47 protein-coding genes are annotated in these 47,597 nt (G+C 42.3%); 22 read left to right on the top strand and 25 right to left on the bottom strand.

The window, feature by feature from the left end; translation table 11 throughout:
• Positions 1–68 precede the first annotated feature (68 nt).
• Positions 69–725: a dienelactone hydrolase family protein gene (locus tag V7L20_RS03090; protein ID WP_334742658.1), complete on the bottom strand. Its 657-nt coding sequence runs from the start codon at positions 723–725 to the stop codon at positions 69–71.
• 578 nt (positions 726–1,303) lie between these two features.
• On the opposite strand from V7L20_RS03090, the gene V7L20_RS03085 reads away from it, so the two are divergent.
• Positions 1,304–1,801 carry a transposase gene (locus tag V7L20_RS03085; RefSeq protein WP_334742657.1) on the top strand — a complete coding sequence of 166 codons (498 nt, stop codon included), beginning with the start codon at positions 1,304–1,306 and terminating at the stop codon, positions 1,799–1,801.
• A gap of 296 nt (positions 1,802–2,097) precedes the next feature.
• On the opposite strand, the gene V7L20_RS03080 is transcribed toward V7L20_RS03085, so the two are convergent.
• Both V7L20_RS03080 and V7L20_RS03075 read right to left on the bottom strand, forming a co-directional pair.
• Complete coding sequence (locus V7L20_RS03080) at positions 2,098–2,274, bottom strand: hypothetical protein (protein WP_334742656.1); 177 nt, start codon at positions 2,272–2,274, stop codon at positions 2,098–2,100.
• A 430-nt stretch (positions 2,275–2,704) separates the two neighbouring features.
• A complete protein-coding gene (locus V7L20_RS03075; RefSeq protein ID WP_334742655.1) occupies positions 2,705–3,985 on the bottom strand; it encodes an FGGY-family carbohydrate kinase in 1,281 nt (426 codons plus the stop codon).
• Positions 3,986–4,184: 199 nt separating this feature from the next.
• Between V7L20_RS03075 and psaM the strand changes: the two genes are divergently transcribed.
• Positions 4,185–4,274, top strand: a complete 90-nt coding sequence (psaM, locus tag V7L20_RS03070) for a photosystem I reaction center subunit XII (RefSeq protein ID WP_040630342.1) — start codon at positions 4,185–4,187, stop codon at positions 4,272–4,274.
• Positions 4,275–4,524: 250 nt separating this feature from the next.
• Positions 4,525–4,935, top strand: a complete 411-nt coding sequence (locus tag V7L20_RS03065) for a hypothetical protein (RefSeq protein WP_334742654.1) — start codon at positions 4,525–4,527, stop codon at positions 4,933–4,935.
• A gap of 265 nt (positions 4,936–5,200) precedes the next feature.
• Here V7L20_RS03065 and V7L20_RS03060 read toward each other — a convergent pair whose 3' ends face one another.
• Positions 5,201–5,926, bottom strand: coding sequence for a tetratricopeptide repeat protein (locus tag V7L20_RS03060; RefSeq protein ID WP_334742653.1), 726 nt, complete (start codon positions 5,924–5,926; stop codon positions 5,201–5,203).
• 709 nt (positions 5,927–6,635) lie between these two features.
• Here V7L20_RS03060 and V7L20_RS03055 point away from each other — a divergent pair.
• Both V7L20_RS03055 and V7L20_RS03050 read left to right on the top strand, forming a co-directional pair.
• Positions 6,636–7,100, top strand: a complete 465-nt coding sequence (locus V7L20_RS03055; protein WP_334742652.1) for a hypothetical protein — start codon at positions 6,636–6,638, stop codon at positions 7,098–7,100.
• 6 nt (positions 7,101–7,106) lie between these two features.
• The gene (locus V7L20_RS03050) at positions 7,107–7,664 is read left to right on the top strand and encodes a glutathione S-transferase family protein (RefSeq protein WP_334742651.1); all 558 of its coding nucleotides are present in this window, start codon (positions 7,107–7,109) and stop codon (positions 7,662–7,664) included.
• Positions 7,665–7,728: 64 nt separating this feature from the next.
• On the opposite strand, the gene V7L20_RS03045 is transcribed toward V7L20_RS03050, so the two are convergent.
• From V7L20_RS03045 to V7L20_RS03030, 4 genes are all read right to left on the bottom strand, one after another.
• On the bottom strand, positions 7,729–8,220 hold the full coding sequence (locus tag V7L20_RS03045) for a YajQ family cyclic di-GMP-binding protein (protein ID WP_012411046.1): 492 nt from the start codon (positions 8,218–8,220) through the stop codon (positions 7,729–7,731).
• A gap of 99 nt (positions 8,221–8,319) precedes the next feature.
• Positions 8,320–8,718, bottom strand: a complete 399-nt coding sequence (locus V7L20_RS03040; protein WP_334742650.1) for an MAPEG family protein — start codon at positions 8,716–8,718, stop codon at positions 8,320–8,322.
• Between the two features lie 87 nt (positions 8,719–8,805).
• A complete protein-coding gene (locus V7L20_RS03035) occupies positions 8,806–9,309 on the bottom strand; it encodes a DNA recombination-mediator protein A (protein ID WP_292860451.1) in 504 nt (167 codons plus the stop codon).
• Between the two features lie 241 nt (positions 9,310–9,550).
• Positions 9,551–9,880 carry a PadR family transcriptional regulator gene (locus V7L20_RS03030; protein WP_334742649.1) on the bottom strand — a complete coding sequence of 110 codons (330 nt, stop codon included), beginning with the start codon at positions 9,878–9,880 and terminating at the stop codon, positions 9,551–9,553.
• Positions 9,881–9,895: 15 nt separating this feature from the next.
• Here V7L20_RS03030 and V7L20_RS03025 point away from each other — a divergent pair, with 15 nt between their 5' ends.
• From V7L20_RS03025 to V7L20_RS03010, 4 genes are all read left to right on the top strand, one after another.
• Entirely contained in the window at positions 9,896–10,033 is a 138-nt protein-coding gene (locus tag V7L20_RS03025) for a hypothetical protein (RefSeq protein ID WP_334742648.1), read from the top strand.
• A 263-nt stretch (positions 10,034–10,296) separates the two neighbouring features.
• Positions 10,297–10,458, top strand: coding sequence for a hypothetical protein (locus tag V7L20_RS03020; RefSeq protein WP_334742647.1), 162 nt, complete (start codon positions 10,297–10,299; stop codon positions 10,456–10,458).
• Positions 10,459–10,804: 346 nt separating this feature from the next.
• The gene (locus V7L20_RS03015; RefSeq protein ID WP_334742646.1) at positions 10,805–11,182 is read left to right on the top strand and encodes a hypothetical protein; all 378 of its coding nucleotides are present in this window, start codon (positions 10,805–10,807) and stop codon (positions 11,180–11,182) included.
• Positions 11,183–11,230: 48 nt separating this feature from the next.
• Positions 11,231–11,362, top strand: a complete 132-nt coding sequence (locus V7L20_RS03010) for a hypothetical protein (protein WP_334742645.1) — start codon at positions 11,231–11,233, stop codon at positions 11,360–11,362.
• A 16-nt stretch (positions 11,363–11,378) separates the two neighbouring features.
• Here the strand turns inward: V7L20_RS03010 and V7L20_RS03005 are convergent, their stop codons facing one another.
• The 5 genes from V7L20_RS03005 to V7L20_RS02985 form a co-directional block, all read right to left on the bottom strand.
• Positions 11,379–12,473 (bottom strand): phosphotransacetylase family protein, encoded by a 1,095-nt coding sequence (locus V7L20_RS03005; RefSeq protein WP_334742644.1) that lies wholly within the window; start codon positions 12,471–12,473, stop codon positions 11,379–11,381.
• A gap of 735 nt (positions 12,474–13,208) precedes the next feature.
• Positions 13,209–13,586, bottom strand: a complete 378-nt coding sequence (locus tag V7L20_RS03000) for a response regulator transcription factor (protein WP_334742643.1) — start codon at positions 13,584–13,586, stop codon at positions 13,209–13,211.
• 152 nt (positions 13,587–13,738) lie between these two features.
• Positions 13,739–17,107, bottom strand: a complete 3,369-nt coding sequence (locus tag V7L20_RS02995; RefSeq protein ID WP_334742642.1) for a PAS domain S-box protein — start codon at positions 17,105–17,107, stop codon at positions 13,739–13,741.
• A 13-nt stretch (positions 17,108–17,120) separates the two neighbouring features.
• Positions 17,121–19,100: a GAF domain-containing sensor histidine kinase gene (locus V7L20_RS02990; RefSeq protein WP_334742641.1), complete on the bottom strand. Its 1,980-nt coding sequence runs from the start codon at positions 19,098–19,100 to the stop codon at positions 17,121–17,123.
• Positions 19,101–19,665: 565 nt separating this feature from the next.
• A complete protein-coding gene (locus V7L20_RS02985; protein ID WP_334742640.1) occupies positions 19,666–20,166 on the bottom strand; it encodes a fatty acid hydroxylase in 501 nt (166 codons plus the stop codon).
• 677 nt (positions 20,167–20,843) lie between these two features.
• On the opposite strand from V7L20_RS02985, the gene V7L20_RS02980 reads away from it, so the two are divergent.
• The 6 genes from V7L20_RS02980 (at position 20,844) to V7L20_RS02955 (ending at position 25,756) form a co-directional block, all read left to right on the top strand.
• Positions 20,844–21,185, top strand: coding sequence for an HAD family hydrolase (locus V7L20_RS02980; RefSeq protein ID WP_334742639.1), 342 nt, complete (start codon positions 20,844–20,846; stop codon positions 21,183–21,185).
• Between the two features lie 6 nt (positions 21,186–21,191).
• Positions 21,192–21,539, top strand: coding sequence for an HAD hydrolase-like protein (locus tag V7L20_RS02975; protein WP_334742660.1), 348 nt, complete (start codon positions 21,192–21,194; stop codon positions 21,537–21,539).
• Positions 21,540–21,806: 267 nt separating this feature from the next.
• Positions 21,807–22,865, top strand: a complete 1,059-nt coding sequence (locus V7L20_RS02970; RefSeq protein ID WP_334742638.1) for a chlorophyll a/b binding light-harvesting protein — start codon at positions 21,807–21,809, stop codon at positions 22,863–22,865.
• An 83-nt stretch (positions 22,866–22,948) separates the two neighbouring features.
• The gene (locus V7L20_RS02965) at positions 22,949–24,472 is read left to right on the top strand and encodes a chlorophyll a/b binding light-harvesting protein (RefSeq protein ID WP_334742637.1); all 1,524 of its coding nucleotides are present in this window, start codon (positions 22,949–22,951) and stop codon (positions 24,470–24,472) included.
• 119 nt (positions 24,473–24,591) lie between these two features.
• Positions 24,592–25,329, top strand: coding sequence for an alpha/beta fold hydrolase (locus V7L20_RS02960; RefSeq protein ID WP_334742636.1), 738 nt, complete (start codon positions 24,592–24,594; stop codon positions 25,327–25,329).
• A 151-nt stretch (positions 25,330–25,480) separates the two neighbouring features.
• Positions 25,481–25,756 carry a hypothetical protein gene (locus V7L20_RS02955; RefSeq protein ID WP_334742635.1) on the top strand — a complete coding sequence of 92 codons (276 nt, stop codon included), beginning with the start codon at positions 25,481–25,483 and terminating at the stop codon, positions 25,754–25,756.
• Positions 25,757–26,033: 277 nt separating this feature from the next.
• Here the strand turns inward: V7L20_RS02955 and V7L20_RS02950 are convergent, their stop codons facing one another.
• Positions 26,034–26,156, bottom strand: a complete 123-nt coding sequence (locus V7L20_RS02950; RefSeq protein ID WP_334742634.1) for a hypothetical protein — start codon at positions 26,154–26,156, stop codon at positions 26,034–26,036.
• Between the two features lie 399 nt (positions 26,157–26,555).
• Between V7L20_RS02950 and V7L20_RS02945 the strand changes: the two genes are divergently transcribed.
• On the top strand, positions 26,556–27,425 hold the full coding sequence (locus V7L20_RS02945; RefSeq protein ID WP_334742633.1) for a DUF5895 domain-containing protein: 870 nt from the start codon (positions 26,556–26,558) through the stop codon (positions 27,423–27,425).
• Between the two features lie 81 nt (positions 27,426–27,506).
• On the opposite strand, the gene mltA is transcribed toward V7L20_RS02945, so the two are convergent.
• Positions 27,507–28,766, bottom strand: coding sequence for a murein transglycosylase A (gene mltA, locus V7L20_RS02940; RefSeq protein ID WP_334742659.1), 1,260 nt, complete (start codon positions 28,764–28,766; stop codon positions 27,507–27,509).
• A gap of 3 nt (positions 28,767–28,769) precedes the next feature.
• Positions 28,770–29,024, bottom strand: a complete 255-nt coding sequence (locus V7L20_RS02935; protein WP_109010830.1) for a hypothetical protein — start codon at positions 29,022–29,024, stop codon at positions 28,770–28,772.
• Positions 29,025–29,396: 372 nt separating this feature from the next.
• Between V7L20_RS02935 and V7L20_RS02930 the strand changes: the two genes are divergently transcribed.
• A complete protein-coding gene (locus V7L20_RS02930) occupies positions 29,397–30,776 on the top strand; it encodes a serine/threonine-protein kinase (protein ID WP_334742632.1) in 1,380 nt (459 codons plus the stop codon).
• Positions 30,777–30,853: 77 nt separating this feature from the next.
• Here the strand turns inward: V7L20_RS02930 and V7L20_RS02925 are convergent, their stop codons facing one another.
• Complete coding sequence (locus V7L20_RS02925; protein ID WP_334742631.1) at positions 30,854–31,768, bottom strand: c-type heme family protein; 915 nt, start codon at positions 31,766–31,768, stop codon at positions 30,854–30,856.
• Positions 31,769–31,949: 181 nt separating this feature from the next.
• On the opposite strand from V7L20_RS02925, the gene V7L20_RS02920 reads away from it, so the two are divergent.
• Positions 31,950–32,804 (top strand): phosphate/phosphite/phosphonate ABC transporter substrate-binding protein, encoded by an 855-nt coding sequence (locus V7L20_RS02920; RefSeq protein ID WP_334742630.1) that lies wholly within the window; start codon positions 31,950–31,952, stop codon positions 32,802–32,804.
• 45 nt (positions 32,805–32,849) lie between these two features.
• Here V7L20_RS02920 and V7L20_RS02915 read toward each other — a convergent pair whose 3' ends face one another.
• The 5 genes from V7L20_RS02915 to V7L20_RS02895 form a co-directional block, all read right to left on the bottom strand.
• A complete protein-coding gene (locus V7L20_RS02915) occupies positions 32,850–33,620 on the bottom strand; it encodes a hypothetical protein (RefSeq protein WP_334742629.1) in 771 nt (256 codons plus the stop codon).
• 518 nt (positions 33,621–34,138) lie between these two features.
• Entirely contained in the window at positions 34,139–36,916 is a 2,778-nt protein-coding gene (locus V7L20_RS02910) for a GAF domain-containing sensor histidine kinase (RefSeq protein ID WP_334742628.1), read from the bottom strand.
• Positions 36,917–37,474: 558 nt separating this feature from the next.
• Positions 37,475–37,945 carry an N-glycosidase gene (locus V7L20_RS02905; protein ID WP_334742627.1) on the bottom strand — a complete coding sequence of 157 codons (471 nt, stop codon included), beginning with the start codon at positions 37,943–37,945 and terminating at the stop codon, positions 37,475–37,477.
• Positions 37,946–38,105: 160 nt separating this feature from the next.
• Positions 38,106–39,623, bottom strand: coding sequence for an ATP-binding protein (locus tag V7L20_RS02900; RefSeq protein ID WP_334742626.1), 1,518 nt, complete (start codon positions 39,621–39,623; stop codon positions 38,106–38,108).
• Complete coding sequence (locus tag V7L20_RS02895; RefSeq protein WP_334742625.1) at positions 39,620–40,303, bottom strand: response regulator transcription factor; 684 nt, start codon at positions 40,301–40,303, stop codon at positions 39,620–39,622. The genes V7L20_RS02900 and V7L20_RS02895 overlap by 4 nt, the downstream gene beginning before the upstream one ends.
• A gap of 150 nt (positions 40,304–40,453) precedes the next feature.
• Here V7L20_RS02895 and V7L20_RS02890 point away from each other — a divergent pair, with 150 nt between their 5' ends.
• The 3 genes from V7L20_RS02890 to V7L20_RS02880 all read left to right on the top strand — a co-directional run bounded on the left by V7L20_RS02890 (position 40,454) and on the right by V7L20_RS02880 (position 42,359).
• Positions 40,454–41,083 carry a hypothetical protein gene (locus tag V7L20_RS02890; protein ID WP_334742624.1) on the top strand — a complete coding sequence of 210 codons (630 nt, stop codon included), beginning with the start codon at positions 40,454–40,456 and terminating at the stop codon, positions 41,081–41,083.
• 228 nt (positions 41,084–41,311) lie between these two features.
• Positions 41,312–42,091 carry an intradiol ring-cleavage dioxygenase gene (locus V7L20_RS02885; protein ID WP_334742623.1) on the top strand — a complete coding sequence of 260 codons (780 nt, stop codon included), beginning with the start codon at positions 41,312–41,314 and terminating at the stop codon, positions 42,089–42,091.
• Between the two features lie 70 nt (positions 42,092–42,161).
• Positions 42,162–42,359: a hypothetical protein gene (locus V7L20_RS02880; protein WP_334742622.1), complete on the top strand. Its 198-nt coding sequence runs from the start codon at positions 42,162–42,164 to the stop codon at positions 42,357–42,359.
• 78 nt (positions 42,360–42,437) lie between these two features.
• Here the strand turns inward: V7L20_RS02880 and modA are convergent, their stop codons facing one another.
• The 3 genes from modA to V7L20_RS02865 all read right to left on the bottom strand — a co-directional run bounded on the left by modA (position 42,438) and on the right by V7L20_RS02865 (position 47,309).
• The gene (gene modA / locus V7L20_RS02875; protein ID WP_334742621.1) at positions 42,438–43,334 is read right to left on the bottom strand and encodes a molybdate ABC transporter substrate-binding protein; all 897 of its coding nucleotides are present in this window, start codon (positions 43,332–43,334) and stop codon (positions 42,438–42,440) included.
• 641 nt (positions 43,335–43,975) lie between these two features.
• Positions 43,976–45,589, bottom strand: coding sequence for an iron uptake porin (locus V7L20_RS02870; protein WP_334742620.1), 1,614 nt, complete (start codon positions 45,587–45,589; stop codon positions 43,976–43,978).
• Positions 45,590–45,908: 319 nt separating this feature from the next.
• Complete coding sequence (locus V7L20_RS02865; protein WP_334742619.1) at positions 45,909–47,309, bottom strand: sugar porter family MFS transporter; 1,401 nt, start codon at positions 47,307–47,309, stop codon at positions 45,909–45,911.
• A 105-nt stretch (positions 47,310–47,414) separates the two neighbouring features.
• Here V7L20_RS02865 and V7L20_RS02860 point away from each other — a divergent pair.
• A partial coding sequence (locus tag V7L20_RS02860) for a hypothetical protein (protein ID WP_334742618.1) occupies positions 47,415–47,597 on the top strand: 183 nt, incomplete at its 3' end.

Genomic DNA, 47,597 nt, shown 5'->3' with positions numbered 1-47,597 from the left:
CGTTGACTTCACTCCGGCTATTAGCCAATAGTCTTGACACTCCCCAGCCTGACTAAGTTTCGCTTCGCTCACTTAGTCGTAAAGGCTGGGGATTCATACAAGAAAACTTGGTGAGGTATGTTAGCATTCTCAATTGCTTTTATTATGGTTTGGCGATCGCTCTCTGGTATATGAGGATCAAGAGTACCAAATATCATCAGCATCTCGCCTTTAATTTCACTTACCCTTTGGATTGTATTGGCTACCTCTTTACCCAGTTTGCCACTGGGAATGCCAGTAGGGTAACAGCAGACACAAGCCCGAATTTCGCTTTGAAATGCGGCGCGGAAAGCTAAATGTCCACCAATACAAAAGCCGAGAGTGCCTATTTGATTTGGAGAAACTGCACTCTCTGTTTTCAGAAATTCAATCACAGCAAGGCAATCGGTATCATAATCAGCTACCGAGGTTCGACGCGCATCGTCATTACCGCGCATTCTTCCCAGATCGTCTGGCTCAATTACTAAACCAACTGGCTCAATTCGGTGAAAAATTTCTGGGGCTGCTACTACATAGCCGTATCCTGCTAAGTAGTTAGCTAGACGAATCATTGGATCACCTAACTGATAAATATCACTATAGAAGATAATACCAGGGTATTTTCCTGCTGTTTTGGGAGCTGCAACATAAACACGCATTAAGCTGCCATCTACTCTTAACTCAACGTTGCGCTTAGTGATTTGCACTTTTTTACCTCCGTGTTCCGCTTGCTGTTATTAAGACAGCTATTGCCATAAGGCATTTATCCGCATCTACAAAATACCTGAAGTTTTTCCAGCATCAGGATAGGCTACTAACTGTCAACTAAAGAAAGCAATGGCGTTACATATTTGCGGGATGATTTTGTTAGTTTTGTGAGACGGGCAACATAAGCATCCTTTGTATATCGGGGCGCTCATGTTGCCCACACTATCATCTTGAGATTCAGCAACACCACAGCAATAATAGAAGTTTTCAGTTTGCAAATCACCCCACCCTAACCCTCCCCTTATAAAGGGGAGGGAACTAGATTTCCTGTTTCCCCCCTTTATAAGGGGGGACTAAGGGGGGTAATTCGACTTGTGTGTACACCGTAGCTTTCCTTGCTCTTAAGGGGCTGGGGGTTAAGTCTGTATTGGACTCAATCCAGAAACGCTATATATCATTGTCGAGATGTGAAAAAACCTAGAATTGACGCAACGGTATCGTTATTTTCGAGATGTGAAAGAACGTAGTCGATAATTAGCAATCCGCCTGTTAAGTTTGACAACTTGGTATAACTAAAATGACCCGCCAGAAAAGAAATTTGTCAGCAGGATTTTCTTACCACATTACTACGCGCTGCAACAACCGCGAATTTAACTTGGCGCGGCGAGAATGCCGGGAAGTCTTCTTATATGCAATAAAAAAAGGTTTGGACAAATATGGCTTCAAACTTTATGCGTTGTGCATCATGTCGAACCACGTCCACTATCTCATAGAACCAGCTACCTCAGAAGATTTGCCTAAAATCATGCATTTTCTCAATTGGTACACAGCCATGTGCTTTAATCGAATGCTCAATCGCACAGGACACTTTTGGGAGGCGAGATATTATAGCTGTGGGTTTCCACCCACGGATATTAAGCGAGCATTAAATACTCTGCGCTACATTCATGGCAATCCCAAAGCTGCTCAAATGCGACGCAGTTTTTTCTACGATTTCAGTAACTATGGCACTTATGACCAATTGACTGTTGATGGATTGACTCTTCGGGCATCCGGCTTTCCTAGAACTGGGTAAAACTTTAGATGAATGTGCCAAAAAATATCGGGGGTTTTGTCAAAGGTATAAATCAAAAGCAAAACCAGCCAAACTTTCTTGCTGGGGATTTTGTTGCTGGCTGGCCATAAAATTAGCCGGAATAAGGGTAAGCACAAATGCTCACCTAGTCAACTGACACTTTTCGCGCGGGGCAGAAGTTTTAAAGAAGTTTGTTCAAGCTAATAGAGCGTTTGACGTAAGTTGCATGAATGAGGTATATATTATACCTCATCAAATCCAAAATCCGCACACAGCTAGCTCGCTCACAACCCCAGTTACCCTACTATTACCCTTCCCGTTAATCTATCTACCTTTAATGAACCCACAACAATTGTTGTAGAACCGCTACATAGCTCAAGAGAAGTCTGTCCTCCTGAAAAAGCTTCTTCTTCTTCCGTTTTTAGCTCCGAAAACAAAACTCCTTGCTGCGAAATCTTTTGTTTCTGTTGCATTTTTTTTCTCCTCTCACTTTTGGCGAAGGTATTGCTTTTTTCTACTACAAATTAGATTATACAGCCGTTTGACGCTTGTTAACTGCTTTCTGACAATATCCTACTTATCCCACTTTTCCCACTTTTTTCTACACGAATAAAGTTTAAGTTTTTCTTTTTTTAAGCTAAATATTGGTCGTCCAGAAGCAAGTCTTCTATTACATGAATCCACCCGTTACCGCGAGCGACGCTAGGCTATCTTTTTCTCACACGGATAATAATAAAGGGGATAGATGACATTCGCTTGTGGCGAAGCACCCATCCCCGAATAGCTGCCCAGATGATAAACCTGGAATCAAATGTCCGGTATCTAATCATCCCAGTATCGGCCGAGATATGTAGATTGTCACTGGGATAGATACTGATTTACGAAATACCTACGAAGAGATTGTTACACAATCAACTCTTGTTCACCCTTACTTCCGCCTCCCATCGCCAACAGCGCCGTTCCGTAAGCTGCTTCTGTATACACTGAGATTACTACAGGAACCTGCAAATAACGCGCTCTAATTGCAGTCCAAGTATCATTCGCCGCGCCACCGCCAGCGGTATAAACACGGCTCAACTTGTCTGCGCCCATTTCTTGTAATAATTCATACCCTCGCGCTTCTATACGGGTAATGCTTTCTAATAACCCATGCAAAAATTCCACTGGATTATCTGGGCGTGGTGACAAACGTGGGGCTAAATTGGGATCGTTAATCGGAAAGCGATCGCCTACCTTCAACAACGGATAATAATCTAACTCGCTAGCTTTTGATGCATCAATCTCCCGGCTAAGGCTTTCTAACTCAGCGTTTGTAAAAAATTGCTGTAGCACTGCACCCCCAGTATTAGAAGCACCACCAGTCAGCCACAAATCACCCAACCGATGGCTGTAAATTCCATATCGCGCATCCTCTATACGGGTACGACTTAACAACTTTAGTACCAACGTTGAACCAAGGGAAGTCACAGCTTCACCAGGTAATTTTGCTCCACTGGCAATAAAAGCGGCAATACTATCAGTTGTACCAGCACACACCAGACAATCACGCCGGAAATGAAACTTATCCGCAATTTCAGGGCGCAATTCGGCAATCGGAGTCCCAGGAGTTAAAACTTTGGGTAACTGAATCGGTATTTGCAAATTTTCTAGCCATTCTGGGTATTTCAACTCTTCCACGTCATAACCCAGCTTTAATGCATTATGGTAATCGCTAATCCCCAACTGTCCATGTAGGAGAAACGCCAGCCAATCTGCTTGATGCAAAAAATATTTAGCTTCACTAAAAGAAGGTAATTGCCTCATCCACATCAGTTTGGCCAAGCTGGAGGTGGCACTCAAGACAGTATGATTGGGAGGTGCTATACTCCTCAAATGCTCTAGCACAGATGATCCCCGCGCATCGTTATACAGCAATGGTGCATCTGTTGGATTGCCAGCAGCATCGACCAGCAAGACGGTGGAGGAAGTACCATTAATGGTGATCGCTTTTATTTCTCGCCGCAATTGGTTAGGTATTTGTTCCACCAGCACAAACAAAGCCTCCTGCCAAATTTTTGGCATAACAGAGGCTGGTGAGTCTTGGAAGGCATATCGCACCTGTGCCTGAATACAAGAGGCTCCCTCATCAATCACTACACCGCGTGCGCCAGATGTGCCGAAGTCGATACCCAAATACAAATCCATAGTTTTATGAATTTTTTTAATAAAGAATCACTAAGAACTACTGACCAATAACTGCTTTTGTTGCATCTTGTAACAAGATATTCCCCAATCTTGGCAAAACAAGGAAAAGTAGTAAACGAACTGTTCAAAATCTATTCAGGTTAGGAGGTTTTCAGCCATGCCTATCTTAGATACTCTGTACATCGCTCAGATATCTTCCATCTCAGATACTCAAGTCTACATTGCTCTAGTTGTGGCCTTGATCCCCGGAGTTCTAGCTTGGCGATTAGCCACAGAACTTTACAAATAAGGCTACGATGTGACACAGTAAAAAAGCTAATAATCCTGGCAGTACGGGGTGCAATTTCCATACCTTATGACTTTACGCCATAAGTATCTAGGAACCTTGCACTTACGTAAGCCAGGTTATTTTTTAACTAGTGCAACACTTGTAGCTATTTCAAAAAAATGAAGTAATATGACAGCTAAATCAGCAATAATTAGCGCCAGAGAGCTTTTACAGTGCTTCCCTTCACTCAGCGAGGTTATTTTTTAGCATCATGAACGCAATTCAGCCCTCCAGACCACCGTTACAACCTATACAAAAGCGCCAGGTCATTCCTCGACCAAAGCGGCATCTTCGCCAACGTTCTTACCAGATGATGGCACTGGAAAGCACAGCCAAAATAGCAGTTAATCTTGTGATTACAGCCGTTGCAGGATCTGCTTTAGCACAACTTGTGCCTTATCATTGGTCACAGCAACAAAAGTTGCGCGAAATTAATACTGAAGTCAAACTGATGGAAGTACATGTCAATAGTTTGCAGGTAGAATTTAGCCGTAACTTCGATCCTCAGCAAACCAAAAGTATTATGCAACAACAAGGATACAGATTTGATCCTACTCAGCGTCGGGTCATCTTGATGAATCCGGAGCGCCGAGAAGATGAACAAACAGAGTCATCACCCTAAGACAAATAGCGAATTTGAGATTATTTAAGTTTCTTGTGATTCAGGCTACGTATAAACCGGGTGTTAATTTATATTATTGCTAATAAATAATGGTTAATAGCTAATTTTTGAATAGCTATGTAGCTATCTTCTATTAGTCATTAGCGATACAGCGTCGCTACGCTCCAATTCAAAATTCAAAACTTGTACTGAGCGTAGCCGAAGTATTCAAAATTCAAAATGAAGAATCTACTTTTTGAATCCTGAATTTGCAAAAAGGATTAATCTACCAATTAGGACGCTGATAAGATAGCAACTCGTTGAGCCAATTTTCGAGTTGTAAACGCAAGCGACAACCAGTAATATCCTTACTGTTGTCGATAGAGGGCAGTTGAGTAAGGGCGCGACGATAATCAGCGATCGCACAATTCCAGTCGCCCCAAAGATGGTAAGTCCTGCCGCGTTCAGCCCAGATATGACCTTCTAGTTGACCGAAAAGCAGGGCTAACTCAAAATTCTCAACTGCCTCCTCATATTGCCCCAAATCACGCCAGGTAATGCCTCGGTTAATCCACGCCCGGACATGGCGAGGATTCAAATCAATCGCTTGATCGTAGTCGGCAAGTGCTGCTGCTAATTCTCCACAAGCCGCGTAGTAATTTGCCCGATTATTATAAGCACTAGCCAAATAGGGATTTAGTTTTAGGGCGGTATTATAATCGGAAAGCGCTTTTTGCCTTTCACCACTTTGAAAATAAATTAGCCCTCGGTTGTTGTAATCAATCGCATTGTGGGGATGGCGGGAAATTAGTTGGTTTAAAAGTGCGATCGCTTCAGTATAATCTCCTTGTTGAGCCGACCTCAATGCACAAGAGCGTAAATAGCGATCGCCTAAAACAGATTCGCCACTATCATTTTTCCTCTGTCCTTGGGCTTCATTTGTAATATTTAAAACAAATATATATTTGTTACTTTGCTGGTCACCGTCAGCTAAAAATGAGTGAATATTCATCTTAACCTACATTATATCCGTGCTTTGTGGAATCAAATCTAGTTTTTTCTATTAGTGTTTTTACCACTATGTCTATTTTTAAAGTACTTAGGGTTACATGAAAGCGAACTCAAGAGAGAACTTAACCTAGCCACACAACAGGAATCTACGCCCTAAATAAACAATTCATCCTCAAACCTAATCATGAATACTTCATCCGCAAGGTGAATTCCAGAAATAGCAGATGTCAATCTCAAAGGCTAGCATTGCAAGGCAAAAGTCAAAAGTATTATGGAATAAGCTCTTTAGAGATTTTAAATGGTTGCTCTATTTCCACCGTGGCATACTACTCAAGTAGTAAGAGCGACAAATTGGTAAAATGCCAACAAGTTGTTCATTAAAGAAGGGATTGGGGATTTAGGGATTGGGAACTGGGAACTGCAAAAAATTCACTTTCCACTCTCACTCAATGCCTAATCCTTAATCCCTAATTTCAAGGGCTGGGGAGACTTCTCTACGAGAGGCTGCGCCAACGACAAGCGGTAGTTGAATCTCGACTTGGCTTGATTAGCGCGTAGCCGAAACTCGATTTTTGCAGAGTCGAAACTCAGTGCATCGCTCTTTACTGGGAACTGCGAAGAATTCACTTCCCACTCTTACTCAATGCCTAATCCCTAATTCCTAATCCCCAACCCCTAAATCCAATTTTTAAATTTTGAGAAATTTTCCGATGACAACCGCAATTTCCTATCCTAATGCCCCTGATTTAGCAAGCGATGATTATATTGTTATCGGCTTGGCAACCTGCTTCGTCAAAGAAGATGGCGAGGTTTATCAAATCGAAGTTATAGAACCAATTCCCTCTGCGGCTTTGGAAGCGCTCTTAAAGGGCATTCCTACCTCCTATAAGCTGGCTCATGCAACAACTTTGGGATCTCTGCTGGATGGTGATTCGCTACTGTTGCCAGATGGCTTCCCAGAGTCGGCTCAGTTTGGAGAAGAATTTGTCGCACGGGCATTTGCAGCAGCTCGTACTTACAAGCGTCGTGAATCTGCAAAATCTTTAATTCCCTTAGGTACAAACTACACAGAATTTAAGTATTCCATTGAGCGCAAGCGGGTATTAAATGCCGCTAGAGTTGTCACCAAAGAAGATAACGTTAAACAACATTCTCATACTCACAAAGTTCTTTAAGTAATTATGCTCAAACTTTACGGTGGCGCTCGTAGTCGAGCCTCAATTGTTCACTGGTATTTAGAGGAATTAGGAATTCCCTACGAATTTGTCAAGCTTGATATGCAAGTGGGTGAACATCTACAGCCTGCATATTTGGAAATTAACCCAGTTGGTAAAGTTCCAGCAATTGTTGATGGGGATTTTAAACTTTGGGAATCTGGAGCAATTTTGCTGTATCTTGCCGATAAGTACAGTAAAAGTTCACTTTCATCAGAGGAACGTGCTGTATTTTACCAATGGGTTTTGTTTGCTAATGCTACCCTTGGGCCAGGGATTTTTGTAGAAGCAAGTCGGGAACGGGAAATGCCCCGCTTGTTGACTCCGTTAAATGAAATTTTCAGTAAGCAACCTTTTGTACTTGGTGATGAGTTCACTGTTGCTGATGTGGCAGTTGGGTCTATTTTAAGTTACATTTCCGTCATGCTGAAGCTAGACCTCAGCCCCTATCCAGCAGTGTTGAACTATATGAAGCAGTTATCTGAGCGTCCGGCATTTCAAAGAAGTATTGGCGGACGGACTTAATAATAATTCGTAATTCATAATTCGTAATTCGTAATTGAATTATTAACTATGAATTACGAATCTTTTAACGATAGTTTGTAAATTGCAAAGCAACTGGGTAGTCTTCTTGTTTTAAGCGCTGCATGACTACTTGTAAGTCATCTTTAGATTTGGCAGAAACCCGTACAGCATCACCTTGAATTGAAGCTTGTACCTTTTTGAATTCGTCCCGAATCAATTTAGAAATTTGTTTGGCGATTTCCTGACTGATGCCTTTTTTGAGTTTGATTTCTTGACGCACGCGATTACCACTTGCTGATTCAACCTTGCCAAAATCAAAGATTTTTTGGGAGAGGTTACGCTTGGCAGCTTTTTCTCGCAGAATGGTGTGTACAGAATCTAAGGTAAACTCGCTGTCAGTACTAACGTTAATACTTTCTTCAACTAGCTCGACAGTAGTTTCAGTGTCTTTGAGGTCATAACGACCTTTGATGTCTCGGATAACTTGATCGACAGCGTTAACCAACTCTTGTCGGTCAAAGTCGCTCACAATGTCAAAGGAAAAAGTAGAAGCCATAAAATATTTTGGATTTAAGATTTTGGACTTCGACTTCGCTCAGTCGAACAATTTTAGATTGGGAAAACTCTTCCCCACTCCCCACTCTTCATGCCCCAATTAACTAGTAGCCTGGATGATGCTTAAGAAAAAGAGAGTGGCACAGCTAAGCATGCCAATAGCAAACATCAGCGATCGCAAAAGGGGTATATTCAAAATATAAAAAATCGAGTATAGCAAACGGGCCACCACAAAGGCGATCGCAGCCACTTGTGCCTTAGTTGAGTTTACACCAGTTACATAAGCCATCAATGCGGCTGCTGCAAACACCATAAACGCTTCAAAGGTATTCTGATGTGCCCAAGTAGCTCGTTGGGCATAAGGTGGCAATTTATCAAATAGAGCGCGAGGAGTAGAAAACATTTCAGATCCAATACGCGCACGGGCATAAGCTACTAGCAAAAATGGCACGTAAATTAGAACGACAGCAGCAGCGATCGAGTACAAAAAAATTATCATTACTTATTAGTTATTGTTTATTAGTCATCAGCCATCGGTCATTAGTCTAATACAAAGGACAAATGACGAAAGACAAATGACAAATGACTAATCAAAGTAGAAAAGCGTCACCACTTTTCTTTGTTCTTCGGCATCCTGACAAGTTTGTAACAGGGTGCCACTGTCGTGAAACGCAAAGCAAATTAGTTGCTGACAACGGGAGACAATCTCCTTGTTGCACAAGTAACTAGCTTCAGCAAGAGACAGATTATCATTACTGGGATTTTCGACTAGATGCATTACCTGTTCTAGTTGCTGGCGCGATTCCAAAGGCTGGCGTTCCAAGCTTTGGGGTAGAATCACTGTCAACAAATTTGCATCAGCCCGTGTTGCTCCCTTGATAGCAGCTGAATTTGTACCTGTAGCACCAGAAGTGATGATTCGATTACCCGATAAAACTAGGGCATAAGTCATCATTTCAATAAGATTCTGATGCGTAATCGGGACGTGACGAGAACCCAGCAAGGCAATTCTTTTAGAACCCGTTTGCTGGATTGTCGCTAGTTCTTGCGCTAATGTATCTAGGTTAATAAGGTCTGTTGATTGGCTCAAAGATGGAGAAAATCAGATTAAACGACCCAGATATTCTACCAAACAGCGTGTAGATACGAGGAAAACTTGAGTTAAACATTGCTACTAATTTTCGATTGTTTGGTTCAGTAACTCCATTACTTGCTTGCATCAAGCTAGCCAATGTGTTTCGTAACTAATACCATTTAAGAGAGTCAAATACTGAAATTTGCCTGATTCTGACAGTTATTGTGGATTCTGAAAGTAACGTTGTTCTAAGTCCTTATACGTAGACAATTTTTTTTTGATGGGCTTTTTGGTGATGTGCTAGCTCTGCCAAGATAGTTTGGTTAGAAACAATACGACCAGCAAAAATTTTTACCAGTAAATCATCTTTAATCGGTGTGGGTTCACAAGATTGAGCAATCCACTCTTTGAGATGCTGTTCTCCCAAGTCTGTAACACTGTAGAGTCTTTTATCTGGCCGTCTTGCTTGAAGAATCGACTCGGAACCAATCAATCCTTGATCTTCTAGCTTCGCCAACTCCCGATAAATCTGCTGGTGACTTGCTGACCAAAAAAAGCCTACAGGACTAAGGGAATTTCTACTCACACTGCCCGCCGGAGTTTGGTAAACCGATTGCGGAAAAACGGTGTTGATAAAGCTGTGATTCGCAAAATCACCGGACACCGCGACAATAAAGGGCTTGACCCCTATTTGGAAGTTGACATCGATGAAGTTCGCGCGGCGATCGCAACTCTATGAACCCCCAGATCCTATTCCTGCAAATTGAAATTTTCTTCGAGCGCTTACAACAGGGGTGACCATCCTTTATATCTGGCTATGGCTCTGGAGAATCTCGCTAGTCAGGCATGGGAGGAAGTTGACCAGTTGTACCCGAATTTGTGAATCTGTGACAAACCGCAGTGGCGGGGAATAATCTGGACTAAATCTATTACATCTACATTTTTTGCGATCGCGCACTTCAGGAAGTGCGCGATCGCTTTTGATAACTCTGGAGTAATCCTATGGCTTGGTGGATTCAGGTACTTCAAATTGCAGATGCTCAAGGTAAGGGAACTGGAAAATACAGATTAACTGCCAAATCAGACGAAGATGGCGGCGGCCCCTATGGGTTATGTGAACATGAGCATGATTCAATTGAAGAGGCTCAAACGAAAACCACTTAACTATTTAGCAAACCCGCCTGATGAGGTGGTTGAAAAAGCCGGCGAAACGCGATCGCGCCCTCATTGTGATCGCGTCGCGGTCTGGAGTCCAACCCAGACGTACAGCACACGTACACAGCAACTTAGGGCTTTTTGTATGAATCAAGCTTTTATGGCTTTCTGCCGTTCGTAAGCTCGGCTGCCTTTAGTGTGCTGTTCCCTCCCTTATGTCACCAGAAGTTACCGCTTCTGGTTTTGCCTTGAGAGTGAACTAGGCTTTTGTGGCCTTCGGGTGATTCGCAGGCATGGCATCAGGGACAAGACAGAACCACCCAGGAGGAACTGCCTTTACTCTAAAACTGTCGGTTTGGGTATCACCCAAACAGTTCGTGAACATGCGCGTAGGATCTGTAATCTCCAATGCGAGGAACACACTATTGAAGGAGAGTTACGCCAATTGCTTGCTGATTCTGGCTTTGAAGCTTACCGTCAAGTTTTTAAAAAGTTTGGATTTAGCGATCGTCTTTCGTCGGTGATCATCTCTCAGATTTACCCGATTGAGGGATTTCTGGATGCGGACCGGAAACCAGAGGTGAAAATCCGCCGGGGGCGAAACTCGAAAAAGCCAACTAAACGGCACCTTTGGCTAAGAAGATTTCAGAAAGCCCTTGGCGCTGCTCCGTCCCTTGAAGCATCCGGCGATAGCCGTAATCATCCAGTCCATCGCTGGCTGCCACTGCGTTAAATGAATTCCTAGAGTGAACCGGGAAGATATGAGGCGGTTTACGGGAATATGCCTGTCTTTGGATTAGCTGCTGCAACTAAGCACATACCAGCTATGGGGCGAAAAGAAACAGCACGCCGTCGCCTGGGAGGTGGCGGCGTGCCAGCTGTACCTTCACCAGCAATACAGCCTCCTAACTGATAACTGAGCAATGAATCTAAGACAATGCCGCTGCGGGAGTTAAATCTAGTTTGGATAACAAGCGGTCAATGTCAAAATGCTGGGACATCAACTGGCGAATACACTGAACCTTAATCGGCTCGTGGACACGGACTTGGCCAAAAGTGCGGTCAACAATTTCTACAGTGGTAAGGGTGTCTAAGTCAACAGACAAAATGGGGATTTCTAGTTCTTCAGCGCGACTGAGAATGAACGGCGGGGGTGGTAGTTGCCCAGTGAGAATTAAACATTGGGTAGAAGTTTCCAAAGCCGCTTGCTGAATTTCCACGCGATCGCCTCCTGTCACCACTGCCATATTCCGGCGTTTGCGGAAATATTTCACAGCTGAATTGACATTCATCGCTCCAATTGCCAGACTTTCTACTAACAAATCCATGCGATCGTTGCGACAGAGAACATCAGCCTTTAACTGCTTGACTAGTTCGCCAACACTAACACTGCGGAGCAAATTGCTATTCGGCAGCATTGCTAGCACTGGAATCTCCTGCTGTTCCAAAAATGGGCGCAAGAGAGTGTCAACTGCTTCTAGTTGGGTGACAGGGATATCATTGATGACAACTCCAATCAAGCGATCGCCTAGACGCTGTTTCGCAGTCAATAGCGCCTCAACCGAAAGCAACGATTTATAGCGGGCTACTAACAGCACGCCAGCATTCAATACTTCAGCCATTTGCAGCAAAGACAAGTCAAACAAATTGCCTTCGGACAAATTACCAGGCCCCTCCAGTAACACTAAATCTCCTTGAGACTTATGCAAATATTGCTGTATTAAGGACTGCTGATAATCGGTTTTGTCTTCCCCCCGCAAGCGCTTTTGCACATTTGGTTCATCCAAAGCCAGCATTGTAGGTGCAACGCGGTTTTCCGGCAAATTGAGGCTAAGAGCGATGAACTGGACATCTTCCTCAATTACGGTTCCACTAGACGAATTGAAAGACGTACCGAGTGGTTTACCGTAGCTAATATCCAGACCTTTTTGCTGTAGCTGATGAGACAAACCCAGAACAGTTGCAGATTTACCGCTGTAAGTCTCGGTCGATCCAATCAGCAAATATTTAGGGAATTTTGGCACACATGCACTCCTAATTTCAAAAGTCAGAAGAACCCAGCTAGGTGTTTCCTAATTCTAGTTCCTTCTGGCAAAAGCCTCTCGCTCTCACAAATTAAGCTTTCCCAGAATTACCTTCTGATTGAACAAGCAAGGGAGCCTTTTATGGCAGGCTTGACTTAATTTCTTATAGCTGGCACAAAAAAGCCAGATCAAGGGTTGAGAGAGCCAATGTTGTTAACCTTATCTTGCTCGGTGATGGCTTATTCTCCCTGCGATGCCGCTTGCGCCCGCCTGATTGGGATCACCGCCTCGACCAAGCAAGGAAGTTGCGCGCTATTGGCTTTTTAAATTAACTTCATTCACTTGCTGTGTTAGCAGCATCCGCAATTTTTAACGCTCAGTCTAGCTATGCAGTATCTATTGTCTATGACACTGTATATGTTGATCGCCGCATCTGATAATTAATCAGGTAGGGTGGTTTAATACAAATAAAGAAAAGTACATAAGTTTTGATTTCTCATTTTGTGGCATGGCTTTTTATCCCTCTCCCACGGGGATAAATGCTTTGAAACCAAGTTTTAATTTTTCTCTGCTTGTATAAAAAACCAGCCCTTCCTAATGCGGGAAGGGGGAAAATTCAAAGTCTCTGTCTCTTTTTCTAGGAGAGAGATGAAGAAGAGAGGTTTTCTAGATCCCGTGAAAAGTCAAATTGTTCCAAGTACTGTCAAAGCAGATGAAAAGCCTTCATAACTTTCCTCAAAAGCCCAACACCTGCATTGATTTTTCAAGTACTTCTTTGGGACGAAATGGTTTAGTTAGATATAAATCTGCACCAACTTCAATTCCTTTTTGTTTATCAAATTCCTGTCCTTTCGCTGTCAATATTACAATGTAGATGTCAGTCATTTGTAGTTCGTGTTTAACAATATTACAGACTTGCAGACCATTCATTTTAGGCATCATTACATCAAGAAAAACCAGGTTTGGTTTTTCAGTTTTAATAGTTTCGAGAGCTTCTTCTCCATTTCTAGCAGTTAGAAGTTCAATCCCTTCATCTTCTAATACTTCTAAGGCTTGTTCCATCAAAATTAAGATATTGGGTTCATCGTCAACAATTAGAATTTTCTGAGTCATAGGGATCGGAGATTGGGGATTAGAGATTAGGTACTGGGGATTAGGAATTAGGTATTAGGAGAATTTGTTCTTAGTTACCAGTACCAGTCCCCAGCGATGCACTGAGCGCAGTCCTTCTGTCTCCAATCCCCACTACTAAGTCACAGCGATTATTATTCAGACAGCATAATAAAAAATACATTTTCCAACTCCTTTTCAAAGCGTAGGGTTTTCACCAAATCAGTTTCTTGAGAGAAGATAGAATCGATGATGATCATGTCAGGTTTGGTTGACAGGGCTTTATAAATGCATTCTTGCGGATCGGAGGCTTCAATCACGCTGTATCCTTGAGTTTGCAGTACATCTGATAGGGTTTTTAAAGCTGATGCATTTTTATCTACAACTAATACCTTTTTACTAGAAATACCCTGGTAAAGCAGTGAGTCAATTTCGTTGAGGAGTTTTTCCGTGTCAATGGGCTTGGTGAGATAGCGATCAATGCCAATATGGTAGCCCCGTTCTTTATTTTCAATAATCGATAGAATGATAATTGGAATGTCTGCGGTTTGGGGATCATTTTTGAGAACGGCTGCCACATCGAAGCCGTTGATTTGAGGCATCATCACATCCAAAAGAATCAAATCGGGACGAGCTATTTTGATTTGATGAATTGCATCCATGCCGTCTTTTCCTTCCCGAACGTTGTAGCCTTCGTTTTCCAGTTGTTGACGCAGCAGTTCCCGAATGTTAGCGTCATCATCTACAACCAAAATGGTTTTACGGTTTTGGTTCAGCACAGCATTTTTGGTGATGACGTGTTCTTTGAGTTGTTGGACTAGCGTATCCAAATTCAGATTAGCAGTGTTTTTTTGATCGCTGGCGTAAGTGGGAATGATAAATGAAAATACGCTGCCCTTACCTGGTTCACTCTCAACCCAGATTCTACCGCCGTGATGATCGACGATTTGTTTACAGATGGGCAGTCCTAATCCTGTGCCTTTGGGTTTGTCGGTGAGGGTGTCGCCAACTTGGCGGAATTTCTCGAATACTTTCGGCTGGTCTTCAGGCGCAATCCCAATGCCTGTGTCAATGACGCTGAAGCAAACACCGTCGTTTTCCTGTTTGACGCGGCAGCTGACACAACCAGATTCGGTAAACTTAACGGCATTGGAAATCAAATTAATTAAAACTTGCAGCAAACGATTGCGATCGCCTACTATCTGAGGCAGTCCAGGTTCAATCTCGCTGACCAATTGCAAGCCATTGGTTTCAAATAAACCGGCAGTAGAATTGGTTGCCCAGTCTAATAATTCGCTGGAATCAATCGGCTGCATCTGCCATTCCACCTTACCTGCTTCCATCTTGGCGATGTCCAAAACATCGTTAATCAAAGACGTCAGCCGTTCTGCTTCCGACACAATAATATTGAGATTGTTAGCCACCCGCTTAATCGTTTTCTGAAGTTTGCGGTCTTCGGTAGAAATCATTGGGAACACATCGGTTTCCAACTTTTCTTGAATGATGGACGCAAAACCGAGGACAGAAGTCAGTGGCGTCCGCAGTTCATGGGAAACTGTTGAAATGAAATCGGTCTTCATCTGGTCGATTTCCTTTTCTGCCGTTACATCGCGAATTAGCAGCGCCGAACCGAAGCAGGTAGCGGGTTCTGAGTTTGCTGTTTTTTTGAAAATGGCGGTTGCCACTGCCTGACCAATGCGTTCTTTGGTCAGTGCAACTTCGGCAGAGAAAACCTCTTGAGGATGGGACTGAGTTCGTGCAACCAGGTCTGCTAAACCAGATATCGGCAATTCTCGGTAGTGACCGTTGAGGGGGCTAGCTGTCAATCCATACATGGTTAAAAAGGCAGGATTGAAGTGAGTGATTTGTCCTGCGGTGTCTGCCACTAACAAACCATCTGCTAAGTTATCTAAAATGGCATTTAATCCCTGTGCTTCTGCTAGGGTATTTTGCATGGCAGCCGTCCGCTCTGCAACTCTGGCTTCCAGTTCTTGATTCAGTTGCCGCAGAGAGATTTCTGCTTGTTTGCGGGCAGTGATATCGGTATTGATTTCCAGCACCGCGCAGGGTTGACCAGAGATGTCCCGTTGCAACGTCCATCGGCTTTGCACGGTAATCAGTTTACCCTCATGAGTCTGGTGTTCCACTTCTCCTTCCCAATTGCCTTGCTGTAATAAGTCTGCTACAATTTCTTGTTTTGGTTTTGGAAAGGTTTTTTTAATAAATGCGTGAATGTATTGGCCTTTTACTTCCTCACGCGTCCAACCGTAGAGAGTTTCAGCACCTTGATTCCAGTACAAGATTTTCTCGGTCATGTCGCGCACAATGATCGCATCGCTGGAATGATTCAACATATCCAATAAACGTTGATTTTCAGCTTCTGCCTGCTTGCGATCATGAATATCAGTACAAGTGCCAATCCATTCCCGAATGCTGCCGTCTTCTTCCAGGACGGGGGCACCACAGACAGAGAAGTAACGGTATGTACCATCCTTGCCACGCAGCCGATATTCGGTTTGGTAGATCCCCCGGTTTGTCACAGCAGTATTCCAAACTTCTATGGATCTAGCACGGTCATCGGGGTGAATTGGATCAATCCAGCCCCAACCCTCAACTTCAGCTTTGCTCTGCCCCGTATATGCTATCCAGGTAAGCATTTCACTGCTTATTCCCAGTCCTTCTGGGGTAGCTCCCCAGACGATCTGTGAACTAGCAGTTACTAAGGAGCGATATCGTTCCTTAAGACGCTGATTTTCGGCTTCTGCCAGCTTGCGATCATGAATATCAGTGCAGGTACCAATCCATTCCCGAACGCTACCATCATCTTCGATAACGGGGGCACCCCAGACCCAAAAGTAGCGATAGTTGCCATCCTTGCCACGAATTCGATATTCAATTTGATACATGCTCAGGTTTGCTACGGCAACACCCCAGGCTTCTACGGTATAGCCGCGATCGTCGGGATGTACAGCATCAATCCAGCCCCCATTTTCTGCTTCAGCTAAACTTTGACCTGTATAGGCAATCCAGTCTGTCAATTCAAAGCAAATTCCTTCTGGTGTGCTGACCCAGATAATTTGCGTGTTAGTTTTGACCAGAGAGCGGTATCGTGCTTCGCTCTGTTTCAAGATTTTTTCGGAGTGTTGACGTTCCTCCTGGGCACGCCTGAGGTCGCTAATATCTTCCACACTTGACCAGATCAGGCGCTCTCCATCCTTTTCAATCATCAGTCCAGATAACCTCACCGGAACCAGATGCCCGCCTTTGTGGATGTACTTCTTCTCATAAGGCCCATAGCGACCAGTTCGTTCCAAGTCTTCTAGACAAGATTGCTCCGTAGCAGCATAATTTTCTGGAGTAATTTGCCAGTAGCTGAGATTCAGGGTTTCTGGAACAGTGCGCCCCAAAATAGCAGCATAGGCGGGGTTGATGTTAATTAACGTCCCATCTGTTCGGCATAGTGCTAGCCCAACAGGACATTGTTCAAATAGCTGACTGTTGTATTCATCAAGTTGCTTAAACATGGTTAAGGTTTCTTTAGTGGCGTATTTGGGTAGGGTTAAAACAACAGAACCAAGACAACAAAGTGGCGTAAAGCTTTAACGAAATTGGCTGGCGTTGAAACATCTGGTAAATTTGATCGGGTGATGCAACTTCCACATCTGGATTGTGCTGTGAAAGTCGCTCAATCAGTTGAGTATGGCGGATCAGCAGCTCCGTCGGTTTAAGTATTGGAACTGTTGATGAAATGAAGCCGTCAGTATCGGGAGTAGGAGATAATTCTGTTGTGGGAGTTGGCAAGCCAGAGGTGCTATTTTGTTCTTCAGCAGCGTCTGTCAATGCACAATTTACTGGAATCTGAATCCAGAATTCTGTCCCTTCACTCGGTTGAGAACGACACTTAAGCATTCCCCCATGTTTGTCTACAACAATTTGGTAGCTGATTGCCATGCCTAACCCCGTTCCCTTGCCAACATCTTTGGTGGTGAAGAAGGGATCGTAAATGCGGCGAATTACCTCCTCCTTCATGCCTGGACCATTGTCAGCGATGCGAATTACAACCCACTGTTGGTCTAGAACTTTGGTACGAATAGTGATTTGGGGATTGGAGGTTGGGGATTGAGAATTATTTTTGACTCCCCAATTTTCCATACTTTCTTCCAAAGCATCAATGGCATTTGCCAGGATGTTCATAAACACCTGATTCAACTGTCCGGGATAGCATTCAATCGGCGGAAGTTTTGCGTAGTCTTTAACGATTTCAATTGCCGGACGATGAACATCTGCTTTCAGGCGATGATGAAGAATCATTAGCGTTCCATCAATGCCATCGTGGATGTTCACGGCTTTCATTTCAGCTTCATCATGGCGGGAGAAGTTTTTCAGGGATTGGACAATTTCAACGATGCGACCTGTGCCCAATTTCATCGAATCTAGCAGTTTGGGGAAATCCTGCATGATAAATTCCAGGTCTATATTGTCTAACTCTGATTCCAGTTCTGGAGGAGCAACAGGTATGAATTTCTGATACTTTTCTAACAGGTGCAATAAGTCTTGGGCATATTCGGCAACATACTTTAAATTGCCGCAAATAAAGTTAACCGGGTTGTTGATTTCGTGGGCAACTCCGGCAATGAGTTGCCCGAGACTGGACATTTTTTCGCTTTGGATTAACTGAGTTTGGGCTAATTGCAACTCATGGAGAGCTTGCTGAAGCTTCTGTGTCTGGGCTTTTGCCTGGACAGCTGCTTGAGTGCTTTGCTCGTAAAGCACAGCTTTTTCAATAGCGATCGCAGTTTGAGAGGCAAAGATACTCACAAGTTTCAAGTGTTCAGCCTTGTATGAGTCAGTTTTGGCGGTTCCAATAGCGATCGCTCCCAGTACCCGCTCTTTAGCTCGCAACGGTACACAAATCATCGCATTAACGTTTTTTTGTCCCTCTAATCGCGGATCGGCTTGCACATCATTGACGAGTTCTGCTCGGTTGGATTGCACAATGTTGCCGATAATTCCCTTACCCGGTTCCGGCTGACTGTGATCAAAAAACACTCCAAATTCAGCAATGATTTCAAACGCAGTTGCATCTGGACTCAAAAGCAGAATCATCCCTGCAGATGATTCAATTAATTGACTCAATTCTTGAAGCACAAGTTGGGCAATCTGTCGCGTATCTAAACTTGTTGTCAGTTGAGTCGAGATATCGTCAAACAAATCAATTTCCTGATATCGCTCCAGCAATTCTTTAGCGAGTACTTTCTTCTCAGCTTCTTGCTTTGCCAGAAATGAGAGCAAATTTGCAAGTATAGTTGCTTGTTCTTCCCCAATAACCCAACCGATGATTTCTCCTGAAACCTCGATTGGATAGCGATTTTCCACAGTTTGCTTTCCAATGCTAATTAGCTTCGTGCCGTCTACCAGTTCAACATCAATCGCGATGTTGAACTGGTATATTAAGTTATGAATAAGAGATGGCAACTCTTTTTTGTTGAGCATCTTTCTGAGGCTAACTGCGGGCATGAAACACCTCATCTAGAGCAGGCTGCAAATTTCTGACAATCAGTGTTGGTCTGTTGGCGTAGTGTCTTAAAGAGAAACATACACTATATTTCAACCTCCTGCTACCTTCACCGTAGCTATCCGTACCCTTTTGCATAAGCAAGCTACGCCTAGCATCTTCAGAAAAGAGAGGAATTCTCATAAAAATCTAGGGATATAATGATTTACTAATTAAGACTAGTTTTCCCAAAAACATTAGCGATATAACAGCGAAGTTGGACGGGAGCAAATACATTGAAACTCTTTACCAGAGGTATTCTTCCATCCTTGTAACTCACTTACTATTTGATAAGTTCTAAAGTAGCTATAAGTAAAAAAAAAATAATTAGATAAATCCATAGATTTTAATCTATGGAAACTAATGTCTCTTGTTGCTACTCCTGATAAATTGGGAATTAGCTTTATTGAGTATGTAAGTTAGGGTATTTTTGAAAGCAGAATAATTTCCTTTAGCGTACCAAAATCAGCTGCGATCGCAGCTGATTTTGGTAACTTTAAAAAGTGTTTAGGTAAGCGGTAGTTTCAGTTAGATATGAGAAGCGCGAAAACGAAGTCTGACTAATCGCAGCCAGCGTAACCATATTTGTGCAGGCTGTTCAAAGAAGGTGAAAATATCACCGAAACCTAAATTAGTTTTGTGATGATGTAACCAATGTCTCTCAGGAGTAGTAATAAATAGAATTTGACATAAAATATTTACAGGCTTTGGAGTTTGCCAACCCAACACACTTATGTGTCTCCACCATACATGAAACTGACCAAGCAGTAATCCAGAGATAACGCCGATGCGAGAGAAAGGCCACAAGACTACTGCTACAAGTATATAAGGCAAAGCTCCCAAGATACCATCTAAAAGAACTTGGGGATTAAAAGTCAAAATAGCGTAATGGCGAAAGTCCTTCTTCCAGGAGTGGTGCGTTTTTAAATGTAGGCTACCAAAAACGTGCTCGGGTACGTGATAAAAGAATGTAGAGAAAAAATCGCCAAAAAACAGTAATAACCAAGCAACAGCGATCGCCTCAAGCATTTGTACTCCTCAGGTAAGTTAAGAAAATTCCGCAAAAAATATGCAAATTTTATGATATAGAGGTAGACACCTAATTTTCTACTATGCAAGCATCATCTATGCATTTCATGGGTCTACACTCCAGTTAATTTGGCGAGAGAGTATATGTAATTGGGTGAGTTGCAGTTTCATGAATCTATAATCCTTAATGCAGTAAACAGCAACTTTAAAAACCTCCAATTTGGCTTTTAACTCTAGATTAATGGTACAGATACATCTAAAAACCGATTGAAATACTGTACTTTGTCATAGTTACTACATAATCTTCTTACTAAGACATACAGCGTAAGCAAAGATTAAGTTAAAACTAGTACAAATTTAGGTTAAGGAATTCTTCAGTATTATTAATACTAAGCTGATTGCAATTAGATTCCTGCACTGTTAGAAATGCTAGACATATCTGGCTACATTATTACTATTGATGCTTTTGCGTTCTCAAAAATCGATTGCCGAGAAAATTTGGTCTTTTCTTGTTTACCTACTTAAACTCTGCTTTGATAATGAAAGAAACGTTCAGAAACTTTAAGAGCGGCAAATGTGGCGATGTCTGCGGCGGGCTGCGCCAACATTTCTGGGGTGAACCCATCTTTTGGTTTGTGAAAACTGAATACTATTAATCAAGCTATAGAGTATAAAAAATGATTTACTTCAATCAGTACAAGGCATTAACTTTCGATTGCTACGGAACCTTAATCGATTGGGAGAAAGGTATCTTAGGGCTGCTAAAGCCACTTCTGCTAGCACATAACACTAATTTGGATGATGAGGAAATTCTAGAACTGTTTACTGAATTTGAAGCAGAACTGGAAAAAGGAGACTATGTCAAATATCGGGAAGTTTTGAAGAGAGTAGTCCAGAAATATGGTGAACGATTTGGTTTTGAGCCAACTACCGAGGAACTAAATTCACTTGCTGATTCGATTCAGCATTGGCTGCCTTTCCCTGATACAGTTGAGGCACTTAAAAGCCTTAAGCAATAGTTTAAACTGGTAATTATCTCAAATGTAGATGATGATCTCTTTGCTTTCTCAGCAAAGCACTTGCAGGTAGAATTTGACCAGATAATCACAGCAGAACAGGCAAAAAGCTACAAACCTTCCTTAAACAATTTCAGACTGGCTATTGAAAGAATTGATTTGCCACTAGAACAGATATTACACGTTGCCGCTAGTGTATATCACGATATCATTACAGCCAAATCTCTCGGACTATCAACAGTCTGGGTAAACCGTCGAGTCGGTCAAAAAGGACTTAAAACCACAAAATCAGCAGTAACTCAACCTGACTTAGAAGTGCCGGATTTAAAGACTCTCGCTGCTTTAAGTTTAGAGTAATTGGCTAATCTTGATTGAAACACCGGAAAAACAAAAAGTAGCATCCAAATTTACTCAGATAATATTCTTCTTTCTCCCCCAGCTAAGAGCTAAGTGCCCCTCTGCCTACACACCGATAGGATATTTTTTTAGTTGGAAGTCCCTTACTGAGAGTCGTTAGTCACCATCTTTCCACAATTAATGAAATTTAATTGCATTAAGTAAAAAACTAGTGTAAGCTTTTTTTTAAGTTATTGCATAATATTCTCAACAAAAGATAGGTGTAAAATGACAATTTCTACAAGTCCGCTGTCGGTGGAGCAAGACCTCACCGACTCGCCTTGGTGGGCTGGTAACGCCAGGCTGACTAACTTATCAGGAAAATTACTAGGCGCTCATGTTGCTCATGCTGGTCTGATAGTTTTCTGGGCAGGAGCCATGACTTTATTTGAGCTAGCCCATTTTAATCCAGCAAACCCGATGTACAAACAAGGCTTAATTTTGCTACCTCACCTAGCTACTCAAGGTTGGGGTGTAGGTGCAGGTGGTGTAGTTTTGGATACTTATCCCTACTTCGTAATCGGAGCTTTACATCTGATTTCCTCAGCCTTTCTAGGCTTTGGAGGAATCTTTCATTCCCTACGTGGTCCCGAAAAATTAGAGGGCAGAGTTCCTTTCTTTGGCTACGATTGGGCAGATACGGGCAAAATGACTACAATTCTTGGTATTCACTTGGTTTTACTAGGTTTTGGAGCATTTTTATTAGTTGTCAAAGCAATGTACTTTGGTGGTTTGTATGACCCCAATATTGAAGATGTGCGAGTAATTACAAATCCGACACTAAACCCATTTGTCATTTTTGGCTATCTGTTTGGTGGAATTACTAAATTCTGGATTGCTGGAGTTGACAACCTTGAAGATGTGATTGGCGGTCACATTTGGGTTAGTGCGATATTGATTTTCGGTGGACTTTTCCACATTGTGACTAAGCCCTTTACCTGGACGCATCCACTATTTGTTTGGTCTGGAGAAGCTTACCTCTCATACAGTCTGGGCGCTTTAGCACTGATGGGTTTTATTGCAACTCTCTTCGTATCGGTAAACACTACTGTTTATCCCGAAGTTTTTTATGGTCCGGCACTCGTGGTTAGACAGAATATCGTGCCGTACTTTTCATCACCTGATCCTGACCTTGTAACTGCCCGGACTTGGTTAGCTAATGCCCATTTTTGGTTAGCTTTCTTCTTTCTCCAAGGTCATATCTGGCACGCCTTGCGGGCGCGTGGGTTCGATTTTCGCAAAGGTAGGGTGAGTCAGGAGGCGGTAATTCCTCAACCAATTACCTAAATTTAGTTTAATGCAATATAGTTGCAATTAAATTGAAGTAAAAGTTCAACAATATTGCTAAAAAGTCTCAAGGAGTTCTGGAAATGACAGCAGTAATTGAAGATAGCCCATATAAGCAACAAATACCTGATGTTGGTTGGTGGGCTGGTAACTTTCGTCTCACTAATTTATCGGGAAAATTACTAGGCGCTCATATTGCCCATTCTGCATTGATTTTGTTATGGGCTGGAGGGATGACCTTGTTTGAATTGTCGCGCTTCAACCCTAATGAGCCAATGTATGAGCAAGGATTAATCATACTACCTCATCTAGCAACTCTGGGTTTTGGTGTTGGTGCTGGTGGACAAGTTATTAGCACGTATCCGTACTTCGTAATCAGCGTCTTGCATCTGATACCTTCAGTAATTTTGGCAGCTGGTGGTATTTACCACTCTCTGCTAGGGCCAGAGGTGTTAGAAGACAATCCTACTTGGGCTGGCTTTTTTGGCTATGACTGGAAGGATAAGGACAAGATGACAACAATCTTGGGCATTCACCTAACGCTTTTAGGTTTGGGTGCTTTAGCTTTAGTTGCCAAGGCAATGTTTTGGGGTGGACTATTTGACCCCTGGGCTGCTGGCGGTGGAAACGTAAGGATAATCAATCATCCGACGCTCAACCCATTCCGCATCTTTGGCTATCTGTTTGGGGTTTGGGGATCAGACGGAATGGCAGCTGTCGATAACTTGGAAGATGTTGTCGGCGGTCACATCTGGGTTGGGTTGATGCTAATTGGCGGTGGTATTTTCCATATCTTGACTAAGCCATTTGCCTGGGCGCGACGAGTTTTAATTTACTCAGGGGAAGCATATCTATCTTATAGCATTGGTGCTGTAGCATACATGGGCTTTTTAGCAGCATACTTTGCTTCAGTCAATAACACCGTCTATCCCGAAGTTTTTTATGGCCCGGTTAAAGCTATAGAAACTTCTACTGGTATAGTTTCTGCTCGTGGTTGGTTAGTAACTTTCCATTTTGTCCTAGCGGTAATATTTCTGTTAGGTCACATTTGGCACGCACTGCGTGCCCGTGCGATCGCCGCCGGATTTGATTTTAAAAATGGTGACATGGTTCAGCCACCACGGGTAGAGCGCCAAACGAGTAATCAAGCAAGCTTAGTCAACTCTTCTGATTTGACGCTAAAGTTTCTCAAATACTTACCAATTTATCGCCGTGGTATATCTCCTCTGTGGCGGGGATTGGAAATTGGTATGGCTCATGGTTACTGGCTGGTTGGTCCCTTTGCAACATTAGGTTCATTAGGTTTATTAGGCAATTCTAATGTGGGTAACTTACTTGGTTTACTAGCCGCAGGCAGTTTGATTTTGATCCTGACAATTGCTTTTTCAATTTATGGCACTACCAGCTTTGAAAGACAGCAAGAAATCTATCCACGAGCAGCAACGGTTGCAACAGTTCCTCGTGTGCCACAGACTCTCAATTCTACTGAAAGATGGAGTCAGTTTACTGAGGGCTTTTTGATTGGTGGGATTGGTGGAGCAATCTTTGCTTATCTGTTGTTGAATAGTATTGCTGTATTTGCTGGAATTGCTATCAATTCGATTTAGTCATGTAGCAACTTAGTAGGCATTATGTAAAGACGTAGTATTCTACGTCTTTACAAATATTATCTGCCCAGTAATAAAAGCAAAAATATCAAAAATTGGTTACTTTTTCGGAAATACAAATGTCTAAACAGTCAGATGTCATTTGGTTAAATACAAGCCCTAGTTTGTTATGCTTGGCTCAACCACTTATATGTGAACTGTCACATCATACAACTATTGCTCAATGGCAATATGCTCAAAGTCAGGATGAAGCAAGTTCTTTGGATATTGCAATACTTCTGCTGGATAATTATCTTCAATTAAGTAATCAACCTGTGCATTTGATTGGTCACAGTACGGGAGGATTATTAGGATTACTATACAGTCGTCGATATCCAGAAAAAGTTAAATCTTTAACTTTATTAGCTGTGGGTGCTGATGCAGCCCTTGACTGGCAAGCTCATTATTATACCCATCGCCCGTTTTTGAGTCGGCAAAAGATTCTCACTGCGATGGTGTACAACCTCTTTAGCTATCAAAACGAAGACACTGTTAAGTGTCTAGTAAATATTTTAGAGCATGACTTAAATTGCTCACTCTCTCCGCACTCTCTATTTAGACAGATAAGTATGTCTCCCTGTCCAGTCCCTGTACCCTTGATGGTTTGTGGTAGTACTGACGACATCATAGTAGAACCCGATACTTTGCGAGGATGGCGACCTTATTTGATGTCAGGCGATCGCTATTGGGAATGTCAACAAGGGCGGCATTTTTTTCACTTCTTCCAGCCGACTTTGGTAGCAGAACAGATTCTCGACTTCTGGCAATCTCTGTGTCAGTTGGATTCAGTTTGTTCCTGCCTGAAAACTAATTCGTAATTAAGACATATAGTTTAAGGCTTAATACAGATAGTTTATAATACTTGACTCTGTTTTTTAAACAATACATAGTTGGACAATTTGATATCATACCTGCGGTTAAAACCGGTAGGCTAGGGAAATTTTTCGATATTTTTTATGAGGATAAATAATGTTAGCTACAATTTTTGGCACTTTTTGTGCGTGCGTAATTATGATTCTCTTTGTTAGGAGTATCTGGTTAACTTTGAAAAAAGGCATCAATTATTTAAAAATGTTGCATCAAATTCCCTGTCACGGTTGTGAATATTTTACTAACGACTACCGCCTCAAATGTACTGTACACCCTATTAAAGCTTGTTCCGAGGAAGCGATCGCTTGTATTGATTTTGAACCGAAAACTTCTTCCTGTAATGCTTGCCAAAATGGTCGGCAAAAGCTTTGTTAAAGTTTTTCAATGGAAGAATTTATAATTTATAATACTCTAAACGCTTATGAACCAACGAGCTGATTTACTATATCAGGGTAAGCGCATCTTGTCATAAACAAAGCTTTAATCTCAATAAAGACCTAAATAATCGCATTAAAGCCCGCTTATTGATAATAAATTAGGCGTAGGCGTAGCCTGCACTTCTCTACAAGACGCTCTTGCTAGCTTGCTTAAGAGCAGGGGTACGGCAAGCTCATCGCTATTAGCCTATAGAAATCAACCGAACCATAAATCCCTATTCTGTGGTTACTTCATTGAAAGCGACAGGAAACTCAATTCCCAAGAGTTGGTGGAGAGGGATAGTCGCCCCGTCGCTTGGGGCATTGGGCATAGTGGCGGTACGATCTTCTCTATGCATGCCCTATGCCTCATTCCCCATGCCCAAAAACTCCATTCCGCAAGTGGCGTGGAGTTCCTTATTAAATGTACGTTTTGTCAATCCCATTTGAGATGCACTTACCCTGACGATAAATTAAGCTTTTTGACAATTTTTGTGTAAGTCATGATTGAGTGATTTTATTGGATTATCGCCCGAAAATAGCAGAAAATTGGACGGAGATAAGGAGATGCCAAAGTGATAATCTGTTGTTAAAAAACGAAACAGGGATTGCAACATAGATTGATTCTGTCTTACTCTGGAAAAACTACTACGCCAGTTTGAGTTCCTATTTGGGAACTACAGCACATAACTGGCTCTCGTTTCCTCAGCGCCCTGCCGATAAACTTGTTCAATAAAACACTTTGATAGCCTAAAACGATGAAAGCATCTGCTAATTTCGACTTTGAAGACGATAAATTTAATGCACCGCCTTCTCAAGTCCTTCCCTGGTGTCAGATGATTAATCCTCGATATGGCACAGATGGTATGCAATCCCACGGTTTGGCAATTAAGCTGGATAATGCCAATGCTGTCGGCTTTGTGCCAGATGATAATTGGCAGCAAGTGGAGCATGAATTTACCTCTGGAGTCGAAACGATCTTTATTACCACTACTCCACGCGTGGTTATAGTGCGTCGGGGGCCATTGTCTGTCAAAGACCGGGAAAGTGGTTTAAAACTAGGTACGCTCAAAGAGAATTATGATGCTTTTTTAGCCGACAAACTTAAATTTAAAACCTTTACTCGCTATTTAATTTTTCTAGTAGGAGAGAATAAAAAGTTTTTACATGAATCACCACTACAACTAACTCTTAATGGTGCCGCAGGAGCGAGTTTCAGCAAAACCTACTGCGAATATCACCAAGGCAAAGTAGTTAGTGGATTTGTTGCTGAACTAGAAAAAGCTTATGCTGTTTACCGCAAGCAACCTTTGACACCAAAAGGCCCTTTGTTCCACGCTCATGGGATTTTTTGCCCGATAATTGAGTGTGAAGAAAGAGGTATTGAACCAAATACGGTTCTAGTAGCTTCAACTGTAGACTACAAACATCCCACCGTTGGGACTTTAACACAATACTTAATTGCTTCCGATTCTCTTGAGTCTGCAATGATTTGTAAAACTTTTGAAGAATACAAAGATTTTGGGAAGGAACCTGTAAGATCAGAAACGCCTAAATTGGCAATGGCAGGAGTTTCCAACTCTTACGTTTATGCTGATGAAGATGATTTTGCTTATCCGCCGTATTAGGTAGGAGTAGGGAGTAGAAACTGGGGACACTTCGACAAGCTCAGTGCATCGCTGGGAAAACTATTCCCTATTCCCTATTCCCTATTCCTTAAGCAGCAAATAATATAGTGAACCATTACCGCCTGTGATGCCAGCGCGATCGCCTGCTAGTTTACCAGACCCCATGAAATAATCCACCCGACCCGGGCCTTTGATGGCGCTTCCTGTATCCTGGTCAAGCACAAAGCGGCTGACAGCACGCCTCTCTAGTTTGCCATCACCAGCAGGATAGGGAAATGAATTGTAAATCAGCGCTAGCGCTCCCGGTGGCATGAGAGACTTATCTGTAGCAATGGAACGTTCTGCTGTTACTGGCACATGAATACTACCAGTAGCTCCTCTACCGCCTGTTTCTTGGAAAAAAATAAATCTTTTCCACCGAGGTAGATAATTATTCAACTCCCGAGGTTTTTGTCGGAAGTAACTAATCATCCGTGGCATTGTCAATCCTGCTAGTGGAAGTTTGCCATCTTTGGCTAGTTCTTTACCGATGCTAGTCCAAGGGTAATCAGTTCCACCTGCATAGCCAACTGACGTTGTTTTGCCATCAGTTAATTTAATTTGGGCAGAACCTTGGATATGTACCATATATGCCTCTAACCGATCGCGGAACCAAAATAGTTCTAAACCGCGCAATTTACTCTTATTCCCTTTTAAACCATCCCTGCCTTCCAAATCAATTCGTTTTGGGTGGGGTTTGGGCCATTGGCTGAAATTAGGTGGTAGCCGATAAAGAGGATACTTATATATTGCAGTCCTGACACGGCTGGCGGTGTAAACAGGTTCGTAGTAAGCAGTGAACTTGACAGTACCCTTGCCATCGTTGCCCACAGACTGGTAAAAGACAAACTCTTGGCTGACAGCAGCTTGTAATTGCGCTGCTGACTTAGAACTGACAACCAGTTGGCGAAAGCGTAACAAACTCCTCAAGACGCGATCAAGGGTAATTTCCTTGATCGGATAATTTTGATATGCTGCGATCGCCTCTTTCTTTGTTAGGTAAAGCAGACTGTTATCAATGGAAGCCACCAGCGCGTTGCGATCGCCTATTTTACCCCTTTGACCCCAAATTTGGTCATCCAAACCCAAGCAAGTCTGCTGGAACGTACAATCGCTTCCGATAGCAATTGGTTTTAGCGGTGGCGTTATCTCAGGAGTAATTGGTACTGGCTGAGGTGGAAGATCAGGAGTTATGGGTACTGGCAACGGCAGGAAGTTAGGAACCTGAGCAACAGCCGACCAGAGAGGGTTTACAAGGGCAATTCCCAGACTTAAGGAAAGCAAAGCAAAGGTTTTTCTCATCATTTAGTTGAATCTTTCAACACTAGAACTAAAAACGGGTTCTACTCGGATTGCCACAACCCGAGAAGGTCTTACTACCATATATTCCCCTTGAATATTTTTGATCGGCACGCTAATAAAGTCATTAGAAGCAGATTTTGGCACAAGTTCGCCGCTATACCACTTCTGAAACTCTTGAATAGTAGGAAAACGTACTTCTTCTCGGTGGCCGCTTTCCAGTAGGAGGTATACAGCATATTCATTTGGAGTTCTAGCCATAAGGTTGAATCATTTAAAAAACATTCAACCCATTGTTAACCACGTAACCCCCGAATGAAAAGGGTAAGCATACGGGAGGTTGGAAGCAAAGGGACAAGGGGCACGGGTCAGGCTTGCCGTGAGCGTAGCCGAACGGGAGCAAGGGAGAAGAGTTTTCCCCTCAGCAAAAGCAGCACCCCGCCCCTGTGCCTCTTTTCAATGCCCAATGACTCTTCACTGTAGACGGCTAATCTTTTAACCAGTTCCTTAAAAGTGTAATCTTCAAAAAACCTTGAAATATCAGCACTACCTACCTACTTTCTGTCTCAAGAAACCTTACTAAAGCTGGTAGTTGTGTCAAGATTAATTTGAGGACTTAAGGCTTGTGACACAATGTTAGGACAATTATTAGACGGACGTTACCAAGTCCTCCAAGTGTTAGGTAAAGGTGGATTCGGTCAAACGTACACAGCCCAAGACACTCACCGACCAGGATTCCCGAAATGCGTTGTTAAACACCTTAAGCCCGTCACTCGTAGCCCTGAATTTATCGAAACTGCCAGACGGTTATTTACCAGTGAGGCAGAAACACTAGAAGAATTGGGTAACCATGATCAGATTCCTCGACTTTTAGCTTATTTTGAACACAACCAAGAGTTCTTCTTGGTGCAAGAGTTCATTGAAGGGCATACTCTAAAAGCAGAACTGTTCCCCAATCAACCTTGGACAGAAGAGAAAGTAATTCAATTTCTCCAACAAATGTTGGATATTGTGCAATTTATTCACAGCCGCAACGTTATCCATCGAGATATTAAGCCGGACAATATAATCAGGCGGCAACAAGACGACAAGTTAGTGCTGATTGACTTTGGCGCAGTCAAACAAGTCCAAACTCAACTGCTTACATTTCCAGCACGCACTGCGGCTACTATTGCTATTGGCACTCCAGGATATATGTCTACAGAACAAGGGCAAGGTAAGCCGCGCCCCAACAGCGATATTTATTCCTTGGGCATTATTGCTATTCAATCGCTGACAGGGCTACATCCAATAAACTTTAAGGAAGACCCAGATACAGGAGAAATTTCTTGGCAGCGTCAAGCTAACGTTAGGCCTGAGTTGGCAGTTGTGCTATCTAAGATGGTTCTACACCACTTCAAACAGCGCTATCAGTCTGCGGCTGAAGTTCTACAGGTGCTTAAGCATCTCGATACTAAAATAGAAGCGCAATCATTTCAATCATCATTTTTTACACAACCGCCTCAAGACTCACTTTCTCAACAAAACTCAATTAGATATCCGCATATTTCTATCCTGTCACCCGAAAACTACAGTCGGTTGGAAACAATTCTTGTGGAATTTGTCGGCCCTGTAGCCTCAACATTACTACGGCAAGTTGCAGCATCAGCGCCCAACTGTGAAGAATTAATTAATCAATTGGGCATTCATCTTCGAGGAAATCAACAAATTGATTTTAAAAAGAAAACAATGTTTTTACTAGATAAACGTACTTCACTACAGGAACTTACTGTTCAATCTGAAATTAAGCCAAATAATTTACCAAACCAAGAACCTCAAGTAATCAGCGATAGCTTTGTGCATCAGTGTGAACGGGAATTGGCTAATTTAATTGGACCAATAGCTAGGTTCTTAGTCCAAAAAGCTGTTAGGTCTTCTGGGCAAAGCTCTCGTGCAGAATTTGTGAATGTTTTAGCATCACAAATTCCCGAACCTCAAAAAGCTTTGCAATTTCAGCAACGCCTACTTTCTTAATTTACTATTGCGTTTTTCTCCCCGGTAATTACGAATTACGTAGCTTGCTTCTCGACGGAGGCGAGTATTACGAATTATTAACTCTGGTTATTCAGTATCTCTAGAGCTATTTTTAAGCTAGCTTTCATCCGATTAAATGCTTCTGCTAACCCGCCAATTTCATCTTTAGAGTTTTCTTCAAAATCAGCATTCATATCACCAATGCTAACTTTTTGAGCTATTTTCTCTATTCTTTTGATGCGCTGAATCACATATTTTTTGATTAAAAAGTTAATTAAGAAAACTACGATCCCAAAGATCGCAATTAAAAGTCCCATTATCCATATCCAAGTCCGTTTGGCATTGGTAAAAATATCTTCAGAAGGAACAGAGACTATTTGGGCAGAAACAATATCATTTAGCTGCCAGCCAAAACCATTTTCGGAGCCATAAGTTATCAACTGACTTTTCGGAGCGTTTTCTGGTGTAGAATGACACCGCAGACATCGTTGCTGTGTAATCTTAAGTGGTCGCGCAATATAAAATACTTCGCCTTCTGACAAGCTGCGAAAGCCAGTAATTTCTAGAGTATTGGGTTCGTTGCGAAAACGTTCTACAAGTTGAGTTTCAAAAGTATCGGCTTTATCTGCCAAATTAGTTGGATTAAGTGTTGCATCTTTATGAAAAAAGTTGCTATATTCCGGGTTTTTACGAAAATTTTCAAAAACCTCTTTAGCGGAAAAAGTTGGTATTACTTCAGGTATGAACGTTGGGTTAGTATCTACTCTCGGTTCCAATAGGGGAACTATACGATTTTGTGTATAGTTTCTAACTGCGTTCACCATTTGGATGAGAATCTCCGCTTGGGAAACGACTTCATTTTGCGCCCTTCTCTGAAGTACACTGGATAAGGCAACTCCACTACCCAAAATACTGATGATGAAAACTAATATTAAAAGTAAGTTAAACTTAGCTCCTATTTTTAAGTTCTTTAACGTAATGTTGTTTAACATAACCTAACCAAATAAGGTGATATCTGAGTTTGTCTAATATTTATTTATACCTGTTAGAAATCATCTCAACTAAATTTAAATAAATATTAATTTTTTGTCGTAATCTAACCTATTTAGACAGCAATAAAACCTATCTAAATTAGTCTTGAAAGCCAAGTTATTCCCTTAAGCATAATTAGTAATGTTTTTGCGATTTCCTCGTCGTTTCTTTCTGTTTAATCTTCTAGGTTTGACATTTGCCGCTTGCCAATCACCACGAGAGTTTGAGGGTACATTAACTATTGGTGTTATTAACTATGGTGGAGGCGAACAAATAATTAACCAATATGGGAAATTTAATAATTTCTTGGGCGAAAAGACAAATGCATTAATTCAGCTAGAGCCTGCTTTTAATGAAAACAGAGCGGTTGAGCGCCTTGAGGCTCGTGCTTGGTCGTTGGTATTTGCTCCACCAGGTTTAGCAGCGATCGCGATCACACGTTACCAATATGTCCCCCTGTTTCCTTTAATAGGTATTAGTAATTTGCGTTCAATCTTCGTGGTTCGTAAAGATAATCCAATATCAGACTTAAAACAGCTACAAGGTCAAACAATCGCTTTAGGTCAGTTAGGTTCAGCAACAGGATATTATTTTCCACTTTACAATCTTTTTGGTACAACACTAGCACAGATTCTATTTGCACCCACGCCTAAAGCCGCGCTGGAATTAGTGGCTGAGGGAAAAGCGATCGCTTGTGGTGTCTCAGAGGCTGAATTGAGTCTCTACGGTTCACAGTTGGGTTCAACCCAATTCCGCATCCTATTTAAAGACACTCACTATGTACCCTTGGGTGTGGTCTTGATTGGGCCTAATGTTGAACGTAACCGTCAAGAGTTCATCCGTAAAGTAATGAGTGATGCACCTTCAGGTTTAGCTGAAGAAGTAGGTTATATACCCAATGGACAAGTACCAGATTATAAATATATGATTTCTGTGGTTGATCGGGTGAGTTCTATTACTTCTAACCTGCAAAATAAACCTGTTCGCTTATTTTAAATACTCATTCAAGGGGATTTTTATGTTTTATAAATTAAAAATTGCTCAATAAAACAATTTAAATCGTGCTAGCTGATTTTGAAGCGTTCCTGGGAGAATTTTATTTAGTTCTGTGGTATCTTGGAATTGCAAAATTTGCTGTGTCGGTAAGTCGAAGGGAAATTGCCCTTCAAAGTCTGGGCGTTGCATCTGCGCTAATAGAATCTGTTCAGACCGCTTACTTTGGATGGCATACCCAATCTCAATACAGACATTCGGGCTAGGAATTACTTGAGAAGTTTTTTTATCGTCAATACTAGCAATGGGTGTGGTGTCAGCGATAAATAATAAACTCTTACGGATTTTTCGCATGATAGTTCGGTTAATCCGTACAGTAGCACCATTGGGGCGAGAGGATTCTATTAATGTTAGGGGAAGGCGCGATCGCTTGTTTAAACTGTCCAAACTTTTTTGCAATTCTTCTCTTAAAACATTTGTGGCTGCGGCATACTCTGTTTGATACGATAAAAAAATCGTTGGTTCTAACTGAGCCAACAGTGCCTGTTTAGTAAAATAAATTTCATGACTAATTAAGTCAATGTTGGCGACGCAGTAGCCACCACTACCTTCAATATAAAATTCAATATCTTCTCCTTCCAGATAGCGTCCAAACCAAGTTGATTTCTTAACTTCGTCGCTTTCTTCTAAAAAGTCTGCTCGCAGTGCTGATCTCAGCAGGCTCTTTTTACTTAAGCGAATGTCTGGCGGACGTTTTTCCAGTTCTGGAATTGGCTCGTAATCCTGTATATACCACGCTCTGAGCGCAATAATTGACATAAGGCGCTATTTAAACTTTTTTCACTATTTAACTTCGTATAATCTTACACCAAGAGGAGTCCTTATCTTCAGACTTTTCTTTTAACACAACAACACCCAAACCTCTACTCGCTGAACTATCTCCTCTTATTGTTTATCATAACCAGGGATGTACTAACTTTCATAGCATGTGTAAACAAGTTATAAAAACTAGTGACAGCGCCCCCTAATATTCCATCTTTGAGGAAATAGCAGTTTTCGCGTTGGGTGTTGCTGTGTTTTGACGAGACAGATTTAAGTTAAACAGCGTCTTTTACCTCTTATTACATTCCAAATGCTAGCTGTTATATCTGCCAGGGAGGCTTTATTAGCTTCAACTATTAGATTATCACTTCTGGATAGGAGGGATTTTTTTTGCAACTAAACTTTACTTTAAACATTTATAATTTGTCATTTGTCATTTGTCTCAGTCGGGATTTAAATCTCCGTCTGAAATGTCTTTAATTTGGAATTTTGAATTGTTAACGATTCCTCTAAGTTTAGCGATCTATTTTGACTGGAGGCTTGATGGGAATTTCAATCCAGAACTCTGTACCTTTGCCAACTTCTGAAATGCACTCCATTATTCCACCATGTTTTTCGACAATAATTTGATAGCTGATTGCTAATCCTAATCCTGTACCCTTACCCACAGGTTTGGTAGTGTAAAACGGATCAAAAATTCGCTTTCTCACTTCTTCAGTCATCCCAGACCCATTGTCGCTAATACGAATTAATAGACGAGACTCATCTGCGGAAACTCTAGTGGAAATGTTGATAGTAGGCATCGAGTACTTGTACTGATTAGCCGCGTAGCGTCTGGCACAAAAGCCGAAGTCTTGAGCATTCTCTTTCTCACTTTTACTCCCAATCCCCATTTCTAGAGCATCTATGGCATTGCTAATAATATTCATGAATACCTGATTCATTTGACCGGCATAGCATTCCACCGGTGGTATGTTGCCATAGTCTTTAATGACCTCAATAGGTAAGAATTCACCATTACCTTTGAGGCGATGTTGCAAAATTAACAAGGTGTTTTCAATGCCTTCATGCAGGTCAACGCGCTTGTTTTCAGCCTCATCCAAACGAGAAAAACTGCGTAATGACAGCACTATTGAACGGATGCGATCGCTTCCTACTTGCATTGAGGTGATGATTTTCGGCAGGTCTTCTACCAAAAAATCAAAATCTACTGCTTTGATTGCTGCCTTAATTTCACTATGAGGGTGGGGATAGTGTAACTGGTAGAGGCGTAAAATTTCTAGCAATTGTTCAGTGTAATCACTGGCGTGACAGAGGTTGCCGTAGATAAAGTTAACAGGGTTGTTAATTTCGTGGGCAACACCTGCCACCAACTGTCCTAAACCGGACATTTTTTCGGTGTGAATCAATTTTGTCTGTGTTTCTTGAAGTTGATGTAGGGTATGCTCTAACTGGGCAGCTTGATTTCTAGCTTCAGTTTCGGCATCACAGGTTTGTTTGTAGAGTTGTGCTTGTTGAATAGCGATCGCAGCCTGATCTCCTAGCTGTTGCAATAAATCAATTTCTGCATCTTGCCAAACTCTGGGAGCCTCACACTCATGGGCTATTAATAACCCCCATACTTCCATACCTATATTAATTGGAACTATTAAAGTTGCTTGCACTTGCAGACTCTGCAAAAACTCTCGATGACAATCATGTAAAGAAGCTGTCGAAACATTGTTAATTGCGCGGACTCTGCCCTGACTATATAGATGGCTATACTCATCAGGTATGCAATCGGGTGGTGGATTCATTCCTAAAACTGACTGCCAATTGCCATTAATCTCTTCCACAATCACTAATTTCCTCTTCAGTTCAAAAATTACCATCCGGTCTGAGTTTAGCAGGGCACGGACTTCCCGAACGATGGATTGCAGAGTTGCCTGCAAGTCTAATGTGCGGCGAATATGCTCTGTGACTTGCTTGAGCACCTTGGTAAATAGTAATGATTTTTCGAGTTCATAAGTTTGCTCTTGTACCCGCAGTTCTAGGTTGGCATTCAAGGCTTGTACCTGTTTAAACATGTGTTGCTGCTGAATTGCCATTGAGAAATGATCGTACAAGGCTTGTGCTAATGAGATGTCTTGCGGTTTCCACTGGGCTGATTGTCCCTTTTTTTGCTCTCGCCAAAGCTCAAAGGAAAACTGGGGTAATAGTTGGCGCCGATTTTGTTCACATCGTCCCGCCCACAAGATTTCTGTTTCAAATTCAGAGCGAAAAATACTTAATACACCGATAAATTTTTCGCGGGAATGTATGGGAATCACCATAAGTCCGCAAATTTGAGTAGAACGGAATGCTAAAGCTAAAACTCGCAAATGTGGTTCTTGATAGAGGTTAGATGTTGCCCAAATATTACCTTGTTTAAACTCAGCCATCCAGTTTTGCCATGAGGGATGCTGTTCGATAATATTGTTATCTAACTCGTAAGGGAATGTCGGTTGATCGCCCCAGGTATATAGTTCCTGACTCTGTTCAATGTAAAGCCTGCCACCTGTTCCATTGAAGGCAGTAATAACTTCTTCTAGCGCCCCCTGCAATTGGATTGTCGGCAGTTTATGTAATAATGTGGTTACTCGGTTAATAGTAGCTTCTCGCTCTTGCTTGGTGCGGGCTGCGGTGAGTAGATTACTTTGAGCGATCGCAATTCCTACTTGGTCAGCTACTTGCTGCAATACTTTTAGTTCTCGCTTCAAAATCTTTCGCGGTTCCCTTTGGTGAGATACCAACAATCCCCACAATTTAGGCTTTACTGATTGTTCTTGTGGATCGCAATCTAAAATTGGTATTATCAACGAAGATTGCACACCCATTGCCTTTAAGTATTGAATATGGCAAGGGTCTACCTGCCGATAGTAGATATTAGTTTCTAAACGTTTGCCAGTTTCTTTTGACTGTAGAGGCGATAGCCCGATCTTCCCGTTTGCCACATCCACAATCGAACGTTGCTGTGCTAAAAGAAACATCTCCCTAGCTTCTTGTGGAATATCATCAGCTGGGAAGCGTTGCCCCAATAAGGATGGCAGACGCTGCTCATGGATAGATTCAGCAATGACTTCACCACTACCATCGGTATCAAAACGATACATCTTTACCCGATCAGCATCCAAAAATAAACGTACTTGGCTAACGGTAGTCGTTAATATTTCTTGGAGGTCGAGCGATCGCCTGATCTGGTTTATCATCTGGTGCAGTAAACTTTCTTGGTCTAAGCTTTGCTGCAAACCTTTTAATTTATCGGTAAATGTCATTGTTTATATACACCATGACTGAGGTATAATTTTTTTATAATTGTCATTGATCAAAATTTTCTGCTTAACAATGCCTTGATTTTCATCCCATTTCCAGAAATTCCTGCTACAAATGCATTTGCTCTGGGCGTACATCTGTTGCAAATATTTTTGAAAATAGATTTACAGGATATTTGAAAAGGATCAGATATTTTGCTTGTTCTCTCTAACCCTTCTCAAGTGGATTTAGGGAGATATCAAACTGTTATTTGTACTATTAGATACTTTTAAAACATCCTTCAAGTCTAAAGTTAAGAAAATCTTAATTATTGACATCTATTAATTTTATATTCTCAATTATTAAATTATATCAGTAATTTTACTTAAATTATTAAATGATAAACTACATTAAATTAAAAATATTTTTTTACCCTTTTTACCCATTAATTCAATTAATTAAAATTTTTTAAAATAAATAACTAAATTATTGGCAATTGTTTCAAAGATTTTTGGCTGGGGAATTTTACTCTTCCTCGTCGAATTACTAATTTTATGTTGAATGTAACTATTTTGATTAAATTATTCATAAATTATTGTTAAAGATAGTAAGTTACGAATTTCTTCACGCACACTCATGAGAGTTTTACCGAGATGGTTAAGACCTGCTCTATTAGCACCACAGCCCCAAAAAGAATCGGTTGGGGAGTTTTCAACCAAAAACTCATCGCCAGTCTTCAGGAGAACTTCTCTAATCTCAATATGAGTGATAAACTTTTTGAGGACAGCTTCTCGCATAATTTCAGTTTTGACCAAATCCCAGTCTCGACGGAGTTGGCGAGTGCTACATCTTCCCAACGCGGCAGCTTCTTCCGGGGTTGCGGCAGCATGGATGAGGGGTATAATTGCCGCATCTATGCTGCCAACAAATTTTTGCGCTTGATAATAATGCTCAACCGTTGGCCAGTGAGTACCCTGGATATGGATTCCGTGGGGAGAAAAGTTAGAAAAACAGCCATAAGGCTGCCAAACCTTATAAAAATAAATGGTCATTTGAAAATTGCTCTTTTATATATTAATTTTATAGGTTTATAGGAGTTAGGGGTTAAGACTTATTCTCCTCTCTGCCGACTCCCCACGGGAGGAACGCGATTTTGTGAGATGGTAACAGGGGAGGCAGGGGAGTAACTGACCACTTCTACCGAACGATCGCTCAATTCTGTAACTTCATCGGTAAGGTGAGGGTAAATGCTGTTTGACCAAAAGATGTTGAGTCAAGTGTGAGATCGCCATGATGGGCCCTGGCAATTTCACGAGCTAGGCCCAGTCCCAGTCCGATGCCCTCTATCTTGCGGGTTCGAGCCGGATCGCCGCGATAGAAGCGGTCAAAAATGTGATCGCCATCGCTCAGGGGAATATCTTTGGATGCATTAGCAATGGTAACGTGAAGAGTTGTTTGAGTTTGATGAGCGCGAATTTGTATCCAGCCATTAGCGAGATTGTATTTGATGGCATTACTGAACAGGTTTTGCAAAACTTGAATTAAAAGATCGCGATCGCCCTGTACCCGCAGCCTATCAGTGAACTCAGTTTTTACAGTCAAGTGGGGAGTTAGCATTTCCACATCTTCTAACATCTCCATCAGTAACTCAGACATATCCACCTCAACCAAATACAAACTCATTTTTCCCGCATCTGCTAGAGATAGCAGCAAGAGTTTCCGCATAATTCCACTCAGGCGGCGCACCTCATCCAATAAGTTACTTAAGCGTTGTTGTACTTCACTTCCAGGATCGACCTGTTGCAGCGTTCGTTCCAGTTCGCCTTGCAAAATAGTCAGTGGGGTTTTCAGTTCATGAGCCGCATCACCACTAAAACGGGAAGCTTGGGTAAAACTACGTTCCAAGCGTTCGAGCATTTGGTTAAAGACCTGAATCAGTTCGACAAATTCCACATCAGTTGTCCCAATGGGAATCCGTTGATCTAGCCCTTGGACAGTCACCTGTTGAATCACGCCTGTTAATTGCCAGATGGGACGCAAAGCACTACCAGAAAATAACCATGCGCCGATCGCAACCAGCAAAAGCGCTACCGGAATTGAAATCAGAAAGATATTTTGAATGGTTGCCATTTCTTGATCGACGGCTTGCAGATTAACAGCAATGGCAATCTGAACATTGAGAAATTTAGCTGCCCCAATCCGCCAAGCAGCTATTTTTGTCTGCTTAGTGACAAATTGAGTTGGGCGGGGACGAAGAAAAGGTGGTGGCTGAACCGATGGATTTGTATTTGGGGGTGGCGGTGGTTCTCTCTTAAGGGGTGGTGGCGGAGGTTCCAACTGAAGACGCTTAAGCAGCAGACGATTCACTTCAACGTCGGTAGTTAGGGAGTTGGATTGATAAAGTATGTTGTTGTTTGCATCAAGCACCAGTAGGGCAACGGGGGTTTTTCTATTGGTTCCGAAGGCATAAGATAATGAATCTTCGTAAAACTGCCATCGTGAGCGAGGGGGTGAGGCTTGGCTTTCTTTGCTGAGAAATTCGGGAGGTTCCCGGCGTGGAGGCAAGTTTGGAGTTACGCGCATCAAGTAATTTAACAGTTCTGCATCAAGACGGCTAATTTTAGCATTGTAAATCTGAAACCAGGAGATTGCGCCAAAGCCTACTAATGTGGTTCCAGCTAGAGCCGCAGACAACAGGGCAATTCGGAGTCGAAACGAAGGTAGTTTCATGAGCTAGAATCTGGCTTGCGAAATCGATACCCAACCCCTCGAATGCTTTCAATCCAGACTGCTTCATCAATAGGGTCAATTTTTTTACGAATTCGCTGGATACAAACGTCCACAACGTTAGTGTTGGGGTTAAAATCATAGCCCCAAACGTGTTCTAAGATTTGGGTACGGGTGAAAACCCGTCCGGGAGAGCGCATAAGATACTCCAGAAGATTAAACTCGCGGCTGGTGAGTTCTATCGCCTGGCGATCGCAAGTGACTTCTCTAGTGATGCGATCAAGTTTGAGAGGGCCAACACAAAGCAGATTTTGGCGCTCGCTGACACTCCGGCGGACAACGGCATGAATTCGAGCCGCTAACTCCTCTACAAAAAACGGTTTAGCGATATAATCATCGGCTCCTAAATTCAGCCCTTCTAAGCGATCGTCTAGTTCATTCCGAGCCGTCAACAAAATTACTGGAGCATTTCGACCTTGCCGCCGCAAGAGTTTCAGAATCGATAGTCCATCCTTTCCCGGCACCATAATGTCGAGTACGATCACATCATATTCATTTTCCAATGCGCGCAGATATCCTTCATCACCGTTGTCGCAGTAGTCTACAACAAATCCCTGCTCCTTCAGTCCAGCCCGGACAAAATTAGCAATTTTTGCTTCATCTTCGACAAACAGAACGTTCACAAGCCTTCACTACTTCACCTACAGTTTCAGTATAAGTTCTTCATCTTTGCGCTTAAATTACAAAACTGTAATTCAGAACACAGGTGGACTGTAATTTTAAGGTGGCTTCATTAGAAATATGAACACCCTACCTTTTGAAGGTTGATTTTTATGAATATGCGTCGAGTACTAGTTGTAACAGCAATTCCTGTTCTGGTTGGCACATTTGGTTTTATTTCGCTCAATCAGGCAAATGCCGCTAGTAAATTCTCTCAAATTGCACAGGCGCAACTACCGCCCAACCAACCACTGGATGAACAGGGACGACCACCTCGACCTGATTTTAAAGCGGCGGCGGCAAAATTAGGAGTTAGTGAACAAAAGTTAAAAGATGCACTGGGAGTTCCTGCTAATCCTCCCAATCCAGGCAATCGCAATCAGCGCCCACCTCGACCTAATTTTAAGGCGGCGGCGGCAAAATTAGGAGTTAGTGAACAAAAGTTAAAAGATGCACTAGGAGTTCCTGCTAATCCTCCCAATCCAGGCAATCATAATCAGCGCCCACCTCGACCTAATTTTAAGGCGGCGGCGGCAAAATTAGGAGTTAGTGAACAAAAGTTAAAAGATGCACTAGGAGTTCCTGCCAATCCTCCCAATCCAGGCGATCACAATCAGCGTCCACCTCGACCTGATTTTAAAGCAGCTGCTGCAAAGTTAGGAGTTAGTGAACAACAGTTAAAAGATGCACTCGGTGTTCCACCTCATCCTCCTGGCGTTAATCGCCCTAATCTACCAAAATAGCTGAATATTATCTAGATTAAGGAAAAATCAAATTATCCATTAATCTTGATCAGTTCGTAGTAAGCACTTCAGTGCTTAAAATTCCAAGACTAAAGTCCTTACTACAAACCCTGTTGTTTGGAGGATGTTTGAAAAGTTGTAGCTGAGAGTATGCAAAACTTTAGATTCTCCTAAATCCTCCGATAAATTAGAGGACTTTGAGAATCACAAAAGCATAGTGAACAAAGCATGAAAAAAGAATATTGTCAAAAAAGTCGCATTTTGAGTCGAAGAAAGGCACTTACTCTATTTAGGGCAGCCGGAGCTGCAATAATTGTAGTTGGATGCATACCGAGAAAATCCAGATCCACACAGGCGCGATCAAGTGTAGCTGTCCCAGCATCATCTTTAGCCAACTCTAATACATTGCCTGTGTGTGTCGTGACTCCAGAGCAGACCGAAGGCCCCTATTTCGTGGACGAAAAGCTTAACCGTTCCGACATCCGCTCCGATCCGGCAGACAGTTCGGTGAAAAACGGCGTACCACTCCAACTGACACTGCGGGTTTTGCAGATTGGTAACACTGGTTGTACACCACGCGCAGGTGCGATCGTGGATATTTGGCACTGTGATGCGCTAGGCGTTTATTCAGACGTGACAGACTCAGGTTTTAGTACCGTTGGCAAAAAGTTCCTGCGTGGCTATCAAGTCACGGATGTAAATGGAACCGTCCAGTTCACAACTATTTATCCTGGTTGGTATCAAGGCAGAACCGTCCATATCCACTTTAAGGTTCGCATAGATGCGCCATCAGCACAGAGTTATGAGTTTACGTCGCAGCTATACTTTGATGACTCGATCACAGATCAAATACACACCCAGACACCATACGCCAGCAAGGGACAACGCAATTTAAAGAACGCTGGAGACAGAATTTTTCAAGATGGTGGCGAACAAATGTTGCTCAAGCTCAATAAAACAAGCCTTGGCTACGCTGCAACATTTGATATTGGGCTTCAAATGGCTTAATAACAATTCTCCGTAAACTTATAATATCGGGACTTTAAGCAGAATAAAATTAGGCGAAAGGATTAAAGCGATGCCTTCTCTACGAGACGCTACGCGAACGGCGAGCTTCGCTAACGCCAAACTGATGACACAGCTTAAAATACCCATCACCATAGTCACCATGCAAACTAATCTTGATTCAACAACTATGGAAGGAATGTTTGGTGATTTTTATCAAAATGAATTGCAACTATTGATTCAGCATAATCTGACTTTCCACATTTCGTGAAAAGTCAAGATTATACCTGGGTTGATTCCTATTTGCAGTTGTGAGTTCAATTTTGATTGAAAATACAGCCAAAAACCTTTAATCCACTGCTGCTTTAGCTTTGGCTTTTACCGTTACCTTTCGCTTCATCATAAGGCCGACTATACCTACTGCTATTGAGCCACCAGTAGTCATAGGTTCGGGGATAGGCGTGAATCCAGATACCTGAAACACAGATAATGCTTGAGAGCTGCGCAGAAAGGAGTTGAAGTCCTGAGCTGCATCTAGGTTTTGAGTTTGTCTGAGTACAGCAGAGCCATAAACAATCGGAGAGTAAAGGTTGATAGGCGGAGTGTATGCAATTTTGACTTTATTAAGTGCTGTTAGAGCGTCTGTGGTGTAAACAACGCCCGCATCTATACTATCATTAGTGTCACTTGACACTTTATTTAGTACATCACGCACATCTGTGCCTAAGACAAGATTGAGTTGCCCCGATATCCCGGAATTGGCAAATAATTGCTGGGCGAATACTCCTGCTGGAACAGACGCAGGATCACCAATAGCCACTTGACGCGCCTGTAATAGGTCTTGAACGCTTGATATACGTAAGGTTGAATTTATCGGCGTGATTATAGCCAAGGTGTTGTTTAGTATGTCTTGCCTGGTTCCTTCTATTAGTTTGTTGGCAGATTGCAGACGGTCTAACGGTGCTTGGGATACTGAGAAGAAGATATCTACTGGATTTGGATTTGTTCCCATTATGATTTGAGTAGCGAGAGCACCAGAAGCCCCAAAGGTATTCATAAAGGTGACGTTGGGGTTGCTTTGCTGGTAAAGTGCCTCAACCTGGGGTAGGGTGTCGGTCAAGCTGGCAGCAGCATAGATGTAAACCGGACCACTAAGTGTAGCAGCTTGTGCTGGTTTAGCTTGGATTATACCAAAACTCAAAGCAATGCTAGCGGTAGTCAGTGCTAATTTGTACCTTGTAGTCATAAAGTATTTTTGGTAAATTTAATGTGCAATTTAATACGTTTGCCGAAGTTACCAACCTTGCACCCAACATTGAAAGTTTGCTTTTTACTCCTGCCATAAATTAGGCTAATAAAAAGTCGTAGCTAGGAACAAATCATTGGTATGTCAGTACTTACAAGGTACTTTGATGTCCAAGAAATTACAACTAGATTGAAAGCATCTTTATACAAAAAATACAGTATTCTATGTACTTGTACTGCTATACAAAAGCTAGAAATACCATGAAAGTAGGTAAATGCATCTGTGCTGTAGGGAAATTTTTGTATAAAGTTAGGATTTACGCACTGTACAAATTAATTTTGGTATGCATTTACTATGCATAGGTCGTTTCACGCTTTTATTAATCATTCTTTGATAAGTAAATGGGCGTGAAAATTTGTCTTTGGGATAAGCAAGAAGTAGGAGGGAGAAGGGAAGAGGGTAAAAGCCCTAGTTTATTTTTGTTTACATAGTTTGGTTTTATTATGTCAACTTACTTAGTAAACTCCCACTTTTGAAGCACAGCAAGGCTTATGGGTGTCAATTTAAGGGTAAACCCGTCTCGTTTCCAGCCTCTGGCTGGAAATGCAAATCAAATGATCAAGCAAACTATTCACATTTGGTTAAAAATCGAAGGTTGTACGAATCACACCCACATACTGCGTATCATTTCTGCTATCGTCTTCTGGGTTGAGAATCATCCAAAAACCAGGAGTCACTGAGATATTATCGTTCAGGCGATAGCGATAGAATGCTTCGATATGGTAGGCGTTATCTCGGTCTTGACGGACATCACTGTTAGAGACATGCGGCGGTATACCAAAGAGAATTCCCGGCAAGTTACCCCTACCACCCACATCAGGAAACGACATACCGATCGCCCCAAACCAGACGTTGGCATTGTCACCACTGTTCACAAACAGAGAATCTGTTGCACCCCTACCATTAGAAATATCACTCAAACCAGAGTTCTTGGCATTTGCCCATATATATCCACCCCAAGCGTGGATTTGGAAATTCGGGGAGAAGCGATAAAATCCCTGTGCGCCGACAATATCGTTGGAAGTAGCAATGTTGTTACCAAAGGGAGCGTTTGACAGGGCGCTACCCGTTCCAGCTGCGACCTCGACTACTCCAGCAGGGCTATAGCCATGAGAGTAGGCAACACCTATCGCTCCTTGCCCACCATAGTAGGCTAAGTGCGCCAGGGCGTTGTAGCCGCCATCAAACAAGCCGTTACTAGCCGATGGCGCATTGGGACTGCTTGCTAAATAGCCCAAGGTGAGAACTAAGTCTTTAGTAATGTTCCAGTTAGCTGCACCGCCCCCACCACCTCGCCGGAATAAGGGACTATATGACCCAAATAGTGAAGGAACCCCATTGCCGTCATCTGCGATCGTGGGGGGAGTGACGGTGGTTGAAATATCGGTGTAACCAATGCCTGTGGGCCCAACAACAAAGTTCAGAGAATCACTGACTGGGAAGTAGTAACGGATGTGGGGAACAAGAAGTGTATCGTTGCTGTCATAGTCGAAGTTTAGGCGGGTCATTCCTGTACCTGTAGCGGCGGCAATTTGGCTTGTACCATTGGAATTGGCAAAGTTACCAAACTCCAGCCGGACTCGCAACAAATCTTTCCCGGTGAAGCTACTCTCTAAGTTGAGACGACCCCGGTTTGCAAAGTAGGGACGGGATTCATCGGGTTCGCCACCCACTCTATTACCGAAGGTATCACTAACGGCGGTAATAATTTGAGCAGTCAGCTTGGTAGTAGTAGAAAATTGCTGTGTCTCCAGTGTTGCTGTGTGTGCTTCTAGCGTATCTGCCCGTCCACGCAGAGTAGTCAATTCTGTTGCAAACTCTGTTTGCAAATTTTGCAGCACTGCCAAATCTTCTTTTTTAACTAAATCATTAGTACCCGCAGCAATTAATTCATTCACCCGGTCTAAGCAGGCATTTAAACCAGCTGCAAATTCGTAACGACTCAATGCGCGATCGCCGCGATAGGTTGCGTCAGGATAACCTGCAATACAGCCATAACGTTCCACCAGCGATTGCAATGCCTGAAATGCCCAATCGCTCGGTTTGATATCAGAAAATTGGGAAACAGAATTAACTTGTCCTTCCAAATTTCTATTAGCATCTGCTGCATTAGAATCATCTTTTGGAGGTACTGCCCTGACTGTTGGAATTGCCAAAAATAAAATAAAAACACTAGGAAAAATAATTTTTAGCATTGGCTTATTACTTAATAATTGTTTAATTATGATTTTGTAAATAAAAAGATTAGACTCGAATGATAGCTTTTGGATTCTAAGTTAATCAACCTTAAATTTCCAGATTAGAAGCGGAGATTTGAGTTTATTTAAAACAAGGTTTTGAACAAGTGATTGATGATTAATTCATAATTAAACAATACTTAAAACAGCCCATACTTAATTTTTGTAGCAATCCTAAATCATTCGTTAAAATCTCTCTTACTTCTCTGTGAGTTCTCTGCACCTCTGCGGTTCGTTGACCTGTAGTTACTTGCCACAAAGGACACAGAGATGCGAATTACATATCTTCTAACTCAATTCCTTTGGTTTCTTTAATAAAAAAGAGAATGAAAAAGAATGAGGTAGCTGCCGCAATTGTATAAAGTCCATAGGCAGAACCTAAACCGAAATATTGCAGTATGGGAGGAAATGTTGTGGAAACAAGGAAATTTGCAATCCATTGCATAGCAGCAGCAATTGAAAGTGCGGCGGCTCGAATTTTGTTATTAAACATTTCTCCCAATAGCACCCAAACCACTGGGCCCCACGAGAAACCAAAGCAAAATACATAGAGGTTGGCTGCAATGAGAGCTATAGTCCCGGCGCTTCCGGTAAGATTGGGGTTGCCAGCAGCATCCAACGGAGCGTTGCCAAAAATATAAGCCATTGTTCCCAAAGTCAAGGTCATGCCAATTGACCCAATTATGAGCAAGGGCTTGCGACCAAATTTATCTACAAAGGCGATCGCAATCAATGTTGTAATAATATTTACGGCTCCTGTAATCACCGTGATGCTTAGGGAACTTTGTTCTGAAAACCCAACAGCTCGCCATAAAACGCTGCTGTAGTAAAAGATTACATTAATACCAACGAATTGCTGTAATACAGATAAGCCGATTCCTATCCAAACAATGGGGAGGAGTCCGCCACTTCTGCCTAACAAGTCAGAAAATTTAGGTTGGCGTTCTTGAAGCACTGTCTGCCGAATTTCTTCAATTTTTGGCAGCACATCACCCCCCAAAATCTTGGTCAGAACGTTAGCAGCTTCTGGCTCTCGTCCTTTGGCAACTAAGTAACGGGGGGATTCAGGAATTGTAAAAGCCACCATCCCGTAAAATACGGCTGGCAAAACTGCTGTCCAAAACATCCAACGCCAGGCTGTAACCCCAAATAAAAACGGCGAGTCTGCTGAACCTGCCGATACAGCAATAAAGTAGTCGCTCAATAAGGCGACGAAAATTCCCACTACAATCGCTAGTTGTTGCAGAGATCCTAACCTTCCCCGCAAATGGGTAGGAGAACATTCCGCAATATAAGCTGGCGCGATAACGCTAGCAACGCCGATGCCAATCCCACCCAATAGCCGCCAAAAGATAAAATCCCAGATAGTGAAGGCAATCCCAGAGCCAATGGCACTGATAGTAAATAACGCCGAAGCAACCACCATTGCCTTGACTCGACCATAACGGTCTGCAATCTGCCCAGCAAAGAAGGCTCCTACGGCAGATCCCAGTAACGCTAAAGACACCGCCAGCCCTGTTACCCAACTACTGATGTTAAAAGCTTTTGCTAGAGATAAAACTGCGCCATTAATCACAGCAGTATCAAAACCGAAGAGAAAGCCGCCGAGGGCAGCAGCACCAGCAATCAAAATCACATAAAATGTGTTGGATTTACGACGAACAGTAGTAGAAGACATAGTTTATATATTGGGAGTGGAGAGTGGGGAGTGGGGAGTGGGGGGTAGGGGGCAGGGGGAGAGGAGTGGAGTATCAAAGACTCATTCACGAGTATTAAAGACTGGTTGACGAGTATCAAAGACTCATTCACGAGTATTAAAGACTGGTTGGCGAGTATCAAAGACTCATTCACGAGTATTAAAGACTGGTTGGCGAGTATCAAAGACTCATTCACGAGTATTAAAGACTGGTTGACGAGTATCAAAGACTCATTCACGAGTATTAAAGACTGGTTGACGAGTATCAAA

Origin of the sequence: Nostoc sp., assembly GCF_036916735.1 — a bacterium.
Classification (GTDB): Bacteria; Cyanobacteriota; Cyanobacteriia; order Cyanobacteriales; family Nostocaceae; genus Nostoc.
The sequence above is the reverse complement of the archived record's forward strand: the minus strand, read 5'-3'. Positions and strand labels throughout refer to the sequence as shown.

What these genes read in the sequence shown, in the direction of transcription:
- V7L20_RS02880 (WP_334742622.1), top strand. Translation starts at nt 42,162, where the DNA reads ATGCCTTCTCTACGAGACGCTACGCGAACGGCGAGCTTCGCTAACGCC.
- V7L20_RS02965 (WP_334742637.1), top strand. Translation starts at nt 22,949, where the DNA reads ATGACAGCAGTAATTGAAGATAGCCCATATAAGCAACAAATACCTGAT.
- modA (WP_334742621.1), bottom strand. Translation starts at nt 43,334, where the DNA reads ATGACTACAAGGTACAAATTAGCACTGACTACCGCTAGCATTGCTTTG.
- V7L20_RS03040 (WP_334742650.1), bottom strand. Translation starts at nt 8,718, where the DNA reads ATGATAATTTTTTTGTACTCGATCGCTGCTGCTGTCGTTCTAATTTAC.
- V7L20_RS02890 (WP_334742624.1), top strand. Translation starts at nt 40,454, where the DNA reads ATGAATATGCGTCGAGTACTAGTTGTAACAGCAATTCCTGTTCTGGTT.
- V7L20_RS02870 (WP_334742620.1), bottom strand. Translation starts at nt 45,589, where the DNA reads ATGCTAAAAATTATTTTTCCTAGTGTTTTTATTTTATTTTTGGCAATT.
- V7L20_RS02905 (WP_334742627.1), bottom strand. Translation starts at nt 37,945, where the DNA reads ATGACCATTTATTTTTATAAGGTTTGGCAGCCTTATGGCTGTTTTTCT.
- V7L20_RS03050 (WP_334742651.1), top strand. Translation starts at nt 7,107, where the DNA reads ATGCTCAAACTTTACGGTGGCGCTCGTAGTCGAGCCTCAATTGTTCAC.
- V7L20_RS03080 (WP_334742656.1), bottom strand. Translation starts at nt 2,274, where the DNA reads ATGCAACAGAAACAAAAGATTTCGCAGCAAGGAGTTTTGTTTTCGGAG.
- V7L20_RS02915 (WP_334742629.1), bottom strand. Translation starts at nt 33,620, where the DNA reads ATGTCAATTATTGCGCTCAGAGCGTGGTATATACAGGATTACGAGCCA.
- V7L20_RS02900 (WP_334742626.1), bottom strand. Translation starts at nt 39,623, where the DNA reads ATGAAACTACCTTCGTTTCGACTCCGAATTGCCCTGTTGTCTGCGGCT.
- V7L20_RS02865 (WP_334742619.1), bottom strand. Translation starts at nt 47,309, where the DNA reads ATGTCTTCTACTACTGTTCGTCGTAAATCCAACACATTTTATGTGATT.
- V7L20_RS03055 (WP_334742652.1), top strand. Translation starts at nt 6,636, where the DNA reads ATGACAACCGCAATTTCCTATCCTAATGCCCCTGATTTAGCAAGCGAT.
- V7L20_RS03085 (WP_334742657.1), top strand. Translation starts at nt 1,304, where the DNA reads ATGACCCGCCAGAAAAGAAATTTGTCAGCAGGATTTTCTTACCACATT.
- V7L20_RS02955 (WP_334742635.1), top strand. Translation starts at nt 25,481, where the DNA reads ATGTTAGCTACAATTTTTGGCACTTTTTGTGCGTGCGTAATTATGATT.
- V7L20_RS02990 (WP_334742641.1), bottom strand. Translation starts at nt 19,100, where the DNA reads ATGCCCGCAGTTAGCCTCAGAAAGATGCTCAACAAAAAAGAGTTGCCA.
- V7L20_RS02980 (WP_334742639.1), top strand. Translation starts at nt 20,844, where the DNA reads ATGATTTACTTCAATCAGTACAAGGCATTAACTTTCGATTGCTACGGA.
- V7L20_RS03075 (WP_334742655.1), bottom strand. Translation starts at nt 3,985, where the DNA reads ATGGATTTGTATTTGGGTATCGACTTCGGCACATCTGGCGCACGCGGT.
- V7L20_RS02995 (WP_334742642.1), bottom strand. Translation starts at nt 17,107, where the DNA reads ATGTTTAAGCAACTTGATGAATACAACAGTCAGCTATTTGAACAATGT.
- V7L20_RS02945 (WP_334742633.1), top strand. Translation starts at nt 26,556, where the DNA reads ATGAAAGCATCTGCTAATTTCGACTTTGAAGACGATAAATTTAATGCA.
- V7L20_RS02970 (WP_334742638.1), top strand. Translation starts at nt 21,807, where the DNA reads ATGACAATTTCTACAAGTCCGCTGTCGGTGGAGCAAGACCTCACCGAC.
- V7L20_RS02910 (WP_334742628.1), bottom strand. Translation starts at nt 36,916, where the DNA reads ATGACATTTACCGATAAATTAAAAGGTTTGCAGCAAAGCTTAGACCAA.
- V7L20_RS02985 (WP_334742640.1), bottom strand. Translation starts at nt 20,166, where the DNA reads ATGCTTGAGGCGATCGCTGTTGCTTGGTTATTACTGTTTTTTGGCGAT.
- V7L20_RS02885 (WP_334742623.1), top strand. Translation starts at nt 41,312, where the DNA reads ATGAAAAAAGAATATTGTCAAAAAAGTCGCATTTTGAGTCGAAGAAAG.
- V7L20_RS03045 (WP_012411046.1), bottom strand. Translation starts at nt 8,220, where the DNA reads ATGGCTTCTACTTTTTCCTTTGACATTGTGAGCGACTTTGACCGACAA.
- V7L20_RS02930 (WP_334742632.1), top strand. Translation starts at nt 29,397, where the DNA reads ATGTTAGGACAATTATTAGACGGACGTTACCAAGTCCTCCAAGTGTTA.
- V7L20_RS02920 (WP_334742630.1), top strand. Translation starts at nt 31,950, where the DNA reads ATGTTTTTGCGATTTCCTCGTCGTTTCTTTCTGTTTAATCTTCTAGGT.
- V7L20_RS03020 (WP_334742647.1), top strand. Translation starts at nt 10,297, where the DNA reads ATGGCTTGGTGGATTCAGGTACTTCAAATTGCAGATGCTCAAGGTAAG.
- V7L20_RS02925 (WP_334742631.1), bottom strand. Translation starts at nt 31,768, where the DNA reads ATGTTAAACAACATTACGTTAAAGAACTTAAAAATAGGAGCTAAGTTT.
- V7L20_RS03000 (WP_334742643.1), bottom strand. Translation starts at nt 13,586, where the DNA reads ATGACTCAGAAAATTCTAATTGTTGACGATGAACCCAATATCTTAATT.
- V7L20_RS03010 (WP_334742645.1), top strand. Translation starts at nt 11,231, where the DNA reads ATGCCTGTCTTTGGATTAGCTGCTGCAACTAAGCACATACCAGCTATG.
- mltA (WP_334742659.1), bottom strand. Translation starts at nt 28,766, where the DNA reads ATGAGAAAAACCTTTGCTTTGCTTTCCTTAAGTCTGGGAATTGCCCTT.
- V7L20_RS02950 (WP_334742634.1), bottom strand. Translation starts at nt 26,156, where the DNA reads ATGCATAGAGAAGATCGTACCGCCACTATGCCCAATGCCCCAAGCGAC.
- V7L20_RS02960 (WP_334742636.1), top strand. Translation starts at nt 24,592, where the DNA reads ATGTCTAAACAGTCAGATGTCATTTGGTTAAATACAAGCCCTAGTTTG.
- V7L20_RS03060 (WP_334742653.1), bottom strand. Translation starts at nt 5,926, where the DNA reads ATGAATATTCACTCATTTTTAGCTGACGGTGACCAGCAAAGTAACAAA.
- V7L20_RS02935 (WP_109010830.1), bottom strand. Translation starts at nt 29,024, where the DNA reads ATGGCTAGAACTCCAAATGAATATGCTGTATACCTCCTACTGGAAAGC.
- V7L20_RS03065 (WP_334742654.1), top strand. Translation starts at nt 4,525, where the DNA reads ATGAACGCAATTCAGCCCTCCAGACCACCGTTACAACCTATACAAAAG.